Origin of the sequence: Streptomyces sp. SS1-1 (genome assembly GCF_008973465.1) — a bacterium.
Classification (GTDB): Bacteria; Actinomycetota; Actinomycetes; order Streptomycetales; family Streptomycetaceae; genus Streptomyces.
In genome coordinates this window covers 1768042-1825324 of sequence record NZ_WBXN01000004.1, presented here as the reverse complement: position 1 = coordinate 1825324, position 57283 = coordinate 1768042, and the positions used below count along the sequence as shown (strand labels likewise).

Annotated in this window: 48 protein-coding genes, 1 tRNA gene and 5 pseudogenes (2 of these 54 running past the window's edge); 31 read left to right on the top strand and 23 right to left on the bottom strand. The window is 72.0% G+C overall.

Annotated elements, in window-relative coordinates; translation table 11 throughout:
- The 7 genes in view from F8R89_RS09520 to hisF are tightly spaced (at most 4 nt apart) and all read left to right on the top strand, a layout consistent with a single transcriptional unit that may run on beyond the window.
- Positions 1–472: the 3' portion of a histidinol-phosphate transaminase gene (locus F8R89_RS09520; protein WP_151783558.1), read on the top strand. Its footprint begins 635 nt before the window's first position; the window shows 472 of its 1107 coding nt (coding positions 636–1107); its start codon lies beyond the left edge, outside the window; the stop codon is at positions 470–472.
- Positions 469–1062, top strand: coding sequence for an imidazoleglycerol-phosphate dehydratase HisB (hisB, locus tag F8R89_RS09515; RefSeq protein ID WP_031483403.1), 594 nt, complete (start codon positions 469–471; stop codon positions 1060–1062). Before F8R89_RS09520 ends, hisB begins: the two co-directional genes overlap by 4 nt.
- A 4-nt stretch (positions 1063–1066) precedes the next feature.
- Positions 1067–1231 carry a hypothetical protein gene (locus F8R89_RS36155; protein WP_192806080.1) on the top strand — a complete coding sequence of 55 codons (165 nt, stop codon included), beginning with the start codon at positions 1067–1069 and terminating at the stop codon, positions 1229–1231.
- The gene (hisH, locus tag F8R89_RS09510) at positions 1228–1866 is read left to right on the top strand and encodes an imidazole glycerol phosphate synthase subunit HisH (protein ID WP_383654879.1); all 639 of its coding nucleotides are present in this window, start codon (positions 1228–1230) and stop codon (positions 1864–1866) included. Before F8R89_RS36155 ends, hisH begins: the two co-directional genes overlap by 4 nt.
- A gap of 4 nt (positions 1867–1870) precedes the next feature.
- Entirely contained in the window at positions 1871–2596 is a 726-nt protein-coding gene (gene priA, locus F8R89_RS09505; protein ID WP_151783556.1) for a bifunctional 1-(5-phosphoribosyl)-5-((5-phosphoribosylamino)methylideneamino)imidazole-4-carboxamide isomerase/phosphoribosylanthranilate isomerase PriA, read from the top strand.
- Positions 2593–2997, top strand: a complete 405-nt coding sequence (locus tag F8R89_RS09500) for a RidA family protein (RefSeq protein WP_151783555.1) — start codon at positions 2593–2595, stop codon at positions 2995–2997. Before priA ends, F8R89_RS09500 begins: the two co-directional genes overlap by 4 nt.
- On the top strand, positions 2994–3749 hold the full coding sequence (gene hisF / locus F8R89_RS09495; RefSeq protein WP_151783554.1) for an imidazole glycerol phosphate synthase subunit HisF: 756 nt from the start codon (positions 2994–2996) through the stop codon (positions 3747–3749). The genes F8R89_RS09500 and hisF overlap by 4 nt, the downstream gene beginning before the upstream one ends.
- A 16-nt stretch (positions 3750–3765) precedes the next feature.
- Here the strand turns inward: hisF and F8R89_RS09490 are convergent, their stop codons facing one another.
- Positions 3766–4401, bottom strand: coding sequence for a TIGR03085 family metal-binding protein (locus F8R89_RS09490; RefSeq protein ID WP_151783553.1), 636 nt, complete (start codon positions 4399–4401; stop codon positions 3766–3768).
- Positions 4402–4484: 83 nt separating this feature from the next.
- On the opposite strand from F8R89_RS09490, the gene hisI reads away from it, so the two are divergent.
- The 11 genes from hisI to lgt all read left to right on the top strand — a co-directional run bounded on the left by hisI (position 4485) and on the right by lgt (position 13278).
- Entirely contained in the window at positions 4485–4883 is a 399-nt protein-coding gene (gene hisI / locus F8R89_RS09485; RefSeq protein ID WP_151783552.1) for a phosphoribosyl-AMP cyclohydrolase, read from the top strand.
- An 11-nt stretch (positions 4884–4894) separates the two neighbouring features.
- Entirely contained in the window at positions 4895–6370 is a 1476-nt protein-coding gene (locus F8R89_RS09480) for an anthranilate synthase component I (protein ID WP_151783551.1), read from the top strand.
- Positions 6371–6441: 71 nt separating this feature from the next.
- On the top strand, positions 6442–7083 hold the full coding sequence (locus tag F8R89_RS09475) for a TIGR02234 family membrane protein (RefSeq protein WP_151783550.1): 642 nt from the start codon (positions 6442–6444) through the stop codon (positions 7081–7083).
- A gap of 110 nt (positions 7084–7193) precedes the next feature.
- Complete coding sequence (locus F8R89_RS09470; protein ID WP_055621577.1) at positions 7194–7445, top strand: HGxxPAAW family protein; 252 nt, start codon at positions 7194–7196, stop codon at positions 7443–7445.
- A gap of 78 nt (positions 7446–7523) precedes the next feature.
- Complete coding sequence (locus F8R89_RS09465) at positions 7524–7970, top strand: DUF2752 domain-containing protein (protein ID WP_151783549.1); 447 nt, start codon at positions 7524–7526, stop codon at positions 7968–7970.
- 135 nt (positions 7971–8105) lie between these two features.
- Positions 8106–8915 carry an indole-3-glycerol phosphate synthase TrpC gene (gene trpC / locus F8R89_RS09460; protein WP_151783548.1) on the top strand — a complete coding sequence of 270 codons (810 nt, stop codon included), beginning with the start codon at positions 8106–8108 and terminating at the stop codon, positions 8913–8915.
- Positions 8916–8936: 21 nt separating this feature from the next.
- Positions 8937–9104 carry a tryptophan biosynthesis modulator TrpM gene (gene trpM, locus F8R89_RS36150; protein WP_192806078.1) on the top strand — a complete coding sequence of 56 codons (168 nt, stop codon included), beginning with the start codon at positions 8937–8939 and terminating at the stop codon, positions 9102–9104.
- Between the two features lie 89 nt (positions 9105–9193).
- On the top strand, positions 9194–10483 hold the full coding sequence (gene trpB / locus F8R89_RS09455; RefSeq protein ID WP_151783547.1) for a tryptophan synthase subunit beta: 1290 nt from the start codon (positions 9194–9196) through the stop codon (positions 10481–10483).
- Positions 10480–11298, top strand: coding sequence for a tryptophan synthase subunit alpha (gene trpA, locus F8R89_RS09450; protein ID WP_151783546.1), 819 nt, complete (start codon positions 10480–10482; stop codon positions 11296–11298). The genes trpB and trpA overlap by 4 nt, the downstream gene beginning before the upstream one ends.
- A gap of 121 nt (positions 11299–11419) precedes the next feature.
- Positions 11420–12193, top strand: coding sequence for a DsbA family protein (locus F8R89_RS09445; protein ID WP_192806077.1), 774 nt, complete (start codon positions 11420–11422; stop codon positions 12191–12193).
- Between the two features lie 86 nt (positions 12194–12279).
- A complete protein-coding gene (gene lgt / locus F8R89_RS09440; RefSeq protein WP_151783544.1) occupies positions 12280–13278 on the top strand; it encodes a prolipoprotein diacylglyceryl transferase in 999 nt (332 codons plus the stop codon).
- A gap of 57 nt (positions 13279–13335) precedes the next feature.
- Here the strand turns inward: lgt and F8R89_RS09435 are convergent, their stop codons facing one another.
- The 7 genes from F8R89_RS09435 to F8R89_RS09405 are packed head-to-tail and all read right to left on the bottom strand — an operon-like array spanning position 13336 to position 21476.
- On the bottom strand, positions 13336–14187 hold the full coding sequence (locus F8R89_RS09435; RefSeq protein WP_151783543.1) for an HpcH/HpaI aldolase/citrate lyase family protein: 852 nt from the start codon (positions 14185–14187) through the stop codon (positions 13336–13338).
- Positions 14184–15383, bottom strand: coding sequence for a CaiB/BaiF CoA transferase family protein (locus F8R89_RS09430; protein WP_151783542.1), 1200 nt, complete (start codon positions 15381–15383; stop codon positions 14184–14186). Before F8R89_RS09430 ends, F8R89_RS09435 begins: the two co-directional genes overlap by 4 nt.
- Positions 15380–16273 (bottom strand): ribokinase, encoded by an 894-nt coding sequence (rbsK, locus tag F8R89_RS09425; protein WP_151783541.1) that lies wholly within the window; start codon positions 16271–16273, stop codon positions 15380–15382. The genes F8R89_RS09430 and rbsK overlap by 4 nt, the downstream gene beginning before the upstream one ends.
- A complete protein-coding gene (locus F8R89_RS09420) occupies positions 16270–17676 on the bottom strand; it encodes an ADP-ribosylglycohydrolase family protein (protein ID WP_151783540.1) in 1407 nt (468 codons plus the stop codon). Before F8R89_RS09420 ends, rbsK begins: the two co-directional genes overlap by 4 nt.
- Positions 17664–18839, bottom strand: a complete 1176-nt coding sequence (locus tag F8R89_RS09415) for an ADP-ribosylglycohydrolase family protein (RefSeq protein ID WP_151783539.1) — start codon at positions 18837–18839, stop codon at positions 17664–17666. Before F8R89_RS09415 ends, F8R89_RS09420 begins: the two co-directional genes overlap by 13 nt.
- Positions 18840–18846: 7 nt before the next feature.
- Positions 18847–20430: an ADP-ribosylglycohydrolase family protein gene (locus F8R89_RS09410; RefSeq protein ID WP_151783538.1), complete on the bottom strand. Its 1584-nt coding sequence runs from the start codon at positions 20428–20430 to the stop codon at positions 18847–18849.
- The gene (locus F8R89_RS09405; RefSeq protein ID WP_151783537.1) at positions 20427–21476 is read right to left on the bottom strand and encodes an ADP-ribosylglycohydrolase family protein; all 1050 of its coding nucleotides are present in this window, start codon (positions 21474–21476) and stop codon (positions 20427–20429) included. The genes F8R89_RS09410 and F8R89_RS09405 overlap by 4 nt, the downstream gene beginning before the upstream one ends.
- Before the next feature lie 275 nt (positions 21477–21751).
- On the opposite strand from F8R89_RS09405, the gene F8R89_RS09400 reads away from it, so the two are divergent.
- The 3 genes from F8R89_RS09400 (at position 21752) to F8R89_RS09390 (ending at position 28929) form a co-directional block, all read left to right on the top strand.
- Positions 21752–22483 (top strand): VIT1/CCC1 transporter family protein, encoded by a 732-nt coding sequence (locus tag F8R89_RS09400; RefSeq protein ID WP_151783536.1) that lies wholly within the window; start codon positions 21752–21754, stop codon positions 22481–22483.
- 397 nt (positions 22484–22880) lie between these two features.
- On the top strand, positions 22881–27473 hold the full coding sequence (gene gltB / locus F8R89_RS09395; RefSeq protein ID WP_151788047.1) for a glutamate synthase large subunit: 4593 nt from the start codon (positions 22881–22883) through the stop codon (positions 27471–27473).
- Complete coding sequence (locus F8R89_RS09390) at positions 27466–28929, top strand: glutamate synthase subunit beta (RefSeq protein ID WP_151783535.1); 1464 nt, start codon at positions 27466–27468, stop codon at positions 28927–28929. The genes gltB and F8R89_RS09390 overlap by 8 nt, the downstream gene beginning before the upstream one ends.
- Before the next feature lie 196 nt (positions 28930–29125).
- Here F8R89_RS09390 and F8R89_RS09385 read toward each other — a convergent pair whose 3' ends face one another.
- Complete coding sequence (locus F8R89_RS09385) at positions 29126–30031, bottom strand: chitosanase (RefSeq protein ID WP_151783534.1); 906 nt, start codon at positions 30029–30031, stop codon at positions 29126–29128.
- Positions 30028–30966 carry a rhomboid family intramembrane serine protease gene (locus F8R89_RS09380; protein WP_151783533.1) on the bottom strand — a complete coding sequence of 313 codons (939 nt, stop codon included), beginning with the start codon at positions 30964–30966 and terminating at the stop codon, positions 30028–30030. The genes F8R89_RS09385 and F8R89_RS09380 overlap by 4 nt, the downstream gene beginning before the upstream one ends.
- 187 nt (positions 30967–31153) lie before the next feature.
- Here F8R89_RS09380 and F8R89_RS09375 point away from each other — a divergent pair, with 187 nt between their 5' ends.
- On the top strand, positions 31154–31879 hold the full coding sequence (locus F8R89_RS09375; protein ID WP_151783532.1) for a vWA domain-containing protein: 726 nt from the start codon (positions 31154–31156) through the stop codon (positions 31877–31879).
- Positions 31880–31948: 69 nt separating this feature from the next.
- On the opposite strand, the gene F8R89_RS09370 is transcribed toward F8R89_RS09375, so the two are convergent.
- Positions 31949–32845 (bottom strand): hypothetical protein, encoded by an 897-nt coding sequence (locus F8R89_RS09370; protein WP_151783531.1) that lies wholly within the window; start codon positions 32843–32845, stop codon positions 31949–31951.
- Positions 32846–33005: 160 nt separating this feature from the next.
- Here F8R89_RS09370 and F8R89_RS09365 point away from each other — a divergent pair, with 160 nt between their 5' ends.
- A complete protein-coding gene (locus tag F8R89_RS09365) occupies positions 33006–33809 on the top strand; it encodes a S1 family peptidase (RefSeq protein ID WP_151783530.1) in 804 nt (267 codons plus the stop codon).
- A gap of 11 nt (positions 33810–33820) precedes the next feature.
- Here F8R89_RS09365 and F8R89_RS09360 read toward each other — a convergent pair whose 3' ends face one another.
- Entirely contained in the window at positions 33821–35581 is a 1761-nt protein-coding gene (locus F8R89_RS09360; protein ID WP_151783529.1) for a glycoside hydrolase family 35 protein, read from the bottom strand.
- Between the two features lie 90 nt (positions 35582–35671).
- Between F8R89_RS09360 and F8R89_RS09355 the strand changes: the two are divergent.
- The 5 genes and pseudogenes from F8R89_RS09355 to F8R89_RS09335 form a co-directional block, all read left to right on the top strand.
- Positions 35672–36534, top strand: a pseudogene (locus F8R89_RS09355) (helix-turn-helix domain-containing protein); the annotation flags it as partial.
- A 46-nt stretch (positions 36535–36580) separates the two neighbouring features.
- Complete coding sequence (locus F8R89_RS09350) at positions 36581–36946, top strand: chorismate mutase (RefSeq protein WP_151783528.1); 366 nt, start codon at positions 36581–36583, stop codon at positions 36944–36946.
- A gap of 106 nt (positions 36947–37052) precedes the next feature.
- A pseudogene (pepN, locus tag F8R89_RS09345) lies at positions 37053–39552 on the top strand (aminopeptidase N).
- 188 nt (positions 39553–39740) lie between these two features.
- A pseudogene (locus tag F8R89_RS09340) lies at positions 39741–41105 on the top strand (pyridoxal phosphate-dependent decarboxylase family protein).
- 55 nt (positions 41106–41160) lie between these two features.
- Positions 41161–42538: pseudogene (locus F8R89_RS09335) on the top strand (lysine N(6)-hydroxylase/L-ornithine N(5)-oxygenase family protein).
- Positions 42539–42549: 11 nt separating this feature from the next.
- Here the strand turns inward: F8R89_RS09335 and F8R89_RS09330 are convergent.
- Positions 42550–44358: a bifunctional metallophosphatase/5'-nucleotidase gene (locus F8R89_RS09330; RefSeq protein WP_151783527.1), complete on the bottom strand. Its 1809-nt coding sequence runs from the start codon at positions 44356–44358 to the stop codon at positions 42550–42552.
- 139 nt (positions 44359–44497) lie between these two features.
- Here F8R89_RS09330 and F8R89_RS09325 point away from each other — a divergent pair, with 139 nt between their 5' ends.
- Entirely contained in the window at positions 44498–45202 is a 705-nt protein-coding gene (locus F8R89_RS09325) for an SIMPL domain-containing protein (protein ID WP_151783526.1), read from the top strand.
- 162 nt (positions 45203–45364) lie between these two features.
- Positions 45365–46801, top strand: a complete 1437-nt coding sequence (gene pyk, locus F8R89_RS09320; RefSeq protein WP_151783525.1) for a pyruvate kinase — start codon at positions 45365–45367, stop codon at positions 46799–46801.
- Between the two features lie 3 nt (positions 46802–46804).
- On the opposite strand, the gene F8R89_RS09315 is transcribed toward pyk, so the two are convergent.
- The gene (locus F8R89_RS09315; RefSeq protein WP_151783524.1) at positions 46805–47548 is read right to left on the bottom strand and encodes a helix-turn-helix domain-containing protein; all 744 of its coding nucleotides are present in this window, start codon (positions 47546–47548) and stop codon (positions 46805–46807) included.
- Between the two features lie 86 nt (positions 47549–47634).
- Positions 47635–47719: transfer RNA gene (locus F8R89_RS09310), tRNA-Leu, on the bottom strand.
- A 102-nt stretch (positions 47720–47821) separates the two neighbouring features.
- Between F8R89_RS09310 and F8R89_RS09305 the strand changes: the two genes are divergently transcribed.
- Positions 47822–48478 carry an ANTAR domain-containing response regulator gene (locus tag F8R89_RS09305; protein ID WP_055621537.1) on the top strand — a complete coding sequence of 219 codons (657 nt, stop codon included), beginning with the start codon at positions 47822–47824 and terminating at the stop codon, positions 48476–48478.
- Between the two features lie 74 nt (positions 48479–48552).
- Here F8R89_RS09305 and F8R89_RS09300 read toward each other — a convergent pair whose 3' ends face one another.
- The 8 genes and pseudogenes from F8R89_RS09300 to F8R89_RS09265 form a co-directional block, all read right to left on the bottom strand.
- Entirely contained in the window at positions 48553–49269 is a 717-nt protein-coding gene (locus F8R89_RS09300) for an ABC transporter ATP-binding protein (RefSeq protein WP_151783523.1), read from the bottom strand.
- Entirely contained in the window at positions 49266–50150 is an 885-nt protein-coding gene (locus tag F8R89_RS09295) for an ABC transporter ATP-binding protein (protein WP_151783522.1), read from the bottom strand. Before F8R89_RS09295 ends, F8R89_RS09300 begins: the two co-directional genes overlap by 4 nt.
- Before the next feature lie 5 nt (positions 50151–50155).
- Positions 50156–51969 (bottom strand): annotated as a pseudogene (locus F8R89_RS09290) (branched-chain amino acid ABC transporter permease).
- 23 nt (positions 51970–51992) lie between these two features.
- Positions 51993–52922, bottom strand: a complete 930-nt coding sequence (locus tag F8R89_RS09285; protein WP_151783521.1) for a branched-chain amino acid ABC transporter permease — start codon at positions 52920–52922, stop codon at positions 51993–51995.
- Positions 52923–53038: 116 nt separating this feature from the next.
- On the bottom strand, positions 53039–54268 hold the full coding sequence (locus F8R89_RS09280) for a branched-chain amino acid ABC transporter substrate-binding protein (protein WP_383654806.1): 1230 nt from the start codon (positions 54266–54268) through the stop codon (positions 53039–53041).
- Positions 54269–54750: 482 nt separating this feature from the next.
- Positions 54751–55146 (bottom strand): hypothetical protein, encoded by a 396-nt coding sequence (locus F8R89_RS09275; protein WP_151783520.1) that lies wholly within the window; start codon positions 55144–55146, stop codon positions 54751–54753.
- 67 nt (positions 55147–55213) lie between these two features.
- Positions 55214–55702, bottom strand: a complete 489-nt coding sequence (locus F8R89_RS09270; protein WP_151783519.1) for a hotdog fold thioesterase — start codon at positions 55700–55702, stop codon at positions 55214–55216.
- Between the two features lie 59 nt (positions 55703–55761).
- Positions 55762–57283 carry the 3' portion of an FdhF/YdeP family oxidoreductase gene (locus F8R89_RS09265; protein WP_151783518.1) on the bottom strand. 758 nt of this gene lie beyond the right edge of the window, so the window shows 1522 of its 2280 coding nt (coding positions 759–2280); its start codon lies beyond the right edge, outside the window; it ends in the stop codon at positions 55762–55764.

Genomic DNA, 57283 nt, shown 5'->3' with positions numbered 1-57283 from the left:
GCCGCTGCTCGACGGACGGCCCCACCTCGTCGTCTCCCGGACCATGTCCAAGGCGTTCGGCGCGGCGGGCCTGCGCCTCGGCTACCTCGCCGCCGACCCGGCCGTGGTCGACGCCGTCCAGCTCGTCCGGCTGCCGTACCACCTGTCGGCCGTCACCCAGGCGACCGCCCTGGCCGCCCTGGAGCACACCGGCACGCTGCTCAAGTACGTCGAGCAGCTGAAGGCCGAACGCGACCGGCTCGTCACCGAACTGCGCGCCATCGGCTACGAGGTCACCGCCTCGGACGCCAACTTCGTGCAGTTCGGACGGTTCGACGACGCCCACGCCGTCTGGCAGAAGATCCTCGACCGGGGCGTCCTGGTCCGGGACAACGGCGTACCCGGCTGGCTGCGGGTCACCGCCGGCACCCCCGAAGAGAACGACGCGTTCCTCGACGCGGTCCGTGAACTGAAGAAGGAGCAGAGCGCATGAACCGCGTAGGACGCATAGAGCGGGTGACGAAGGAGACGTCGGTCCTCGTCGAGATCGACCTCGACGGATCCGGCAAGGTCGACGTGGCGACCGGCGTCGGCTTCTACGACCACATGCTCGACCAGCTCGGCCGGCACGGCCTGTTCGACCTCACGGTCAAGACCGAGGGCGACCTGCACATCGACTCCCACCACACCATCGAGGACACCGCCCTCGCGCTGGGCGCCGCCTTCAAGCAGGCCCTCGGCGACAAGGTGGGCATCTACCGCTTCGGCAACTGCACGGTCCCGCTGGACGAGTCCCTCGCCCAGGTCACCGTCGACCTCTCCGGCCGCCCCTACCTCGTGCACACCGAGCCCGAGAACATGGCGCCGATGATCGGCGAGTACGACACCACGATGACCCGGCACATCCTGGAGTCCTTCGTGGCGCAGGCGCAGATCGCCCTGCACGTGCACGTGCCCTACGGCCGCAACGCCCACCACATCGTGGAGTGCCAGTTCAAGGCCCTCGCCCGCGCCCTGCGCTACGCCTCCGAGCGCGACCCGCGCGCGGCCGGCATCCTGCCGTCGACGAAGGGCGCGCTGTAACCCCATGAACGGGCTGTCCACCATCCTGATCGTCGTCGGCCTCTTCCTGGTCGGCGGCATCATCTCCTTCGCCAAGCAGCAGATGCCCAAGAGCCTCATCGTGCTGCTCTCCATCAGTGCCGCGCTGTGCCTTCTCGCCGGCGTCTTGAGGCTGGAGGTGTGGAATTGACCAGCAAGAACGTCGTGGTCTTCGACTACGGCTTCGGCAACGTACGCTCCGCCGAGCGGGCCCTCGCCCGCGCCGGGGCGAACGTCGAGATCACCCGTGACTTCGACAAGGCCATGAACGCCGACGGGCTGCTCGTGCCCGGCGTCGGCGCCTTCGCCGCCTGTATGCAGGGGCTCACCGACGCGCGCGGCGACTGGATCATCGACCGGCGGCTGTCCGGCGGACGCCCCGTCATGGGCATCTGCGTCGGCATGCAGATCCTCTTCGCGCGCGGCATCGAGCACGGTGTCGAGGCCGAGGGCCTGGGCGAGTGGCCGGGCTCCGTCGAGCCGCTGCAGGCCGACATCGTGCCCCACATGGGCTGGAACACCGTCGAGGCGGCGGGCGGCAGCGAGCTGTTCGCCGGCCTGGACGCCGACGCGCGTTTCTACTTCGTGCACTCCTACGCCGTGCACGACTGGAGCTTCCAGACCGAGAACCCGCTGATGACCGCCCCCAAGGTCACCTGGTCGACGCACGGGAAGCCGTTCGTGGCCGCCGTGGAGAACGGCGCCCTGTGGGCCACGCAGTTCCACCCCGAGAAGTCCGGCGACGCCGGTGCCCAGCTCCTCACCAACTGGATCGGAAGCCTGTAGAGACATGGCCAAGCTCGAACTCCTCCCCGCCGTCGACGTCCGCGACGGCCAGGCCGTCCGCCTCGTGCACGGCGAGTCCGGCACCGAGACCTCCTACGGCTCCCCGCTGGAGGCCGCCCTCGCCTGGCAGCGCTCCGGCGCCGAGTGGCTGCACCTGGTCGACCTGGACGCCGCGTTCGGCACCGGCGACAACCGTGAGCTGATCGCCGAGGTCGCCCGGGCCATGGACATCAAGGTCGAGCTGTCCGGCGGCATCCGCGACGACGACACCCTCGCCGCCGCGCTCGCCACCGGCTGCACCCGCGTCAACCTCGGCACGGCCGCCCTGGAGAGCCCCGCGTGGGTCGCCAAGGTCATCGCCGAGCACGGCGACAAGATCGCCGTCGGCCTGGACGTCCGCGGCACCACGCTGCGCGGCCGCGGCTGGACCCGCGACGGCGGCGACCTCTACGAGACGCTGGAGCGCCTGAACAAGGAGGGCTGCGCCCGGTACGTCGTCACCGACATCGCCAAGGACGGCACGCTCCAGGGCCCCAACCTGGAGCTGCTGAAGAACGTCTGCGCGGCCACCGACCGGCCCGTCGTCGCCTCCGGCGGCGTGTCCTCCCTGGACGACCTGCGGGCCATCGCCGAGCTCGTCCCGCTCGGCGTCGAGGGCTCCATCGTCGGCAAGGCGCTGTACGCGAAGGCGTTCACGCTGGAGGAGGCGCTGGAGGCCGTGGCGTCATGACGTCCGAGCCCGTGCGGCGCGTGCAGAGCGGAAGCCCCTGGGAGGAGCCCTTCGGATTCGCGCGCGCCGTCGCGGCCGGCGACCGCGTCCTGGTGGGCGGCACCACCGCCTTCCGGGGACCGGTCCTGTACGGGGAGGGCGACCCGTACGAGCAGGCCAAGGCGGCCTTCACCGGCGCGCTGGAGGCGATCGCCGCGTTCGGGCTCGGCCCCGAGTCGGTCGTCCGCACCCGGATGTATCTGAGCCACATGCGGGACGTCGACGAGGTGGGCCGCGCCCACAAGGAGATCTTCGACCAGGTGCGCCCCGTCACGACCCTGCTGGTCGTGGAGGGGTTCGTCGACCCGCGCATCCTGGTCGAAGTGGAGCTAGAGGCATACAGAGGAGCCGTGGATCAATGACCCTGGCGGTCCGAGTCATCCCCTGCCTGGACGTGGACAACGGCCGGGTCGTCAAGGGCGTCAACTTCCAGAACCTGCGCGACGCGGGCGACCCCGTCGAGATGGCCAAGGTGTACGACGCCGAGGGCGCCGACGAACTGACGTTCCTGGACATCACCGCCTCCTCGGGCAACCGGGAGACGACCTACGACGTGGTGCGCCGCACCGCCGAGCAGGTGTTCATCCCGCTGACCGTCGGCGGCGGCGTCCGCACCGCCGAGGACGTGGACAAGCTGCTGCGCGCCGGCGCGGACAAGGTGGGCGTGAACACGGCCGCCATCGCCCGCCCGGACCTCATCCGGGAGATCGCCGAGCGCTTCGGCCGGCAGGTCCTGGTCCTCTCGGTGGACGCCCGCCGCACCCCCGAGGGCACCTTCGAGGTCACCACGCACGGCGGCCGCAAGGGCACCGGCATCGACGCCGTCGAATGGGCGCACCAGGCCGCCGAGCTGGGCGCCGGCGAGATACTGCTGAACTCGATGGACGCCGACGGCACCAAGGACGGCTACGACCTGGAGATGATCCGGGCCGTGCGCAAGCACGTCACGATCCCGGTGATCGCCTCCGGCGGCGCCGGAAAGCTCGCCGACTTCACCCCGGCCGTCGAGGCCGGCGCCGACGCGGTCCTGGCGGCGTCGGTGTTCCACTTCGGCGACCTCAGGATCGGCCAGGTCAAGGACGCGCTGCGCGGCGCCGGGCACCCGGTGCGCTGACCCGGCGTCCCAGGCGTCAGATCCCGAGCTGCTTCGTCTCGTGCAGCTTGGCGATCGCGTCCTTGTCGCCGTCCAGCTCCACCTTCGCCGCGCCCTGCCGGCCGTAGGCGAACAGCAGCAGCTCGGACGGGTCGCCGGTCACCGTCACCACCGGCGTGCCCCGGTGGGCGACGACCGTCTGGCCGTCCGGGCGGCGCAGCACCAGACCCGTCGGGGCGCCCCGGCCCATCAGCCGGGCGGCGCGCTCCAGACGGGACCACAGGGCGTCCTGGAAGACCGGGTCCAGCTCGCGGGGCGTCCAGTCCGGCTGGGCCCGGCGGACGTCCTCCGTGTGGACGTAGAACTCGATGGTGTTCGACGCCTCGTCGATCTGCTTGAGCTGGAAGGGCGAGAAACGCGGCGGGCCCGTCCGGATGAGCTGGATCAGCTCCTCGTACGGCTTCGCCGCGAACTCCTCCATCGCCTTGTCCAGGCGCGGGCCCAACTGCTTGATCAGCATGGCGGCGGCCGCGTCGGGACGGCGCTCGCGCACCACCACGTGCGCGGCGAGATCACGGGTGCGCCAGCCCTCGCAGAGCGTCGGGGCCTCGGGGCCCTCGGCCTCCAAGAGGTCGGCGAGGAGGAGTCGTTCACGCTGTGCGAAGGTCGACATGCTGTCAGCCTACGACCGCGTACCGGGTCCGCCCAGTGGACGCCCGCCCGGAGCAGCCCGCCGCGCGCGGCACAATGGCAGGCATGACCACCAGCACGCCCCGCACGCCCAGTGCGCTGGACCCCGAGATCGCCGCACGCCTCAAGCGCAGCGCCGACGGACTCCTGCCCGCCATCGCCCAGCAGTACGACACCCGCGAGGTGCTGATGCTCGGCTGGATGGACGACGAGGCGCTGCATCGCACGCTCACCACCGGCCGCTGCACCTACTGGTCGCGCAGCCGTCAGGAGTACTGGGTCAAGGGCGACACCTCCGGTCACGTCCAGTGGGTGAAGTCGGTCGCCCTGGACTGCGACGCCGACACGCTGCTCGTCCTGGTCGACCAGGTCGGCGCCGCCTGCCACACCGGGGCCCGGACCTGCTTCGACGCGGACGTCCTCCTCGGCGACGCCGCCACCGCCGCGCCCGCCGCGGATCAGTAGGGTCGGCCGCCATGGACCTCGAGACGTTCCGCAAGCTGGCCACCGACCGACGGGTCATCCCGGTCACCCGCAAACTCCTCGCCGACGGCGACACCCCGGTCGCCCTCTACCGCAAACTGGCCGCCGAACGCCCCGGCACCTTCCTTCTGGAGTCCGCGGAGAACGGCCGCTCCTGGTCCCGGTACTCCTTCGTCGGCGTGCGCTCCGCCGCCACGCTCACCGAGCGGGACGGCTCGACCCACTGGCTCGGCACACCGCCGGTCGGCGTCCCCGTGGACGGCGACCCGCTCGCCGCGCTGCGCGCCACCGTCGAGACCCTGCACACCCCCCACCAGGAGGGCCTGCCGCCCTTCACCGGCGGCATGGTCGGCTACCTCGGCTACGACATCGTGCGCCGCCTGGAGAAGATCGGCCCCGGCGAACGCGACGACCTGCGGCTGCCCGAGCTGACCATGCTCCTCACCAGCGACCTCGCCGTCATGGACCACTGGGAGGGCTCGGTCCTGCTGATCGCCAACGCGATCAACCACAACGACCTCGACACCGGCGTCGACGAGGCGTACGCCGACGCCGTCGCCCGCCTCGACGCCATGCAGGCCGACCTCGTCCGCCCGGTCGCCCAGCCGCCCGCCGTCCTGCCGCCCTCCGAACTGCCCGAGTACACCGCGCTGTGGGGCGGCGAGGACTTCCAGGCCGCCGTCGAGGACATCAAGGAGCGCATCCGGGCCGGCGAGGCGTTCCAGGTCGTGCCCTCCCAGCGCTTCGAGACGCCGTGCACCGCGAGCGCCCTCGACGTCTACCGGGTGCTCCGGGCGACCAACCCGTCGCCGTACATGTACCTGTTCCGCTTCGACGGGTTCGACGTCGTCGGCTCCTCGCCGGAAGCCCTCGTGAAGGTCGAGGACGGCCGGGCCATGGTCCACCCGATCGCCGGGACCCGGTGGCGCGGGGCGACCCCGCAGGAGGACCAGGCCCTCGCCGACGAGCTGCTCGCCGACCCCAAGGAGCGCGCCGAGCACCTCATGCTGGTCGACCTGGGACGCAACGACCTCGGACGGGTCTGCGAGCCCGGTTCCGTCGAGGTCGTCGACTTCATGTCCGTCGAGCGCTACTCCCACGTCATGCACATCGTCTCCACGGTCACCGGCAGGGTCGCCGAGGGCCGTACCGCCTTCGACGTGCTGACGGCCTGCTTCCCGGCCGGCACCCTCTCCGGCGCGCCCAAGCCCCGCGCGATGCAGATCATCGACGAACTCGAACCGTCCCGGCGCGGCCTGTACGGCGGCTGCGTCGGCTACCTCGACTTCGCCGGCGACTCCGACACCGCCATCGCCATCCGTACGGCCCTGCTGCGCGACGGCACCGCCTACGTCCAGGCCGGCGCGGGCATCGTCGCCGACTCCGACCCGGTCGCCGAGGACACCGAGTGCCGCAACAAGGCGGCCGCCGTCCTGCGCGCCGTCCACACCGCGAACCGGCTGTCCTGACCTCTCCGGACGGCCACGTGGCGTCAGTCACCCGAACCCCGGGTCACCGTTCGGGCCGGGTTCGGGTGATAGTGGAGTACGTGACTGCTGTTCCTCATCCCCGTTCCGAAGCCCCGGGCCCCGCCCGCGCGGGCCGTCTGAGTCTGGCCCTCGCCCTGCTGAGCGGGGCGCTCGGCGCGGCCGTGGCCCTGCTCGCCACCCGGCAGCGCTGGTCGGAGGGCACCGCCGCGGTGGCCGGCGGCTCCTTCCCCCTCACCGCCAAGGGCAGCGACGTCACCGGGGTCCCCGCGGCCCTGGCGATAGTCGGGCTCGCCGCGCTCGTCGCCGTCTTCGCCGTGCGCCGCGCCGGCCGCGTCCTGGTCGCCGCCCTGCTCGCGCTGTCCGGCGCCGGCACGGTCGCCGCCGCCCTGCTGGGCGCCTCCGACAGCTCCGCCCTCGACGAGCAGGCCGCGCGGGCCTCCGGCGACACCGCCGCCACCGTCGCGTCCCTCACCCACACCGCCTGGCCGTACGCCGCCGCGGCCGGCGGCGCCCTGATCCTGCTCGCCGGGCTCCTCGCCCTGCGCTACGGCCGGATCTGGCCCGGCATGTCCGGCCGCTACGAACGCGACGGCACCCCGCGCCCGCGCCGCGCGGCCCGCCCCGCCGACCCCGACCGTCCCGAGGAGATCTGGAAGGCGCTCGACCGGGGCGAGGACCCCACGGGAGCCTGACGTCCGCGGCCGCGACCCCCGGTGACCGCACGCGCGCGCGTGCGGGACAATGACGGGGAGCGACCGGCTCACCCCACGTACGACACGTACACGGCAACGAGGAGCAAGCAATGGCGGGCAGCAGCCACGGTCACACTTTGGCCGCCTGGACCGGTGTCACGATCGCCTTCATCGGTTTCTGCGTGGCGGGCGCCTTCATGGTGATGGCCCAGCCCGCGGGCTTCTGGGCCGGTATGGGCGTCGTGATCCTCGGCGGCATCGTCGGCTGGGTCATGAGCGCCATGGGACTCGGCCAGCCCAAGGACGCCCACGAGCCGCACCTCACCACCGAGGAGCGCCAGGCGGCCGGCGCCAAGGGCTGACCACCGCGTGACGCACCGAGGGGCGACCCGGCACCGATGGAGTGCCCGGGGGCGCCCCTCACGCCTGTCCGGGGCACAATGCTCGACGTGGACACCGACAGCCGCGGGACGCCGGCGACCGGCGCGGGCGCCCTCGCCCGCCGCGTCGCCGTCCCGGTGGGCGTGCTCGCGGCCGTCGCCGGGGCCTTCGCCTACGTCGGCGCGGTCGACCCGAACGAACCGGGCCACTACCCGGCCTGCCCCCTCCTGGAGTACACCGGGATCTTCTGCCCGGGCTGCGGCGGGCTGCGCGGCGCGCACGCCCTCGTGCACGGCGACCTCGCGGCCGCCCTCCAGGACAACGCGCTCGCCGTGGCCGGCTACGCGCTCCTCGCCGTGCTGTGGACCGTCTGGGTGATCCGGTCCGTCCGGGGCCGTCCGCTGCGGATCGATCTCGCCCCGGCGCACCTGTGGGCGGTCGGCGCCCTGACCCTGCTCTTCACCGTTGTCCGGAACTCGCCGTTCGGTGGCCGACTGCATCCTTGATCAACCGACGGAGGTCCAGGTACTGGGACCGGCGTCAACCGGATGCGAGGGCTCGGCCCACCTCCGGATACCATCGCAGTGACCATCGGTTTTGAACCGCTTTCTCAGCCAACCGTCTGGAAGGGGGCCGCTCGCGTGAGTGTGCTCGACGAGATCATCGACGGAGTCCGTGCCGACCTCGCGGAGCGGCAGGCGCGCGTCAGCCTCGACGAGCTCAAGGAGCGCGCGGCGAAGGCCCCCGCGGCGAAGGACGGTGTCGCGGCGCTCCGCGGCGACGGCGTCAAGGTCATCTGCGAGGTCAAGCGCTCCAGCCCGTCCAAGGGCGCGCTGGCCGCGATCGCCGACCCGGCCGGGCTCGCCGCCGACTACGAGGCGGGCGGCGCCGCCGTCATCTCCGTCCTCACCGAGCAGCGCCGCTTCGGCGGCTCGCTGGCCGACCTGGAGGCCGTCCGCGCCAAGGTCGACATCCCCGTGCTGCGCAAGGACTTCATCGTCACGTCGTACCAGCTGTGGGAGGCCCGCGCGTACGGCGCCGACCTCGCGCTGCTGATCGTCGCGGCCCTCGAGCAGTCCGCCCTGGAGTCCCTGATCGAGCGCGCCGAGTCCATCGGGCTCACCCCGCTCGTCGAGGTCCACGACGAGGACGAGGTCGACCGCGCGGTCGACGCCGGCGCCAGGATCATCGGTGTCAACGCCCGCAACCTGAAGACCCTCGAGGTCGACCGGGGCACCTTCGAGCGCGTCGCGCCCGAGATCCCGGACACCCTCGTCAAGGTCGCCGAGTCCGGCGTCCGCGGCCCGCACGACCTCATCGCGTACGCCAACTCCGGCGCCGACGCGGTCCTGGTCGGCGAGTCCCTGGTCACCGGCAAGGACCCGAAGACCGCGGTCTCCGACCTGGTGGCGGCCGGCGAGCACCCGGCGCTGCGGCACGGCCGCGGCTGAGCCCCGGTTAGAATCGCCCCGATGACGCCCACGACCACCACCACGGACCGGTACGCCCGCCTCGCGCGCGGCTGCCGCCCCCGTGGCTGCCGCGCCCCCGCCCGCCGGGTGCACGGCCGTCGTGTGCGCTACGTCATCGGGGACGAGCCCGGGCAGGTCAACGGGCGGCGATGGCAGCGCCCCTCTTAGGGGCGCGGGGCTCCTGCCCGCAGTCAGGTGATCACCCCCGCCCCACGGCGAATCGTGTTTTCCATCAACACTCACCGTGAGGTACACGCATGCCCAGCGACTTCTTCATCCCCGACCCCGAGGGTCAAATCCCGTCACCCGAGGGGTACTTCGGCGCGTTCGGCGGCAAGTTCATCCCGGAGGCCCTCGTCGCCGCCGTGGACGAGGTGGCCGTCGAGTACGACAAGGCCAAGCACGACCCCGAGTTCGCCCGTGAGCTCGACGACCTGCTGGTGAACTACACCGGCCGGCCCAGCGCGCTCACCGAGGTCCCGCGGTTCGCCGCGGAGGCCGGCGGTGCCCGTGTCTTCCTCAAGCGCGAGGACCTCAACCACACCGGCTCGCACAAGATCAACAACGTGCTCGGCCAGGCCCTGCTCACCAAGCGCATGGGCAAGACCCGGGTCATCGCCGAGACCGGCGCGGGCCAGCACGGCGTCGCGACCGCCACGGCCTGCGCCCTGTTCGGCCTCGACTGCACCATCTACATGGGCGAGATCGACACGCGGCGGCAGGCCCTCAACGTGGCCCGGATGCGCATGCTCGGCGCCGAGGTCATCGCCGTGAAGTCCGGCAGCCGCACCCTGAAGGACGCCATCAACGAGGCGTTCCGCGACTGGGTCGCCAACGTCGACCGCACCCACTACCTGTTCGGCACGGTCGCCGGACCGCACCCCTTCCCCGCCATGGTCCGCGACTTCCACCGGGTCATCGGCGTCGAGGCCCGCCGCCAGATCCTGGAACGCGCCGGACGCCTGCCCGACGCGGCCATCGCCTGCGTCGGCGGCGGCTCCAACGCCATCGGCCTCTTCCACGCCTTCATCCCGGACGCCTCCGTCCGCCTGATCGGCTGCGAACCGGCCGGGCACGGCGTCGAGACCGGCGAGCACGCGGCCACCCTCACCGCCGGCGAGCCCGGCATCCTGCACGGCTCCCGCTCCTACGTCCTCCAGGACGACGAGGGCCAGATCACCGAGCCGTACTCCATCTCGGCCGGCCTGGACTACCCCGGCATCGGCCCGGAGCACTCCTACCTCAAGGACAGCGGACGCGGCGAGTACCGCGCGGTCACCGACGACGCCGCCATGCAGGCCCTGCGCCTGCTGTCGCGCACCGAGGGCATCATCCCGGCCATCGAGAGCGCCCACGCGCTCGCCGGGGCCCTGGAGGTCGGCAGGGAGCTCGGGAAGGACGGGCTGATCGTCGTCAACCTGTCCGGCCGGGGCGACAAGGACATGGACACCGCGGCCCGCTACTTCGGGCTGTACGAGGAGGGCGCCGACGCCGAGGTCCCGGCCGACGCCGCCGACACCGCCGAGATCGAGGGGGACGCCCGATGAGCGGGAACATCCAGCTGCTGTCGGACACCCTCGCGGCCGCCAAGGCGGAGGGCCGGTCCGCGCTGATCGCCTATCTGCCGGCCGGCTTCCCCACCGTGGACGGCGGCATCGCGGCGGTCAAGGCCGCCCTGGAGGGCGGCGCCGACGTCGTCGAGGTCGGCCTGCCGCACAGCGACCCCGTGCTCGACGGCCCGGTCATCCAGACCGCCGACGACATCGCCCTGCGCGGCGGGGTGCGGATCGCCGACGTGATGCGGACCGTCCGCGAGGCCCACGCGGCCACCGGCAAGCCCATCCTCGTCATGACGTACTGGAACCCCATCGACCGCTACGGCGTCGAGCGGTTCACCGCCGAGCTGGCCGAGGCGGGCGGCGCCGGCTGCATCCTGCCCGACCTGCCCGTCCAGGAGTCGGGGCTGTGGAGGGAGCACGCCGACAAGCACGGTCTGGCGACCGTGTTCGTCGTCGCGCCGAGCAGCAGGGACGAGCGGCTGGCCGAGATCACCGCGGCCGGCAGCGGCTTCGTGTACGCCGCCTCCCTGATGGGGGTCACCGGCACCCGCGCGTCCGTCGGCGCGCAGGCGCACGAGCTGGTCGGCCGCACCCGGGCCACCGGCACCGACCTGCCCGTCTGTGTCGGCCTGGGCGTCTCCAACGCGGACCAGGCCGCCGAGGTCGCCGGGTTCGCGGACGGCGTGATCGTCGGCTCCGCCTTCGTCAAGGGGATGCTGGACGCGCCGGACGACGCGGCCGGTGTCGAGGCCGTCCGCGCCCTCGCCGGCGAGCTGGCGCAGGGCGTGCGCCGCAAGGCGTAGCCGGTACCGCGCGCCGGGCGCGGGACATCGTCGGAAGAAGGGCCTTCCGTACGAGTCGCTCGAACGGGTGGACCTGGAACCGGGGAGGCGCGATGCGCCTCCCCGGTTCGTTCCTGCGGTTGTGAGCGAAAAGAATCGAGACGCGAAGCGGACCGCCCGGGAAAAGCTGGCGGCCGAGCGGGAGAAGCAGAAGGCGGCGGACCGGCGGCGCCGCACGCTGATCGTGGGCGCGAGCGTCGTCTGCGTGCTGGGCCTCGCCGCCGTGATCGGCGTCGTCGCGGCCAACGCCGGCAAGGACAGCGGCAGCGACGCCGGGCCGGTCGTCGGCCCCTCCGGCGCCCAGGGCAAGGACGGCCTCGCCATCCCGGTCGGCAAGGCGAGCGCCCCCTCGACGCTCACGGTCTGGGAGGACTTCCGCTGCCCGGCCTGCAAGTCCTTCGAGGACGCCTACCGCTCGACGATCCACGGGCTCACCGACTCCGGCAAGCTCAAGGTCGAGTACCACCTGGCGACGATCATCGACGGCAACATGGGCGGCACCGGCTCCCGCAACGCGGCCAACGCCGCCGCCTGCGCCCAGGACGCCGGGAAGTTCGTCGAGTACCACGACGTGCTGTACCGCAACCAGCCGCCGGAGGCCGACGACGCCTTCGGGAAGAACAGCAAGCTGCTGGAGCTCGCCGCCAAGGTGGACGGCCTGGACACGCCCGCCTTCCGCACCTGCGTCGAGGACGGCACGCACAACAGCTGGGTGACGAAGTCCAACGACGCCTTCAAGGCGGGCGGCTTCAGCGGCACGCCCACGGTCCTGCTGAACGGCAAGAACATCTACCAGGACCAGACGATGACGCCGGCCAAGCTCAAGCAGATGGTGGAGGAGAACGCGAAGGGCTGAGCGCCCGTACGGGCACGGCCTGTTATGGACCCGTAGCCGGGCGGCCCGACATCGGTGCCGCCCGGCAGGGTAGCGTCGACCTTGCCATGGAACTTGCCTACATTCCCAGCCCGTCGCGCGGGGTGATCCACCTCGGTCCCATTCCGCTGCGCGGCTACGCCTTCTGCATCATCATCGGTGTCTTCGTAGCCGTCTGGCTCGGCAACAAGCGCTGGATCGCCCGGGGCGGGCGCGCCGGCACGGTCGCGGACATCGCGGTCTGGGCCGTCCCGTTCGGCCTGGTCGGCGGGCGCCTCTACCACGTGATCACGGACTACGAGCTGTACTTCAGCGAGGGCCGTGACTGGGTGGACGCCTTCAAGATCTGGGAGGGCGGTCTCGGCATCTGGGGCGCGATCGCGCTCGGCGCGCTCGGCGCGTGGATCGGCTGCCGCCGCCGTGGCATCCCGCTCCCCGCGTACGCCGACGCCGTCGCCCCCGGCATCGCCCTCGCGCAGGCCCTCGGCCGCTGGGGCAACTGGTTCAACCAGGAGCTGTACGGCCGCCGCACCGACGTCCCGTGGGCGCTGGAGATCACGTCCTCCACGGACGGGCGGGTGCCGGGCACCTACCATCCGACGTTCCTGTACGAGTCCCTGTGGTGCATCGGCGTCGCCCTGCTGGTGATCTGGGCCGACCGCCGTTTCAAGATGGGCCACGGCCGGGCGTTCGCCCTGTACGTCGCCGCGTACTGCGTCGGCCGGTTCTGGGTCGAGTACATGCGGGTCGACGACGCCCACCACATCCTCGGCCTGCGGCTGAACAACTGGACCGCGCTGCTGGTCTTCCTGCTCGCCGTGCTGTACATCGTGGTGTCGGCGAAGAAGCGGCCCGGGCGGGAACCCGTCGTCGAGCCCGGTGCGGCCGACGGCGACTCGGGCGGCGCGTCCGACGAGAACAAGGCGGAGACCGACGCCGCCACCGAGGACGGGAAGACGTCCGAGGCCGAGTCCAAGACCGGGGCAGAGTCCAAGCCCGAGTCCGAGGACGCGGTCGAGGACACGAAGGAGTCGCGCGACGAGGCCGAGTCGGCCCGCAAGGGCTGACCCGCGAACCGGCACAGCACGAAGGGCGCCCGGCCACCGGGCGCCCTTCGCCGTGTCTCAGCCGCGGCGGGCCAGGGACAGCGTCCGCCGCGCGGCCGCCACCACCGCCGCGTCCACGAACCGCCCGTCCGGCAGGGCCAGCGCCCCCTGGTCGGTCGCCGCCGCCTTCACGATCGTCTCCGCCTGCTCCAGCTCCCGCTCCGTGGGCAGATACGCCCGCTCGATCACGGGCAGCTGCCGGGGGTGGATGGCCGCGCGGCCCAGGAAACCGAGCGCGCGGCCGTGCGCGCAGGTCGCCGCCAGGCCCTCCAGATCGCGGATGTCCGGGTGGATGGACTGGGCGGGCGGGGGCAGCCCGGCCGCCCGCGCGGCGACCACGACGCGGGAACGGCACCAGTCGAGCCCGGCGTCGCCCCGTACACCCAGGTCGGCCCTCAGGTCCGCCTCGCCGAGCGAGATGCCGCGCAGGGCCGGATGCGCGGACGCGATCGCGTGCGCCCGCTCGATGCCGAGGGCCGACTCCAGCAGCGCGTGCAGCCGGGTCGTGCCCGGCGCCGCGGCCGGGGTGGTCTCGGCGAGGTGGATGATCTGGTCGGCCGACGTCACCTTCGGCAGCCGCAGCGCGGCCAGACCCGGCAGGGCGGCCAGCGCCGCGAGGTCCCGCGCCCCCGCCGGGGTGTCCAGGGCGTTCACCCGGACGTGGACCGGCACCGGGTGCTCCGGCGCGGAGAGCAGTTCGGCCGTGGCCGCCCGGGCATGGTCCTTGCGGTCCGGGGCCACCGCGTCCTCCAGGTCGACGATGACGACGTCGGCGCCCGACGCGAGCGCCCCCGCGACCACCCGCGGACGGTCCCCGGGGGCGTACAGCCAGGTCAGCGGGTACGGGCTGGTCTCCGCCGGGCCGGTCACAGGGCGCCCTCCTCCCGCAGGGCCGCGAGGTCGGCGGGGGACAGGCCGAGGCCGGTGAGGACCTCGTCGGTGTCCGCGCCGTGCGGGCGGCCCGCCCAGCGGATCGCGCCGGGCGTGGCGGAGAGCCGGAAGAGGACGTTCTGCATGCGCAGCGCGCCCAGCTCGGGGTCGTCGACGGTGGTCACGGTGCCGAGCGCGGCGTACTGCGGGTCCGTCATCACGTCCCGGACGTCCTGGACCGGGGCCACCGCCGCCTCCGCCTTCTCGAAGGCGGCCAGCACGTCCGCGCGGGTGTGCCGGGCGATCCAGTCGCCGACCGCCCGGTCCAGCACGTCGGCGTGCCGGGCCCGGTCCGCGCCCGTCGCGAACCACGGCTCGTCGATCAGGTCGGGGCGCCCCACGAGCCGCATCACCCGCTCGGCGACCGACTGGGCGGACGTGGAGACGGCGACCCAGGTGCCGTCGGCCGTGCGGTAGGTGTTGCGGGGGGCGTTGTTCGCGGAGCGGTTGCCGGTGCGCTCCTGGACGTAGCCGAGCTGGTCGTACCAGGTCGTCTGGGGTCCGAGGGCCAACAGCATCGGCTCGATGAGGGCCATGTCCACGACCTGCCCCTCGCCGGTGCGCTCGCGGGCCGCGAGGGCCGTCATCACGGCGTACGCGGTGGCGAGGCCCGCGATCGAGTCGGCCAGACCGAACGGCGGGAGCGTCGGGGGCGCGTCGGGCTCCCCGGTGAGCGCGGCGAAGCCGCTCATCGCCTCGGCCAGCGTGCCGAAGCCGGGGCGGTGGGAGTACGGCCCGAACTGCCCGAAGCCGGTGACCCGGGTCAGCACCAGACGGGGGTTGGCGGCCGACAGCTCCGGCCAGCCGAGGTCCCACTTCTCCAGGGTGCCGGGGCGGAAGTTCTCGATGACGACGTCCGCGGTGGCGGCCAGCCGCAGCAGGGTGGCGCGGCCACCGGGCCGGGACAGGTTCAGGGTGATCGTGCGCTTGTTGCGGCCGAGGACCTTCCACCACAGTCCCACCCCGTCCTTGGCGGGGCCGTGGCCGCGCGACGGGTCGGGCTTCTCCGGGTGCTCGACCTTGATCACCTCCGCGCCGAAGTCGCCGAGCAGGGTGGCGGCGAGGGGTCCGGCGAACAGGGTGGCCAGGTCGAGCACACGCAGTCCGGCCAGGGGCGCCGGGGCGGCCCCGGTCATGACGCGTACCGTTCGTCGATCTCGGGGCGGTACGGCATCGACACCGTGGCGCCCTCCCGCTGCACGGACAGGGCGGCCGCGCAGGACGCCCAGGTCAGCGCGTCGGGCATCAGCCGTCCCTCGCCGAGCGCCACCGCGAGCGCGCCGACGAAGGTGTCGCCGGCGCCGGTGGAGTCCACGGCGGTGACCCGCGGGGCGGGGACGGTCAGCGGCTCGGCGCCCCGGGCGGCGTACAGGCTGCCGGACGCGCCCAGGGTGACGACCACCTCGGGGACGAGGTCGAGGAGGGCGCCGGCCGCCTGGCGGGGGTCGGCGCGGCCGGTGAGGGTGGCGGCCTCGTGCTCGTTGGGGACGATCAGGTCGATCGCGCCGAGGAGCTCGTCGGGGAGCGGCTGGGCGGGGGACGGGGTGAGGATCGTGCGGACGCCGTGGCGGCGGGCGGCGCGGGCGCCCGCGAGCACGGCGGCCAGCGGGATCTCCAGCTGGAGCAGCAGGGTGTCGGCGTCGGCGATGACGCCCTCGTCGCCGGGGCTCAGATGGTCGAGGGTGCCGTTGGCGCCGGGGATGACGACGATCGCGTTGCCGCCCTCGTCGTCGACGACGATGTGCGCGGTGCCCGAGGGGCCCTCGACCGTGCGCAGGTCGTCGGTGTCGACGCCGGACTGTTCGAGGGCGGAGCGCAGCCGGGTGCCGTACATGTCGTTGCCGACGGCGCCGATCATCAGCACGTCGCCGCCCGCGCGGGCCGCGGCGGTCGCCTGGTTGGCGCCCTTGCCGCCGGGGATCGTGCGGAACTCCCGGCCGGTGACGGTCTCGCCGCGCTGCGGGGCCTTCTCTACGTAGGTGACGAGGTCCATGTTCGTGCTGCCGAGCACGACGATGTCGGTCATGGGCGGGTGGCCTCCAAGGGGCTGAGGTCCGGGGCGGGGTCGTGGGCGAGGTCGTGCGTGAGCCCGGCGAGGGTGTCGAAGCCGATGCCGTCGAGGCCGCCGACGGAGGTGGCGAGACGGTTCTTCAGCGGGGCGGTCCAGCGGTCGGGCAGGGCGGCGGGGGAGCCGGCGAGGAGACCGGCGACGCTGCCCGCCGTCGCCCCGTTGGAGTCGGTGTCCCAGCCGCCGGACACGGCACGGCAGATGGAGCCGGTGAAGTCGCCGTCCGCGTGGGTGAGGGCGGCGGCGATCAGGGCCGTGTTGGGGACGGCGTGGACCCAGTGGTGGTCCGGCCCGTACCGGGCGTGGAGCAGGTCGACGACGGTGTCGAAGTCCTCGTGCGTCCGGGCCAGCGCCGTCGCGTGCCCGACCGCCCGGGCCAGCCGGGACTCCGGCGGGATCACGGCGAGCCCGGCGCGCAGACAGGCGTGGACGTCCCCGGGGCCGGACGCGCTCGCCGCGCGGGCGATGACCGCCGCCGCGAACATCGCCGCGTGGACGCCGGTGGCGGTGTGGGTGAGGGTGGCGTCCCGGTGGGCCTGCTCGGCCGCGGCGCCCGGATCGCCGGGGTGGGTCCAGCCGTGGACGTCGGCCCGGATGAGGGCGCCGATCCACTCGCGGAACGGGTTGCGGTGGCGGGCCGTGTGCGGCGGTTCGACACCGAGGAGGAGGTTGCGCAGCGCGACGCGCTCGGCCGTGAACGTACGGCCCGCGGGCAGCTCGTCCAGCCAGAGCCGGGCCACGTCCGCGGTGGTGAAGGCGCGGCCGTACCGCTGGAGCAGGAGGAGGTTGAGCAGCGGGTAGTTGAGGTCGTCGTCCTCCGGCATGCCGTCGATGTTCTCGGCGAGCGAGGTTGCGGCGGAGCGGCGGTTCCAGGGGTGGGCGGCCAGCAGGTCCGCCGGGACGCCCCTGGCCGTGAAGTAGCCGCGCAGGGGCCAGTTCCCGGTGGGCCGGGCGAGCGCGCGGAGGGCGTCGAGGGGGAGCTTCTCGACCGGCTTGCCGAGCAGACAGCCGACGGCCCGGCCCAGCCAGGCGGCCTCCAGCCGGGCCGGTGTGGTCCGGACGGGGGCGGCGGGCGGCGCCGGCCAGTGGGGGCAGAGCGCCCTGATGGCGGCGAGGCCGGTGGGCTCGCGGTCGGCGGTCCGGCTGGGCAGGTCCGCCAGTTCGTCCAGCAGGTCCTCGGCCAGCGTCCGCAGGTACCGGGACGCCGGCTCCGCCGAGGCGCCCGCCCGGAGCGGGGCCGTACGGCCGCCCGCCGCCTCCCAGCGGGCCGCGATCCGCGCGGGCTCCCGGCCGTCCAGGGCGGCCTGCCGCAGTTCGTGGCCGAGCAGGTCCTCGGGCTGGACCCAGGTCAGTCGGAGCACGGCCGGCCCTCCAGCACCCGGAACGCCGCCTCGTGCGCGCGGCGGCGGGCCAGGTCACGGGCGTGCACCTCGCGGGCCACGTCGGTCAGGACGCGGGCCGGCTCCCACAGGTCGAGGCGGCTGGCCTCCGCGACCGTCTTCGCCCACTCGTCCGGGACGGGGGAGCCGAGGGCGCCCGTCACCGCGCCCGCCATCGTCGCGATGGAGTCGCAGTCCCGCCCGTAGTTGACCGCGCCGAGCACCGCCCGGCGGTGGTCGCCGCCGGCGATCAGCACCATGGCCAGGGCGATCGGCAGCTCCTCGATCGCGTGCAGCCGGGAGGGGCGGCGGGCGCCGAGCGAGGGCCGGCGGTAGTCGGGGCCGACGGTGTCGTAGGGGGCGACCGCCTCGCGCAGCGGGACCAGCGCCGACTCGACGTCGCGGTGGGCCGCGGCGGTCTCGCAGCACTTCTCGATGGCCTCGCGGGTGCCGTCCTTGGCGAGCGCGAGGCAGGTGTCGACGACGGACTCCGGGGTGGCGCCCGGGACGCAGGCCGCCGCGACCGCCGCCGCGAAGACGCCGGCCGCCTCCCGTCCGTACGACGACTGGTGCGCGCCCGCGACGTCCAGGGCCTCGGCGTACGCGGCCCGTGGGTCGGCCGCGTTCACCAGGCCGACCGGGGCCATGTACATCGCGGCGCCGCAGTTCACGATGTTGCCGACGCCGGCCTCGCGGGGGTCCACGTGCCCGTAGTGCAGGCGGGCCACCAGCCACTTCTCCGCGAGGAAGATCCGGTGCAGGGGAAGCGCCTCCGCCTCCAGCTCCGGGATCCAGCGCGGGGTGGTCATCAGGTCCGGGACCAGGTGGCCGGCGATCGCGTACGCGTCGAGGTGGTCACGGACGGCCGCGTAGACGCGGACCAGGGCGTGCGTCATCAAGGTGTCGTCGGTGACGTGCCCGTCGCCCTTGTGGTACGGCGCGATGGGGCGTGCCGTGCGCCAGTCGTCGCCGTTCCAGGGGCCGACGACGCCGTGGACGCGGCCGCCGTGGCGCTCCAGGATCTGGTCGGGGGAGTAGCCCTCCACCGGGCCGCCGAGGGCGTCGCCGACCGCCGCGCCCACCAGGGCGCCGGTGATCCGTTCGTCGAGACGCGGACCACTGCTTTCATCTGCTTTGGGCGTCATGCCGGAATCATCCTCCTGGTGGGTGCGGTTGTGCGGCTTCCAGGAGGTCGGCGAGTTCCACCAGGTCGGTGCCGGTGAGCCGGGGGAGCGCACAGCCGGACAGGGTGCGGCAGGTGTCCCGCCAGGCGGCCGGGACGCAGGCGTCGCCGCCCAGGGCGCCGGTCAGGGCGCCGGCCAGGGCCGGGGCCGAGTCGGCCACCCGGGACAGACAGGCGGCGGCCGGGACCGCCTCGGCGATACGGCCGCCCGCGGCGAGGGTCAGGGCGAGGGCGACCGGCACGGTCTCGGCGGCGGCGACGCCGTAGCTGTAGACGTGGTCGACGATCTGGTGCTCCAGGAGGGGGACCAGGGCGAAGGCGCCGGCGGCGGCGTGGGCGAGGTCCACGGCGTGCCGGGCGTTGCGGCCGATCTCCGTCCCGGCGGGCAGCTCGGTGAGCGCCGCCGCCACGCAGGCGCCGGTGGGCGTGCCGGTGAGGGCGAGCGATACGGCCGCCGCCATCGCCCGCGCGCCGAGGACGCCGTCGCCGTCCTGGGTGTACCGGGCGTCGAACTCGGCGAGGTCGGCGGCGCGGGCGGGGTCGCCGGGGTGGGCGACGGCCAGGACGCACGCCCGGACGCAGGCCGCGTCGTCGAAGAAGTGCGGGTTGTCGTGGCCGGTGGCGGGCGGGCGCAGGCCGGTGGCGAGGTTGCCGAGGCCCGCGCGGACGGAGATGCGGGCGCGCAGGGGGAGGACCGCCGACTCGACTTCCGGGGCGCGGTCGGCGGCGGCGGCGACCTCGCCGGCGACGGCGTTCCAGGTGAGGTCGATCGCGGCGCGTACGCGGCGGTCGCGGCTGAGGTCGCCGAGGGCGGTGTCGTCGCCGGCCCGCAGCAGGGCCTCGGCGGTGAAGGCCGCCCACTCGGCGTCGTCGGAGGGGCCGAGGCGGAGGGGTTCGGGGGGCTGGTTGAGGGCGATCGGCACGGGGAGGGTGGTGGTGGCGTTCTGCTCGGCGAACGTCTCCAGTTCGCGGGTCAGACGGCGGGTCCAGTCCGGCATCCGGGCGGCGCGGTGCCGGGCGGCGGGCCATCCGGCGGCGTCGCCTGCGGCCAGGCCGAGGAGGAGCCCTCTGACGCGGTGCGCTGTCGGCTGCGCCGGCCGGTGGGTGGGGACGGCCTCGGCTTCGCCTTCGGCCCGGAGCTTCCCACCCGCACGAGGATGCTGCGCCGGCGCGGGGGCGAGTACGGCCTCGGCTTCGCCTTCGGCCGGGAGCTTCCCACCCGCACCACCCGTGCGGCTTTCGTGGTCGGGTGCGGGTGGCCCCGGCCGGGCGTGCTCGTCGTCGGCGGCTGCGGGCTCGGGGGGTGGGAGGAGGAGGGCGGGGGTGGGTGTGCGGCTTTCGTGGTCGGGTGCAGGTGGCCCCGGCGGGGCGTGCTCGTCGGCGGCTGCGGGTTCGGGGGGTGGGAGGAGGAGGGTGGGGGTGGGTGGGGCCGTTCCGGTGGGGTCGTCGTCGGGGGAGGCCGGGGTGTCCGGTGGCGGGAGGATCGCCGGAGCCGCTGTGGGTGGGGATGTGTCCGCGGGGGTGGGGTCGGACCAGGGGGTCGGGGGAGTCATCCGAGGGGCTCCTTGGTGGGGGTGAGGGCTCCGGTGATCCATTTGCGGTCGTCGCCGGGGATCAGCAGTTCCGCCACGTCCAGGACGTGGTGGCCCGCCATCGACGGCAGGCAGCTGCCGCGGGCCGGGGCGATCGCGGCCGCCCAGTCCGGGGGGATCGCCCCCTCGCCCCGCGTCGCCCCGGCCAGCGCGCCCGCGACCGCGGCCGTCGTGTCGGCGTCGCGGCCCATGTTCACCGCCGTCAGGACCGCCTGGACGAAGTCGCCGTCGGCCGCCGCGTACGCCCCGAAGGCCAGGGCGACCGCCTCGGGGGCGAGGTCGGTCCACGGGTAGCCGCCGATCACCACCGCGGAGCGCACCGCGCGCTCCCCCTCGTGGGCGACCGCGGCGGCCCGGCGCAGGGAGCGGGCCGTCCAGGAGTCGTCCGGGACCACGGCCAGCGCCGAGGCCACCACCACCGGGGTCGGCGCCCCCGCCATCGCCGCGGCCACTCCGGCGGCCACGGCCTGGCCGCCGTAGATGCCCTCGCCGTCGTGGCTCACCGAGCCGTCGATGGCGACCAGCCGGGCCGCCTCCGCCGGGCGGCCCGCCGCGAACACCCCGAAGGGCGCCGCCCGCATCGCCAGCCCGTCGCTCCAGGCGTGCCGGTGCTGGGCGGAGATGGGGGCGGCGAGACCGCGGCGCAGGTTCTCCAGCGTGCCCCGCTCGCTGAACCCGGCGCCCCGGAACGGTCCTTCGGCGCGGCCGGCGATCCACTCGTGCCAGGCCGCCTCGACATGGGCCGGGGTGAGGGCCGAGCCGTGCCGGGCGAGCAGCAGCCCCGAGAAGATCGCGTACTCGGTGTCGTCGGTGCCGCAGGGGCGCTCGGCCACGAACCCGGTGATCCGGCCCCACCGGGCACGGATCTCCGAGGGCTTCAGGTTCTCGGCGGGAGCGCCCAGCGCGTCGCCGACCGCCAGGCCCAGCAGGGCGCCGCGGGCCCGCTCGCGGAGTTCTCCGGCGTCACCGGGCGCCGGAACCGGGGGGATGCGGGCGATCGATGCCATACGCGGCCTCTCCTCCGGGGGTTCCGCCAGGGCGCGGAGCCCTTTGCGGATGTGTCCCACCGTCGGCGGTTGACCTGAGCCTCACCGGGGCCACTGTCACCCGGTCGAGCTGTCCTCCGAGGCCCCGGCCGTGTGGCGGGTTTCCAGGGAAAACCGCAGGTTAGCCCAGCCTTTCCTTGCTGGCGGGAGGGAATGCGGAAGCGTAGATTTGGCGTTGTCGAAGAGTAGAACGCGTCTAAAGACAGCCTTACCTGACTTCCTCCGGGGGGAACTTCATGGCCATCATCGACACCGAGGCCGCGCTGCACGAGGCGCACCGCGACAACCACACCCACCGCGATGTGAACGGCGGCTGGCTGCGCCCCGCGGTCTTCGGCGCGATGGACGGCCTGGTCTCCAACCTCGCCCTCATGACCGGTGTCGCCGGCGGTGCGGTCAGCCACCAGACCGTCGTGCTCAGCGGCCTCGCGGGCCTCGCCGCCGGCGCCTTCTCCATGGCGGCCGGCGAGTACACCTCGGTCGCCTCGCAGCGCGAGCTCGTCGAGGCCGAACTGGCCGTCGAGCGGCGCGAGCTGACCAAGCACCCCAAGGACGAGGAGGCCGAGCTGGCGGCCCTCTACGAGGCCCGGGGTGTGGACGCGGACCTCGCGCGCGCCGTCGCCGAGCAGCTCTCCCGCGACCCCGAGGTGGCCCTGGAGATACACGCCCGCGAGGAGCTCGGCATCGACCCGGGCGACCTGCCCTCGCCGCTGGTCGCGGCCGTGTCGTCGTTCGGGTCCTTCGCCCTCGGCGCCCTGCTGCCGGTCCTGCCGTACCTGCTCGGCGCCACCACGCTGTGGCCGGCGGTGCTGGTCGCGCTCTTCGGGCTGTTCCTGTGCGGCGCGGTCGTCGCCAAGGTCACGGCGCGCAGCTGGTGGTACAGCGGTCTGCGGCAGCTCGCCCTGGGTGGCGCGGCGGCCGGTGTGACGTACGCCCTGGGCAGTTTCTTCGGAACGGCCGTAGGATAGCGCGGCTGGAACGTATGCGAGGGACCGCATAAGTTTCCGTTACTCGCGGGTTTCGGGGGCATGACCACCGGGCATGAGCCGTAAGCACTGTGGGCAATGACGCCTGGGGTGCACGCGCGGGGTGGGCGACGACGCCCCTTCCGCCTCCCTGAGGACCGTCGGGCATGGACCTGCCTCGTGCGGTCCACCACATACTTCGAGCCACGTGCGCGGGACCCCTGCCGCAGGCCGTGGTGTCCGCATGATGGAACGGAGTATCCCGGTTCCCGAGAGTCGTTCCATCATGTAACCTGCACGAAATTTTGCGATCACGCAGAGGGCCAACGTCGTCCCTTGCACCTGCTCCCGGCCTTGTTCCCGGGGGACCCCCAGACACATGACGACGACGGGAGAGCCGATGCGTACGCCGCGCCAGCCGTCCCAGCACTCCGCGAATGGCCAGAACTGGTCGTTCATGGATGCTCGCCCTGCTGCGCAGGGTATGTACGACCCCCGCGACGAGCACGACGCCTGCGGTGTCGGCTTCGTGGCCACCCTCACCGGAGAGGCGAGCCACACGCTGGTCGAGCAGGCGCTGACCGTTCTGCGCAATCTCGAGCACCGCGGCGCCACCGGCTCCGAGCCCGACTCGGGAGACGGCGCCGGCATCCTCTCCCAGGTGCCGGACGCCTTCCTGCGCGAGGTCGCCGGGTTCGAGCTCCCCGAGGCCGGCGCCTACGCCGTCGGCATCGCCTTCCTGCCGGAGGACGGCACCGAGGACGCCGTCGCGCGCATCGAGACGATCGCCGCCGAAGAGGGCCTCGACGTCCTCGGCTGGCGCGAGGTCCCGGTCGCCCCCGGCCTGCTCGGCGCCACCGCCCGCTCGACGATGCCGGCGTTCCGCCAGATCTTCGTCGCGGACGGCACCTCCACGGACATCGCGCTCGACCGCAAGGCGTTCGTCCTGCGCAAGCGCGCCGAGCGCGAGGCCGGGGTGTACTTCCCCTCGCTGTCGGCCCGCACCATCGTCTACAAGGGCATGCTGACCACCGGCCAGCTCGAGCCCTTCTTCCCGGACCTGTCCGACCGCCGCTTCGCCTCCGCGATCGCGCTCGTCCACTCGCGCTTCTCCACGAACACCTTCCCGTCGTGGCCGCTCGCGCACCCCTACCGCTTCGTCGCGCACAACGGTGAGATCAACACCGTCAAGGGCAACCGCAACTGGATGCGCGCCCGCGAGTCGCAGCTCGTCTCCGACCTGTTCGGCGACAAGGGCCTGGAGCGCGTCTTCCCGGTCTGCACCCCGGACGCCTCCGACTCCGCCTCCTTCGACGAGGTCCTGGAACTGCTGCACCTCGGCGGCCGCTCCCTGCCGCACTCGGTGCTGATGATGATCCCGGAGGCGTGGGAGAACCACGACTCCATGGACCCGGCCCGCCGCGCCTTCTACCAGTTCCACTCCACGATGATGGAGCCCTGGGACGGCCCCGCCTGTGTCACCTTCACCGACGGCACCCAGGTCGGCGCGGTCCTCGACCGCAACGGCCTGCGCCCCGGCCGCTACTGGGTCACCGACGACGGCCTCGTCGTCCTCGGCTCCGAGGTCGGCGTCCTCGACATCGACCCCGCCAAGGTCGTCCGCAAGGGCCGCCTCCAGCCGGGCCGCATGTTCCTCGTCGACACCGCCGAGCACCGCATCATCGAGGACGACGAGATCAAGGCGTCCCTCGCCGGCGAGCAGCCGTACGCGGAGTGGCTGGAGGCCGGCGAGATCGAGCTGTCGGACCTGCCCGAGCGTGAGCACATCGTGCACACCCACGCCTCGGTCACCCGCCGCCAGCAGACCTTCGGCTACACCGAGGAAGAGCTGCGCATCATCCTCGCGCCGATGGCCAAGGCCGGCGCCGAGCCGATCGGCTCGATGGGCACCGACTCGCCGATCGCCGCGCTCAGCGACCGCCCCCGGCTGCTCTTCGACTACTTCACCCAGCTGTTCGCGCAGGTCACCAACCCGCCGCTGGACGCCATCCGCGAGGAGCTCGTCACCTCGCTGCGCTCCTCGCTGGGCCCGCAGGGCAACCTGCTGGAGCCGACCGCCGCCTCCTGTCGCTCGGTCACCCTGCCCTTCCCGGTGATCGACAACGACGAGCTGGCCAAGCTCATCCACATCAACGCCGACGGCGACATGCCCGGCTTCAAGGCCGCGACGCTCTCCGGCCTGTACCGGGTCTCCGGCGGCGGCGACGCCCTCGCCGCGCGCATCGAGGAGATCTGCGCCGAGGCCGACGCCGCCATCGAGAACGGCGCCCGGCTGATCGTCCTGTCGGACCGCCACTCCGACGCCGAGCACGCGCCGATCCCGTCGCTGCTGCTCACCGCGGCCGTCCACCACCACCTCATCCGCACCAAGCAGCGCACCCACGTGGGCCTGCTGGTCGAGGCCGGCGACGTCCGCGAGGTCCACCACGTCGCCCTGCTCATCGGCTACGGCGCCGCCGCGGTCAACCCGTACCTGGCGATGGAGTCCGTCGAGGACCTGGTCCGCGCCGGCACCTTCCTGCCCGGCATCGAGGCCGAGCAGGCCATCCGGAACCTGATCTACGCCCTCGGCAAGGGCGTGCTCAAGGTCATGTCCAAGATGGGCATCTCCACCGTCGCCTCCTACCGCGGTGCCCAGGTCTTCGAGGCCGTCGGTCTCGAGGAGGCCTTCGTCGAGAAGTACTTCAACGGCACCACCAGCAAGATCGGCGGCGTCGGCATCGACGTCGTCGCCAAGGAGGTCGCCGCCCGGCACGCCAAGGCCTACCCGGCCTCCGGCATCGCCCCGGCGCACCGCGCGCTGGACATCGGCGGCGAGTACCAGTGGCGCCGCGAGGGCGAGCCGCACCTGTTCGACCCGGAGACGGTCTTCCGCCTCCAGCACTCCACGCGCACCGGCCGCTACGACATCTTCAAGAAGTACACGGCCCGCGTGAACGAGCAGTCCGAGCGCCTGATGACGCTGCGCGGCCTGTTCGGCTTCAAGTCGGACCGCCCCTCGATCCCCGTCGAGGAGGTCGAGCCGGTCTCCGAGATCGTCAAGCGCTTCTCCACCGGCGCCATGTCGTACGGCTCCATCTCCAAGGAGGCGCACGAGACCCTCGCCATCGCCATGAACCAGCTGGGCGGCAAGTCCAACACCGGTGAGGGCGGCGAGGACCCGGACCGTCTGTACGACCCGGCCCGCCGGTCGTCCATCAAGCAGGTCGCCTCCGGCCGCTTCGGTGTGACGAGCGAGTACCTGGTCAACGCCGACGACATCCAGATCAAGATGGCCCAGGGCGCCAAGCCCGGCGAGGGCGGCCAGCTGCCCGGCCACAAGGTCTACCCGTGGGTCGCGAAGACGCGTCACTCGACGCCGGGCGTGGGCCTCATCTCCCCGCCGCCGCACCACGACATCTACTCCATCGAGGACCTCGCCCAGCTGATCCACGACCTGAAGAACGCCAACCCGAAGGCGCGCATTCACGTCAAGCTGGTCTCCGAGGTCGGCGTCGGCACGGTCGCGGCCGGTGTGTCCAAGGCGCACGCGGACGTCGTCCTCATCTCCGGCCACGACGGCGGCACCGGCGCCTCCCCGCTGACCTCGCTGAAGCACGCGGGCGGCCCCTGGGAGCTCGGCCTCGCCGAGACCCAGCAGACCCTGCTGCTCAACGGCCTGCGCGACCGCATCGTCGTCCAGACCGACGGGCAGCTGAAGACCGGCCGTGACGTCGTCATCGCCGCGCTGCTCGGCGCCGAGGAGTTCGGTTTCGCGACCGCGCCGCTCGTCGTCTCCGGCTGCGTCATGATGCGCGTCTGCCACCTGGACACCTGCCCGGTCGGCATCGCCACCCAGAACCCGGTGCTGCGCGACCGCTTCTCCGGCAAGGCCGAGTACATCGTCAACTTCTTCCGGTACATCGCCGAAGAGGTCCGCGAGCTCCTCGCCGAGCTGGGCTTCCGCTCCATCGAGGAGGCCGTCGGCCACGCCGAGGCGCTCGACGTGACCCGCGCGGTCGACCACTGGAAGGCGCAGGGCCTGGACCTGGAGCCGCTGTTCCACGTGCCCGACCTGCCGGCCGGCGCGGTGCGCCACCAACTGGTCGAGCAGGACCACGGCCTGGAGAAGGCGCTCGACAACGAGCTGATCAAGCTCGCCGCCGACGCCCTCGCCGCCGAGTCCGCGAACGACGCCCAGCCGGTGCGCGCCCAGGTCAAGGTCCGCAACATCAACCGCACGGTCGGCACCATGCTCGGCCACGAGGTGACGAAGAAGTTCGGTGGCGCGGGCCTGCCCGACGACACCATCGACATCACCTTCACCGGCAGCGCGGGCCAGTCCTTCGGCGCCTTCCTCCCGCGCGGTGTCACGCTGCGCCTGGAGGGCGACGCCAACGACTACGTCGGCAAGGGCCTGTCCGGCGGGCGCATCGTGGTCCGGCCGGACCGGGCCGCCGACCACCTCGCCGAGTTCTCGACGATCGCGGGCAACACGATCGCGTACGGCGCGACCGGCGGCGAGCTGTTCCTGCGCGGCCGGACCGGCGAGCGGTTCTGCGTCCGCAACTCCGGCGCGCTGGTCGTCTCCGAGGGCGTGGGCGACCACGGCTGCGAGTACATGACCGGCGGTCACGCGGTGGTCCTCGGCGAGACGGGCCGCAACTTCGCGGCCGGCATGTCCGGTGGCGTCGCCTACGTCATCGACCTCGACCGGGACAACGTCAACGCCGGCAACGTGGGTGCCGTCGAGGCGCTCGACGACGCCGACAAGCAGTGGCTGCACGACGTCGTGCGCCGCCACCAGGAGGAGACCGGGTCCACGGTCGCCGAGAAGCTCCTCGCCGAGTGGGACACCGCGGTGGACCGCTTCAGCAAGATCATCCCCAGCACGTACAAGGCAGTGCTCGCCGCCAAGGACGCCGCCGAGCGAGCCGGTCTCACCGAGACCGAGATCACCGAGAAGATGATGGAGGCGGCGACCAATGGCTGATCCCAAGGGCTTTCTCAACCACGGGCGCGAGGTCGCCAAGTCCCGCCCCGTCGACGTGCGGCTGAAGGACTGGAACGAGGTCTACGTCCCCGGCTCCCTGCTGCCGATCATCAGCAAGCAGGCCAGCCGGTGCATGGACTGCGGCATCCCGTTCTGCCACAACGGGTGTCCGCTCGGGAACCTCATCCCGGAGTGGAACGACTACGCCTACCGCGAGGACTGGGCGGCCGCCCAGGAGCGGCTGCACGCGACCAACAACTTCCCGGAGTTCACCGGTCGCCTCTGCCCCGCGCCCTGCGAGTCGGCGTGCGTGCTCGGCATCAACCAGCCGCCGGTCACCATCAAGAACGTCGAGGTCTCGATCATCGACAAGGCGTGGGAGACCGGGGACGTCGCCCCGCAGATCCCCGAGCGCCTGTCCGGCAAGACCGTCGCCGTCATCGGCTCGGGCCCGGCGGGTCTCGCCGCCGCCCAGCAGCTGACCCGGGCCGGCCACACCGTGGCCGTGTACGAGCGCGCCGACCGCGTCGGCGGCCTGCTGCGCTACGGCATCCCCGAGTTCAAGATGGAGAAGCGGCACATCAACCGCCGCATCGAGCAGATGCGCGCGGAGGGCACCCGCTTCCGGACCGGCATCGAGATCGGCCGCGACCTCAAGGCGACCGACCTGAAGAAGCGGTACGACGCCGTCGTCATCGCCGCCGGCGCCACCACCGCCCGTGACCTGCCCGTCCCCGGCCGGGAGCTGAAGGGCGTGTACCAGGCGATGGAGTACCTGCCGCTGTCGAACAAGGTCCAGGAGGGCGACTACGTCACCACCCCGATCTCCGCCGAGGGCAAGCACGTCGTCGTCATCGGCGGCGGCGACACCGGCGCCGACTGCGTGGGCACCGCCCACCGCCAGGGCGCGGCCTCGGTGACGCAGCTGGAGATCATGCCCCGCCCGAACGACGAGCGGAACAACGTCACCCAGCCGTGGCCGACGTTCCCGATGCTCTACAAGGTGACGTCCGCGCACGAGGAGGGCGGCGAGCGGGTCTACTCCGTCTCCACCACCCACTTCGAGGGCGACGAGGACGGCAACGTCCAGTGGCTGCACCTCACCGAGGTCGAGTTCGTCGACGGCAAGCTGACCCAGAAGCCGGGCACGGAGCGCAAGATCCCCGCCCAGCTGGTCACCCTCGCGATGGGCTTCACCGGCACCGACCGGGAGAACGGCCTGGTCGAGCAGTTCGGCCTGGAGCTCGACGAGCGCGGCAACATCGCCCGCGACGCCGACTTCCAGACCAACGTGCCCGGTGTGTTCGTCGCCGGTGACGCGGGCCGCGGCCAGTCGCTCATCGTGTGGGCGATCGCCGAGGGCCGCTCGGCCGCCCGCGGCTGCGACCGGTTCCTGACCGGCGCCAGCGAGCTGCCGGCCCCGATCCGCCCGACGGACCGCGCCCTGGCGGTCTGATCCCGCGGATCATCGAGAACGTCCCGTACAACGGCGTACGGGCGGGAAATCCGGGGGCTTCCCCCGGACCCCCCGAGACGGCGTCTGCCTCGTCCCCGACCGGACGAACGGGCAGGCGCCGTCGGCATGTCCGGGGCCGCCGGCGAACCGGAGGGGGCCGCCCGGTACGCCCGGACGGCCCCTCTGCTGCGCGCGGCTACGGCAGGTGGTACGTCTCCCCGTACACCTTCCACTTCAGCGGCGGCTTCAGTTCGAGGTTGCCGTCGTACAGGAACTGCCGCTGGGCGGTGTCGATGCGGCTGGTGTCGATGCCGGGGCGCTTGTCCTTCATGGCCTCGCGGCGGATGTCCAGGAAGATGTCCAGGTACTCCTTCTCGTCGCCGCCCTGGGCGGGGGTGTCCGCCTCGCGCTGGGCGCGTTCGCGCAGCACGTAGAAGCCGTCGTCGTCGATGCCGGGGCCGTGGAAGACCATCGCGTCGTAGTAGATGAACTGGCCCAGGGTGCCCAGCCCGTCGAGCTTGGCCAGACGCACCGCCGGTTCGAAGTAGGCGCGGTCGCGTTCGTCGAGCTGCGCCTGCTGGAACTCGGGCTTGCGGGCCTCCGCCTTCCACGCCTCGGTGAAGCCGGGGTCCAGGCCCTCGTGCGAGTCGGTGCCGTCGACGGCGCGCAGCGCGGGCAGGTACTTCGCGAGCCCGTTGTCCGGGTGGTCGGCGGTGTAGTGCTCGACCAGGACGCGCAGGTCGTTGGTGCCGGTGCAGAAGCCGATGATGCCCGCCGTGTACCCCTGGCCGTCGCCGATGTCCTCGATGTAGCCGAAGGTGTCACGCCAGTTCAGGGTGGAGTTCTCGGCGCTGGACACCAGTTGCTGGGCGAGGGTCCTCCTGGCCGGTGTGGCGAGGCCGGGCGGCTGGTCGGCGATCAGCTCCTCGTCCGCCGACCGCTCCTTCTCGGCCCGGGACTTGGCCTCCTGCCGGGACACCTGCTGGGTGCTGACGGTCGGGGAGGCCGGGCTCTCGGCGGAGTCGGTGGGCATGAGGAAGTACGCCGCCGCGGTGAGGGCCAGCGGGGCCGCCGCGAAGATCAGGATGCCGGAACGCTTCACTGGGGTATTCCTCCACCGGTCAGCTCGGAGACCTTGGCGAAGGCGGCCATGGCGAGCAGGACGAGGACGCCCGCGCACGCGGCCGCCTGGATCAGGGCCTGGCGCGGTCCGCGCGGGGCGTAGGCGAGGGCGGCGGTCACCGCCGCGCCGGTCAGGAGTCCGCCGAGGTGCCCCTGCCACGAGGTCAGCCCCGCGGACAGCAGCATCCACAGCAGCAGGAACAGCATGAACCGGTTCACGGACCGCATGTCCGCGCCGATCCGGCGGGCCAGCACGTAGTAGGCGGCGCCCAGTCCGAAGATCGCGCCGGACGCGCCCAGCGACTCCGTGTTCACGTCGGTGAGCATCAGCTCGAAGACCGAGCCGCCGAGCGTCGCCAGCAGGTACAGCGCGACGAACCGCAGCCGCCCGAGCATCGGTTCCACGACCCGGCCGAGCTGCCACAGCGCGACCATGTTCAGCACGATGTGCAGCAGCCCGAAGGTGCCCTCCGTCGGCGGCAGGTGGAGGAAGCCGCTGGTGAGCAACCGCTCCCACTCCCCGGCGACCAGGCCGGACGGCTCGAAGCCGGGCGGGTGACCGGGCTGGTAGACGTAGAAGGCGCCGTCCGGTCCGGTCAGGCGGGCGGACACCATCGAGAACCGGTCGACCAGCTCGGGGCGGGCCAGCTCGGCCAGGTAGGCGACCAGGTTCAGGCCGATCAGGACCGACGTCACCAGCGGTGTGCTCGTGATCCGTCCGCCGACGAGCGTGCGGGCCTGCCGGACCGAGCGCGCCCCCTCCTTCACGCACTCCACGCACTGGTGCCCGACGGCCGCCTCCCGCATACAGGACGGGCAGATGTAGCGGTCGCAGCGCGTGCAGCGCACGTGGGACTCCACCCTGGGGTGGCGGTAGCACGTGGTGACGGCTGCGTCGGTGGGCTCGGGCTCCACTGCCGGCTCCCTGGAGGAATCGAATGAACGGTGAGCCGATGGGGACGGCGGCGAACAAGATACGGCGGCGAACAAAATATCGAACCCCGGTGCCGAAATCGAATGCCGGTCCATGACGGCAGGGGAGAGCGGGACGGGTGTGGCATAGGGTCGGGCCGCCGGGGTGCCGTACGAGGGGGCAGGGGACATGGCCGCGATCAGTCTGAGCAAGGTGGAGGAGACCGCGCCCGCGCTGGCGGGCCCGTACCGCAGCGCCGGGGTGTCGCTGCGCAAGCACGGACTGGACGGGGCGCGCGCCGCCGTCTACCTGGTGATGGACTACTCCGGGTCGATGAAGCCGTTCTACAAGGACGGCAGTGTGCAGACCCTGGCCGACCGGGTGCTCGGGCTGTCGGCGCACCTGGACGACGACGGCAGGGTCCCGGTCGTCTTCTTCTCGACGGACGTCGACGCCGTCACCGAGATCGCGCTGGACGCCCACCAGGGCCGGATCGAGCGGATCGTGTCCGGGCTCGGACACATGGGCAGGACCAGCTACCACCTGGCCATGGACGCCGTCATCGACCACTACCTGGACAGCGGGTCGACGGAACCGGCCCTGGTGGTCTTCCAGACCGACGGCGGGCCCATCAACCGGCTCGCCGCCGAGCGGTACCTGTGCAAGGCGGCGCGACTGCCGCTGTTCTGGCAGTTCGTCGGGTTCGGCGACCGGGGGAGCAAGCAGTTCGACTTCCTGCGCCGGCTCGACGACCTCCCGGTGCCGGAGAAGCGCGTCGTCGACAACGCCGGCTTCTTCCACGCGGGCGCGGACCCGTCGGCGATGCCGGACGACGAGCTGTACGACCGTCTCGTCGGGGAGTTCCCGCAGTGGCTGGCGGCGGCGCGGGCGCGGGGCATCGTGCCCTCCGCCTGACGGCGGCCCCGGCGAGCGCGGGCGGCACCGCCGCACCGCGGGCACGGGACCCGACCGCGCACGTGCCCGTCACGTGTCGCACTCCAGCACCGTCCGGCACAGCCCGCACCGGGCACGGATCCGGCCCCGCACCGGCACCCGGATCCGCTGCCGGCACGTCGGGCACGGGAACGACACCCTGAGCGGCTCCCGGCCCTCCGGGGTGAACGCGTACGGCACCCCCGGCCGCTCCCCGCCCTCCCCGTGATCCCGCGCGCGGCGCCGGTCATGGGCGTAGCGCCGGCGGCCCGCCCAGCCCGCGGCGGTCAGCGGAGGCTGCCGCGCGTCCTCACGCGCCCGGGCCATGCCCTTGCCGTACGCCGTGTACGCCTGCGGGCTCGTGAACCACACCGACGGGTCCTCACCGAACAGCAGCGACCGCTTGGCGAGGACGTACCCGAACTCCTCCGGCGTCAGATAGCCCAGCTTCTGCGAGGAGACGGCGTCCTCCCGGAAGGCGTCCAGCAGCAGCCAGCCCGCGCCCAGATACGTGGTCACCGTGTCCGTCAGGATCTCGTTGTCCCGGGTGCCGGGGAACGACAGGTCCAGCCGGTGCAGATACACATGGGTCACCTCGTGCGCCAGCGCCGCCCCGATGTCCCGGCGATGCGTACGGAAGCGGTCGTTCAGCTCGACGAAGTACTCGGGGCCCGCCGTCAGTTCGACGTTCGCCGCGTGCCCCATCTCCCGGAACCCGACGACCAGACGCGCGTCCGGCAGCCGGAAGTGCCGCACCAGCTCGCGCGCCACCCGCTGCGCCCCCAGATGCAGATCGTCGACGTCGCCGAACGCCACGTCGGCGGGCGCCACGCTGGCCGCGAAGGTCCGCACGGTGTCGTAGGACAGACGCCGGTACAGCGCGGTGATCGACGCCCGCACCGTCTCCAGATGCGGAAAGCCGTGCTCGACCGGTCCGCCGTTCGCCACGCCGCACCCCCAGGGACGCCTCGAACCCCATTCCACTCTACGGGGAGGTGAGGGAGATTTCCCCGCCGCGGTTCCACGGCCGCCGCGTGAGATCCGTCCTTGCCACACCACCCGGCCGATCTTCATACTGCGGGCCGCTCAACACGCCATGAAAGGACGTATGTTGACCCAGAGCCCGCCGAGAAGAACCGGCATATCCCTGGCCACCCGAGCCGCGGCGGTGGGCGCCGTCGCGCTCGCGGTCGCCTCGCTGCAGCCCCTCACCGCGCACGCCGATTCCCGTTCCACCCGCGTCGTCGGGGGAACGACCGCCACGCAGAACGAGTTCCCGTTCATGGTCCACCTCTCCATGGGCTGCGGCGGGGCGCTCTACAAGAAGGACGTCGTCCTCACCGCCGCCCACTGCATGGACCGCTCCGGCCCGAACACCGGCATCACCGTCACCGCCGGCGTCAACGACCTGACCTCCTCCGCCGCGATCAAGGTCAAGTCCACCAAGGTCAAGGTGGCCCCCGGCTACGACGGCACCGGCAAGGACTGGGCGCTGATCAAGCTGGCCCGGCCCATCGACAAGCCGACGCTGAAGATCGCCACCACGGACCGCTACAACCGCGGCATGTTCACCATCGCCGGCTGGGGCGACACCCGGGAGGGGGCCGGCACGGGCACGACCAAGCTCCGCAAGGCCACCGTCCCCTTCGTCGCGGACCGTACCTGCAAGCGCCACTACGGCAACCGGCTGGTGTCGAAGGAGGAACTGTGCGCCGGATGGCAGTCCGGCGGCATCGACACCTGCCAGGGCGACTCCGGCGGCCCCATGTTCCGCAAGGACGACGCCGGCAAGTGGATCCAGGTCGGCATCGTCAGCTGGGGCGACGGCTGCGCCCGCACGGGCGTCCCCGGCGTCTACACGGAGGTCAGCCACTTCGCCAAGGACATCGCCCGCGCGGCGAACGCCCTGTAGGCCGGCGCCTCTCACCAGGGCCGCAGGAGCGGGCCGGGAGCGGCGGGGTCCGCACCCTCCAGCTCCAGCAGCCACACGTCGTTGCGGCCCTCCCGCAGGACCGGCCCGGGCACGTACAGCGCGCTCTGAGGGCCCGCTGACCAGTAGCGGCCCAGGCAGAAGCCGCCGACCCACACGAACCCGCGGGTCCACCCGGGCAGTTCCAGCCGGGCGTCACCGGCGCCCCGCACCACGACGGTGCCCCGGTACAGCCCCGGGGCACCGTCCCCGGGCACACCGCCCGACGCCACCTCCCGCACCGCCCCGCAGGCGTCCAGCGCCTCCAGCCGCAGCCCCCGCGCGCGGACGCCGTGCAGATACTGCCGTTCGTGCAGGACGCCCCCGGTGATCCCCTTGGCCTCGCCCAGCCGCGGCCCGTAGTTCACCCGGCCCAGCGACTCCACCCACAGCTCCACGCGCGCGTGCCCCGCGACAGGCACCTCCAGGACCGCGTCCTCACCGGTCAGCACCCCGGCCCGCACCCCGTCGACGGACACCACGGCCAGGTCCCGCAGCCCGCGCACCGACAGCGGATACGGCCGCCTCGGCCCCGGCACGTCCAGCGCGTACCGCACCAGGCCCCGCTCGACGCCCAGCTCCTCGAACGACGGCGGCACCGGCGCCCGCACCTCCGGACCGCCCAGCACCTCCATGACGTCCGCGAGAGACGCCCAGCCCGCCCACTCCGTCCCGGCCGCCGCACCCAACACCGGCGGCGCGGGCGGCGGTTCGGGCAGCGGGCCGTCCGCGTACCCGGCGAGGACCTCACGGAACGCCCAGAACTTCGGCGTCGGCCGGCCCACTTCGTCCACGGGCGCGTCGTAGTCGTACGACGTCACGTCCGGCTCCAGCGGGCCGTCGTGCAGCGCGCCGCCCCGGTTGGCGCCCGCCCAGCCGGCGAAACTCGTCCCGCCGTGCGCCATGTACAGGTTCACCGACGCCCCGCACTCCAGGATCTCCCGCAGCACCGCCGCCGCCTCCCCGGGCTCCCGCACGGCGTGCCCGCCGCCCCAGTGGTCGAACCAGCCGCACCAGAACTCCATGCACATCAGCGGCCCGTCCGGCCGGTACCGGCGCAGCGCCTCGAACGACTCCCGCGCGTGGGAGCCGAAGTTCACGGTGGCGAGCACCCCGGGCAGGGTGCCACCGGACAGCATGTGGTCCTCCGGCCCGTCGGACGTGAACAGCGGCACCGCCACCCCCACGTCCCGCAACAGGCCGGCCAGCCGCCGCAGATACCCCGCGTCCGAGCCGTAACTGCCGTACTCGTTCTCCACCTGCACCATCAGCACCGGGCCACCCCGGCAGATCTGCCGGGGCACGACCTCCTCCGCCAGCCGCCCGAACCAGTCCGCCACCCGCCGCAGATACCGCTCGTCACCCGTCCGCACGCGTGCCCCCGCCTCGGCCGTCAGCCACGCCGGCAGCCCTCCGTTCTCCCACTCGGCACAGATGTACGGCCCCGGCCGCACGATCGCCCACAGCCCCGCCTCCCGCGCCGCGTCCAGGAACCGCCCGAGCGCCGCCACGTCCCGGAAACGGCCCGGCTCCGGCTCGTGCAGATTCCACGGCACGTACGTCTCCACGCAGTTCAGGCCCATCGCCCGCAGCATCGCCAGCCGGTGCCCCCAGTGGCCCTCGTGCACCCGGAAATAGTGCAGCGCGCCCGACAGCAGCCGCACCGGCCGCCCGTCCAGCAGAAAGCAGTCGTCCCCCACCCGGAAGTCGCTCATGCCGCCACCCTCACCCCTGGCGGACACCCGGGTCCATGGACAAAGATCGGCACCGCTTGGACCCACGCGCCGGAAAGGGGGCGGACACGCGTGTACCGCACCTGGATGCGGTTCTTCACCCCCGGCCCCGCCCACCACCGGCTCGGCCTGGTCTGCCTCGGCGTCGGCCTCCAGCACGGCCGGCTGCCCACCGTCGGCCCCCGCACCCTCGACCACCACGTCGCCGTCGTCATCAGCGCCGGCCGCGGCTGGTACGCCACCCCCGACGGCCGCCGCACCCCCGTCACCGCGCCCGCCCTGCTGTGGCTCACCCCCGGCGTGCCCCACCACTACGCCCCCGACCCCGGCACCGGCTGGGACGAGGGCTTCGTCGACTTCACGGGGCCCGCCACCGCCGCCTACACCGAACTCGGCCACATCGAAACCGGCCGCCCCGTCGTCCCCCTCACCGACGCCTCGGCACCCCGCGCCGTCATCGCGCGCATGACCCGCGCCGCCCGCCGCGACAACCCCCTCCTGGAGGTCGAGACCGGCGCCGCCGTCCACGAACTCCTCGTCGCCCTGCGCCGCGCCCGCGCCGACCTCGCCCCCGACGGCGACCCCGTCCTCACGGCCCTCGCCCGCGACGCCTGTCTGCCGCTGACCGTCGCCGGCCACGCGGCCCGGCACGGCATGACCCCCGCCGAACTGCGCACCGCCGTCCGCCGCGCCGCCGGATGCGGCCCCAAGGACTACCTCCTCGGCATCCGCCTCGGCCACGCCAAGGAACTCCTCGCCGGCACCGACCTGCCCGTCGCCGCCGTCGCCCGCCGCGTCGGCTACGACGACCCCGCCTACTTCTCCCGCCTCTTCACCCGCCGCGTCGGCACACCCCCGGTCCGCTTCCGCGCCCAGCAGGGCCGCGCCGTCCCGGCGGCTGGAGCGACCGGATCCCCGACCCCGCGCGGCCCCCGGGATCGGGCCGACGGACCACCCGCCCGCCCCGTAGGCTGGGCGCCCATGACCAGCAACACGTCACCCGGTGCCGTCGACCCCGCCGTCCGCGAGGAACTCGCCCGGCTGCGCGACAGCATCGACAACATCGACGCGGCCGTCGTCCACATGCTCGCCGAACGCTTCAAGTGCACCCAGCAGGTCGGCCACCTCAAGGCCCGGCACCAGCTGCCGCCCGCCGACCCGGACCGCGAGGCCCGCCAGATCGCCCGGCTGCGCACCCTCGCCGAGAACGCCAAACTCGACCCCGCGTTCGCCGAGAAGTTCCTGAACTTCATCATCGCCGAGGTCATCCGGCACCACGAGCGCATCGCCGACGACAAGACCAACGGCACCGCGCCCGCCACGGACACCACCGCGCCGGGCCAGTGACCGCGAGGCGGCGCCGCCCCGATCCGGGACCGGCGCCGCCCCCGGTGAACCGGACATCACGTCCTTACCGGGCCCGCTCTGTGCCTGACCGGCGGCATCAGGCAGCATGTCGTTCATGTCCGTACTGACGCGCGACGAAGCGCAGACCCGTGCCCAGCTCCTCGACGTCCACCGCTACGAGATCGCACTCGATCTGACCACCGGGGACGACACCTTCGACTCGCACACCGTCATCGCGTTCACCACGCGCGCCGACGCGGACACCTTCGTCGAGCTCAAGCCGGCCCAGCTGACCTCCGCCACCCTCGACGGCCGCCCCCTCGACCCCGGGACCCTGGACGGCAACCGCCTCCCCCTGACGGGCCTCACCGCAGGCGAGCACGAACTGCGCGTCGACGCCGCCATGCGCTACTCCCGCACCGGCGAGGGCATGCACCGCTTCACCGACCCCAGCGACGGCGAGACCTACGTCTACACCCAGCTGTTCCTCGACGACGTCCAGCGCGTCTTCGCCGCCTTCGACCAGCCCGACCTCAAGGCCGTCTTCGACCTGACCGTCACCGCCCCCGACGGCTGGACCGTCCTCGCCAACGGCGTCACCGAACACCTCGGCGACGGCCGCTGGCGCGCCGCCACCACCCCGCTGATCTCCACCTACCTCGTCGCCGTCGCCGCCGGCCCCTGGCACTCCGCACGCACCGAGCACCGCGGCCTGCCCTTCGGCATCCACTGCCGCCGCTCCCTCGCCCCCTACCTCGACGCCGACACCGAGGAACTCTTCGAGATCACCCGGCAGTGCTTCGACCGCTTCCACGAGAAGTTCGAGGAGCCCTACCCCTTCGACTCCTACGACCAGGCGTTCGTCCCCGAGTTCAACGCCGGCGCCATGGAGAACCCCGGCCTCGTCACCTTCCGCGACGAGTTCGTCTACCGCTCCGCCGTCACCGACACCGAACGCCAGACCCGCGCCATGGTCATCGCCCACGAGATGGCCCACATGTGGTTCGGCGACCTCGTCACCCTGCGCTGGTGGGACGACATCTGGCTCAACGAGTCCTTCGCCGAGTACATGGGCTACCAGATCTGCTCCGAAGCCACCCGCTTCACCGACACCTGGACCGACTTCGGCCTCGCCCGCAAGACCTGGGGCTACGACGCCGACCAGCGGCCCACCACCCACCCCGTCGCCCCCGAGAACGTCGACGACACCGCCTCCGCCCTGCTCAACTTCGACGGCATCTCCTACGCCAAGGGCGCCTCCGCGCTCCGCCAGCTCGTCGCCTGGCTCGGCGAGAAGGACTTCCTCGCCGGCATCAACACCCACTTCGCCCGGCACAAGTTCGCCAACGCCGCCCTCGCCGACTTCATCGACTCCCTCGCCTCCGCCACCGAACGCGACGTCCACGCCTGGGCCGACGCCTGGCTGCGCACCACCGGAGCCGACACCCTCAGCGCCTCCGTCGACGCCGTCCCCGGCCAGTGGACCCTCGCCCTGGACCGCACCGGCAGCCGACCCCACCGTGTGACCGTCGGCGTGTACGACCGGGACCTCAGCGACGGACGCACCCTCACCCTGCGCGAGCGGTACGACACCGACGTGCCCCTCACCGAACCGGCGCCCCGCCCCGGAACCCGCCCGGCCCTGGTCGTCCCCAACGACCTCGACCTGACCTACGCCAAGATCCGCCTCGACGACACCTCCCTGGAGACCGCCCTCCGCGCCCTGTCCGGCATCCCCGACGCACTCACCCGCGCCGTCGTCTGGAACAGCCTGCGCGACATGGTCCGCGACGGCGACCTGGCCCCCTCCGACTATCTCGCCACCGCCGGCGCCCACCTGCCCGAGGAGACCGACCTCGCACTCGTGCAGGGCGTCCTCGCGTTCGCCGCCGGGCACATCACCGACCGGTACCTGCGGCCCGAGGAGCGGCCCGCCGCCCTCACCACCCTCACCTCGCTGTGCCGGGACATCATCCGCCGCCGAGGACGGCGACCACCCCGGCCTGCGCCTCATCGCCGTACGGCACTTCATCGACGTCGCCGCCCACCCCGACACCATCGCCGCCTGGCTCGCCGACGGCACCGTCCCCGGCGGACCCGAACTCGACCCCGACCTGCGCTGGCGCGTCCTCGCCCGGCTCGCCGTCCTCGGCGCCGTCGACGAGGACACCATCGCCGCCGAACTCGACCGCGACCCCAGCGCCACCGGTCAGGAAGGCGCCGCACGCTGCCGGGCCGCCCTGCCCGGCGAGGAGTCCAAGGCCCGCGCCTGGGACACCATGTTCGGCTCCGACGACCTCTCCAACTACCTGTTCAACGCCACGGCCCAAGGCTTCTGGCAGCCCGAACAAGCCGACCTGGTACGGCCGTACGTCGCCCGGTACTTCCAGGACGCGCCCGCCGTCGCGGCCCGCCGCGGCCCCGCCATCGCCGACGCCGCCGGCCGCCACGCCTTCCCCACACACGCCGTCGACCCCGAGACCCTGCGCCTCGGCGAGACCTGCCTGAACGACGCCGGCCCCGCCCCGGCCCTGCGCCGCCGGCTCGCCGACCAGCTCGACGACCTCGCCCGCGCCCTGCGCGTCCGCGAGACACAGGACGACTAGGACGCCGAGAACGGGGCGCCGGTTCCGCCGGCGCCCCCTACTGCGCCGTACGGACGACACCCCGTACGACACGCGCTCGACGAACGTAAATACCCCCTTTCGGGTTCCGGTCAGGGGCTTTCCGGGTGCCGTCGCGCCACCGGGTCCAAGCTGGAGGTCCTTCTCGTCCAGCGCGCCCGGGAGGAACGATGAACACGCCCTCACCGCTCGCGTCAGGCCCCGAAGGCCCCGACGCCCTGCGGCCGCTGCTCGACACCGTGCTCACCGCGCTCGACACCGGCACCCGCGCCCGCGGCGGCCCCCTGCCCCCCGGCGGCCCCCGGGCCGTCACCGCCCGCGTCCGCGCCGCCCTCCCCGACGTCCTGCCCGAACACGGCGACCCCGACGCCCTCCGGCACCTCGTCCACACCCTCGCCGAAGGCTCCGCCGACCCCGCCGACCCCCTGTGCGCCGCCCACCTGCACTGCCCGCCCCTCGCCGTGGCCGTCGCCGCCGACCTCGCCGCGAGCGCACTCACCCCTCCCTGGACTCCTGGGACCAGGCCCCCGCCGCCTCCGCCCTCGAAGCCCTCGTCACCCGCGCCCTCGCGGAACGCGTCCACCCCGCGCCCGCCACCCCCGACCGCCCTCATGACCACCGGCGGCACCGAGTCCAACCAGCTCGCCGTCCTCCTCGCCCGCGAGACCCAGGGCACCGGCGTCCGCCTCCTGCACGGCGCCAACGCCCACCCTCCCTGCCCCGCGCCGCCTGGCTGCTCGGACTCCCCGACCCGTCACCATCCCCGCCCCCGCCGGCGTCCTCGACCCCGCCGCCCTCGACGAAGCCCTCACCGGCTCCCCGGCCCCCACCTCGTCGCCGCCACCGCCGGCACCACCGACGCCGGACTGATCGACCCGCTCCCAGATCGCCGCCCGATGCGCCGCCCACGGCGCCCGCCTCCACATCGACGCCGCCTACGGCGCAGGCCTCCTCTTCAGCGACCGCCACCGCCACCGGCTCACCGGCCTCGACGCCGCCCACACCGTCACCCTCGACCTGCACAACTCGGTGGCAACCCGTCGCCGCCGGACTCCTCACCACCCGCGACCCCGCCGACCTCGCCGCACTCCACCACCGCGCCGACTACCTCAACGCCGACGACGACACCGACGCGGCCTGCCCGACCTCCTCGGCCGCTCCCTGCGCACCAGCCGCCGGCCCGACGTCCTCAAGATCGCCGCCACCCTCGCCACCCTCGGCCGCGACGGACTCGGCCGCCTCGTCGACCAGGTCTGCGACCGCGCCACCGACCTCGCCGACCTCGTCGCCCACCACCCCGCTTCGACCTCTACGACCGGCCCACCCTCAGCACGGTCCTGTTCCGGCCCGCGCACGCCACGGACACCGCCGTCGCCGCCGTACGCCGCCGCCTGATCACCGACGGCCGGGCCGTCCTCGGCCGCGCCCACGCCGACGGGCGCCTCTGGCTCAAAGCCACCCTGCTCAACCCGCGGACCCGCCCCGACGACCTGGCCGCCCTCCTGAAACTGGTGGAAGGAAACACCCCCGAATGACCCCGCAGTCCCCGCCCCGCGCCCCGCCCCCGACGCCCCCCGCGACCTCGTCGGCATCGGCATCGGACCCTTCAACCTCTCCCTCGCCGCCCTCGCCCACCCCCTCGCCGAAGTCGACGCCGTCTTCTACGACCAGAACCCCGCCTTCTCCTGGCCCCCGGCCTCCTCCTCGACGGCGCCCGCATCCAGGTCCCCTTCCTCGCCGACCTCGTCACCCTCGTCGACCCCGCCAGCCCCTGGACGTTCCTCAACCACCTGCGCACCCGCGACCGGCTCTTCCCCTTCTACTTCGCCGAACGCTTCCACATCCAGCGCGCCGAATACGACGCCTACTGCCGCTGGGTCGCCGAGAACCTCCCCGGACTCCACTTCGGCCACCACGTCGACGCCGTCCGCTTCAACCCCGAACGCGACGTCTTCGAAGTCGACCACATCCGCCGCGACCCCGACGACGACACCGAGGAACTCGGCCGCACCCACACCCGCAACATCGTCGTCGGCATCGGCACCGAACCCGACGTCCCAGACACGCTCAGACCCCTCGTCGACGCCCCCGGCGTCCCCGTCGTCCACGCCGCCGACTACCTCACCTACCGCGACACCCTGCTCGCCGCCGACCCCATCACCGTCGTCGGCTCCGGACAGTCCGGCGCCGAGATCTTCCTCGACCTGCTCCGCCACCGACCCGCCGGACACGAACGGCTCCACTGGCTCGGCCGCACCGAGTCCTTCGCCCCCATGGAGTACTCCAAACTCGGCCTGGAACACTTCACCCCCGACTACACCCGCTACTTCCACAGCCTCGCCGAACCCGTCCGCGACCGGCTCGTCGCCTCCCAGTGGCAGCTCCACAAAGGCATCGACGCCGACACCCTCGCCGCCATCCACGACGAGCTCTACCGCCGCACCCTCGACGGCGGCTGGCCGACACCGTCCTCACCCCCGGCGTCACCGTCCGCACCGCCGGACGCCTCGCCACCACCAAGATCGAACTGCACCTGGAGCACACCGGCCAGAACACCCGCAGCCGCCTCACCACCGACGCCGTCGTCCTCGCCACCGGCTACCGCGAACGCCCCCACAACCGCCTCCTCGCCGGCCTCGACCCCTACCTGCGCCGCGACAGCCGCGACCGCCTCCGCGTCGACGACACCTACCGCCTCGTCATGGACCCCTCCGTCACCGGCTCCGGCTGCCACGTCTACGTCCAGAACGCCGAACTCCACACCCACGGCATCGGCACCCCCGACCTCGGACTCGCCGCCTGGCGCAGCGCCACCATCCTCAACGCCGTCACCGGCAAGGAGACCTACCCGCTCCCCACCCGCACCGCCTTCACCACTTTCGGCCTGGAACAACGAGAGCCCCGGATCCCGCGAGCGCGGCGCCCAGAGGCACTCACACCACTCACCGACGGGATCCGGGGCTCCTAGCGAGCCTCTCGTCAGAACACCGGAGTGCCCTCACGGGTCAGCTTCCAGTCCACCGACGCGAAGTCCTTCGGGTCCAGCACACCCTTCGCGGTCACCCACTCCGCGATCCGCGTCCGGATCTCCGTCGACTCCGACCACAACTCCTGGGCCGACGCCACATGCGGGAACGCCCCGCCACCGTTGGCCCGGTAGTTGTTCACCGCGAACACGAACTTCTGCGCGTCGTCCAGCGGCGCACCCTCGTACGCCAGGTTCTTGATCCGCTTCCCGGCCGGCTGCGCGATGTCGATGTCGTACGACAGCCCCGACACATAGTCGTAGTTGTAGTCCGGCCGGTTGTTCGCGTTCGTCAGCTTCTCCACGTCCACCGGCGCACCCGCCGCCGTCTGCACGAAGTACTCCGCCGAGAACTCCAGGTACGCCCGCACCTGCGCACCCGTCAACAGCTTCGCGACCAGCGTGTTGTCGTACACGTACAGACTCGACAGATCCCGGATCGTCACCTCGCCCGCCGGGATCTCCGACGTCCGCGAGAACGGCGACGCCTGCGAGATCACCGGCAGCGCCGCGTACTCCGTACCCGCCAGCGCCTCCCTCACCACGTCCTCCTGGACCTTGGTGATCAGATCGATGATCGGAGCGTCCTTGTACCGGGCGTCCACCGTCGTCAGCGTCTCCGTCGCCGACCCCACGACCTGGTTGACGTACTCCACGACCAGGTCATGGTCGTGCTTCAGCAACCGCGTGATCCGCGGGTCGTCCGGAACCGACTTCGAGTCCCGCAGCGACGCCTTCACCGACTCGACCGTCCAGCAGCCCCGCTCGAAGACCAGCTCGAAGTCGAACACCGACAGCCGCTGCGCGAAGCACAGCGGCTCCGACAGCACGACCGTCCGCCCCGTCTTCCCGTTCGTGACCTTCAGCTCCGCGATCTCCGTGTGCGCGTGCCCCACCAGGATCGCGTCGATCCCCGGCACCTGCTGCGCCACCAGCGCCGCCGAGTTCTCCACATACGGCAACTGGTCACCGTACGACGACGTGCCCGACGCACCCGAGTGCGCCGACACCACGACCACGTCCGCGCCCATCGACCGCAGCTTCGGCACCCACTTCGCGGCCTGCTCCTCCAGACCCGGGAACACCAGCCTGCCCTCGACGTACGCCTTGTCCCAGATCGCGATGCCCGGGTTCGTCAGCCCCAGCACCGCCACCTTCACCGGCGGCGCGCCCTTCACATGGAACGTCTTCATGAAGTACGGCGGGAACGCGGGCTTCAGCGTCTTCGCGTCCACCGCGTTCGCACCCAGCAACGGGAAGTCGCACTGCGACTCGAACCTGCGCAGCGTCTCGATGCCGTAGTTGAACTCGTGGTTGCCGAGGGCCACCGCGTCGTACCCGATCCCGTTCATCGCCGCCGCCATCGGGTGGACCGGGCCACCCTTCGCGGTGATCGGGTCGACCTTCGCGTAGTAGTACGTCAGCGGGGTGCCCTGGATCGTGTCGCCCGCGTCGATGAGGAGCGTGTTGCCGCGCCCCTTCTCCTCGCGGACCTGGTTCACCAGCGTCGAGACCCGCGACAGACCCATCGCGTTGCCCGCCGTGTCGGAGTACTCCGCGTCCTTGAAGTAGTCCCAGTTGAAGACATGACCGTGCAGGTCCGTCGTGCCCATCACGGTCAGCGCGTAGCGCTTCTTCTTCGGCCCCTTCGCCTGCGCCGGCTGCGCGGCCTGGGCCACCGGAGCGCCCACCGCGCCGGCCACCGCCACTCCCGCTCCGGTCACGGCCGACTTCTTCAGGAACTTCCGGCGGTCCAACGGCATGAGTGCATCTCCCGGGGGAAAGGGCCAACAACGCGCGTAGATTCTGACCTGGACACGGCAGCCCGCAACAGCCCCCACAGGTTTCGAATTGATGACCCGCCGGGTCCGTAACCGAGCAACCGATGACAGAGTGGGACGTATGGCCACGCCCCCACAGGACCCCCACCCCGCCGCCCCCCACGGAACCCCCGACGCCCCACTCCTCACCGTCCGCGCCGAAGCCCACCTCGACGTCGACCCCGAGATCGCCCGCATCGGCGTCACCGTCACCTCCCGCGGCAAGGACCGGCGCACCGCCCTCGACGACCTCACCCGGCGCAACGCCGCCGTCCTCGACCTCCTCAACAGCTACGGCGACGCCGTCGAACGCCTCGAGACCAGCGCCCTCTCCCTCAGCCCCGAACTCAAGGACAAGGGCCGCGGCGAACGCGTCCACGCCCACCACGGCAGCGTCCACCTCACCGCCGACCTCACCGACTTCACCGCACTCGGCGAACTCACCACGCGCATCGCCGACTTGGACCTCACCCGCGTCGACGGCCCCTGGTGGGCCCTGCGCCCCGACTCACCCGCCCACCGGCAGGCCCGCCAACAGGCCGTCCACGAGGCCGTCCGACGCGCCCGCGAATACGCCGAAGCCCTCGGAGCCGACCTCGCCGCCCTCCTCGAACTCGCCGACACCGGCGACGGCACCCCCGCACCGCCCCGCGCCGGCCGCACCCGCTCCCTCGCCCACGCGGCCGACGAGGACACACCCGCCGCCCCGCTCGACCTCGAACCCCAGCGCCAGCACGTCGTCGCCCGCGTCGACGCCCGCTTCACCATGACCCCGCCCCGGCTGTGAGCCCCCGTGGAATCACCGGACCCCCCGATGGGTGCCCCGGAATTGCTCATCGGAGCACCCCGCCGCACAATTCAACTCTTGTCAATAACCCTTCATACAAGGGTCGTTGGGTCGTCACACGCGGCCAATTCTCTACCCGCCGGTAAGTCATAGAGTCAAAACATGCGCCGAGCCAAGATCGTCTGCACCCTGGGCCCCGCCACCGACACCTACGACCGCATAAAGGCACTGGTCGAGGCCGGAATGGACATCGCCCGGTTCAACCTCAGCCACGGCACCCACGCCGAGCACGAGGAGCGCTACCAGCAGGTCCGCAAGGCCTCCGACGAGACCGGACACAGCGTCGGCCTCCTCGCCGACCTTCAAGGCCCGAAGATCCGCCTCGGCCGCTTCACCGAAGGCCCCGTACTCCTCGAACGCGGCGACACCTTCACCCTCACCGTCGACCCCGACGCCGAAGGCGACCGCCACCAGTGCTCCACCACCTACACCGGCCTCGCCGCCGACGTCACCCCCGGCGAACGCATCCTCGTCGACGACGGCAAAGTCTGCCTCCAGGTCACCGACATCGACGGCCCCCGCATCACCACCACCGTCATCGAAGGCGGCATCGTCTCCGACCACAAGGGCCTCAACCTCCCCGGCGTCGCCGTCTCCGTCCCCGCCCTCTCCGACAAGGACGAGGACGACCTCCGCTGGGCCCTGCGCACCGGCTTCGACGTCATCGCCCTGTCCTTCGTCCGCACCGGCCGGGACATCGACGACGTCCACCGCATCATGGACGAGGAAGGCCGCCGCCTCCCCGTCATCGCCAAGATCGAGAAACCCCAGGCCGTCGACGCCCTCGACGACATCGTCGCCGCCTTCGACGGCATCATGGTCGCCCGCGGCGACCTCGGCGTGGAGATGCCGCTCGAACAGGTGCCGATCGTCCAGAAACGCGCGATCAAACTCGCCCGGCGCAACGCCAAGCCCGTCATCGTCGCCACCCAGATGCTCGACTCCATGATCGACCACTCCCGGCCCACCCGCGCGGAGGCCTCCGACGTGGCCAACGCCGTCATCGACGGCACCGACGCCGTGATGCTCTCCGGCGAGACCAGCGTCGGCAAACACCCCGTCGAGACCGTCCGCACCATGGCAAGGATCATCGAAGCGGCCGAGGAGGACCTCCTCGCCCAAGGGCTGCCCCCACTCACCGAACGCAACAAACCCCGCACCCAGGGCGGCGCCGTCGCCCGCGCCGCCGCCGAGATCGGCGACTTCCTCGGCGCCCGCTTCCTCGTCGCCTTCACCCAGTCCGGCGACACCGCCCGCCGCCTTTCCCGCTACCGCTCCCCGATCCCCCTCCTCGCCTTCACCCCCGAACCGGCCACCCGGTCGCAGCTCAACCTGACGTGGGGCGTGGAGACCTTCCTCGGACCTCACGTGGACTCCACGGACGCGATGGTCGACCAGGTGGACGAGCTGTTGCTCCGGTACGGCCGCTGCGAGAAGGGCGACACGGTCGTCATCACGGCAGGCTCCCCACCGGGAGTCACCGGCGCGACCAACCTGGTCCGCGTCCACCATATCGGCGAGGACGACACCCCACGCTGAGGGTCAGTACTTGGGGCCTACGTGGGCGTCCATGAGGGCTACGGAGGGTTTGCGGGCGATGGAGACGTTGCGTGCGTTGGCGTACCTCCATTCCACGCCCACCCGGTCCATGGTGTCGGTGAACAGACGCATGATGTCGCCCGACAGATTGGTGAAGAAGTACCGGGGATATTCATAGCGCTTCACCTCACTGGCGACCCGGCGGGTGGTCCAGTTGACGATCCGGCAGCCGTCGGAATGGATGAGCCCGCGGATGAACTCCCAGGGGTGCGCGTCGACGATGTCCCGCTGCCACTGTTCCAGGACGATCGCGCGTTCGTGCTTCTTTCCCGGACCGTGCTGAGGGAACAGTTCGGGCCAGTGCCGGGAGTAGCTGGTCACCATGGAACAGCCGTCGCGCCGGCACGTATAGACGCCGACGCCGGGGCGGACGCGCGTGATGGCCTCCCGGCACTGCCGGATGAGTCCCGGGTATGCGTCGTCGCACGCGATGCGCAGGTGGTAGCCGCCGTTCCGGTGGAGGCTGAGGCAGCCGTCGCCGAGGTAGAGGCCCAGCAGGTAGGCGTAGGCGGAGTCGTCGGCGGGTGGCCCGGGTGCCGCGCCCGTGATGCGGGGCAGCGGCTCCAGGCGGTGCTGCCAGGAGCGGAGGGCGGCGCGTGAGATGCCCGTGTCCCGGCTGACGGAATTGAGGCTGCGGCCCTGCGCGACCAAGGCCAAGGCTCGCTTGCGTGTGCTGAGGTCGTACATGCGGCCACTCTGTGAGACAGTCCGCGGCGACACGCAGCAAAAAGCGGATGTTCACGAGAACGTGGACATCCGCTTCTTTCGGTAGGTGCCCGGTGTGGGATTCGAACCCACATGCCCCGAAGGGCACGGCGGTTTGAGCGCCGCGTGTCTAGCCTGTTCCACCAACCGGGCTGGCTGGGTCGCTGTCGAAGCATACCGGGTCACCGCAGCCCCCCGCCTCTAGGTAGGCTGCTTAAGCAGCAGCACCTGCCCGGCCCGCAACAAGGAGCCCCCGTGACCGCCCCCGAGTCGCCCCAGCCCGTAGACGCGCCTGACGACGACAAGTCGCACGTGCCTCCGCTGACGACCCGTGTCGTCATCGCTGAGGACGAGGCCCTGATCCGGCTCGACCTCAAAGAGATGCTCGAGGAGGAGGGGTACACCGTCGTCGGTGAGGCCGGTGACGGTGAGCAGGCCGTCGAGCTGGCGCGCGAGCACCGCCCCGACCTCGTCATCCTCGACGTGAAGATGCCCAAGCTCGACGGCATCTCGGCGGCCGAGAAGATCGCCGAGGAGAGCATCGCGCCGGTGCTGATGCTGACGGCGTTCTCGCAGCGCGACCTCGTGGAGCGCGCCCGTGACGCCGGTGCCATGGCGTACCTGGTGAAGCCGTTCAGCAAGAGCGATGTCGTCCCGGCGATCGAGATGGCCGTCTCACGGTTCACGGAGCTGAAGGAGCTGGAGAAGGAGGTCGCGGACCTCAGCCAGCGCCTGGAGACCCGCAAGCTGGTGGACCGGGCGAAGTCGGTCCTGCAGACGCAGTACGGGCTGACCGAGCCGGCCGCGTTCCGCTGGATCCAGAAGACGTCGATGGACCGCCGGATGTCGATGCAGCAGGTCGCCGAGGCCGTGATCCAGGACGCCGAGGAGAAGAAGGCCGCCAAGGGCTGACCCGCCCCCTGAGCGCATGGCTGAGGCCCGTGCCCCTGACCGGGGGGCACGGGCCTCAGCTGTTGAGGGGGGCGTCAGTCCTCGCCGAGGTACGCCTTGCGTACCGACTCGTCGTGCAGGAGGTCCTGCCCGGAGCCGGAGAGGACGATCTTGCCGACCTCCATGACGTGACCGTGGTCGGCCAGGGAGAGCGCGGCCTGGGCGTTCTGCTCGATGAGCAGGATGGTGGTGCCGGAGGCCTTGAGCTCCTGGATGGTCGCCATGATCTTCTGCATCATGATCGGGGAGAGGCCCATGCTGGGCTCGTCGAGCATGAGCAGTTTCGGCCGGGACATCAGGGCCCGTCCCATGGCGAGCATCTGCTGTTCGCCGCCGGAGAGGGTGCCCGCGGCCTGCTTGCGGCGTTCCCCGAGGATGGGGAAGAGGTCGTAGGCGCGCTGGATGTCCTTCTCGATGCCGTCCTTGTCGTTGCGGAGGAAGGCGCCGAGGCGGAGGTTGTCCTCGATCGTCATGCGGGGGAAGATGTGCCGCCCCTCGGGGGAGTGGGCGAGTCCCAGGGAGACGACCTTGTGGGCGGGGATCTTCTTCAGCGATTTGCCGTCGAACTTGATGTCGCCGGACAGGGGCTGGAGGAGGCCGGAGAGGGTGCGCAGGGTGGTGGTCTTCCCGGCGCCGTTGGTGCCGATGAGGGTGACGACCTCGCCCGCTTCGACCTTGAACGAGATGCCTTTGACGGCCTCGATCTTGCCGTAGGCGACTCTGAGGTCCTCGACCTCGAGCAGTGCGGTCACTTGTCGTCCCCTTCCGTGGTGCTGTGCGCGTCGCCTTCCGCGGCCTCCTCGGCGGCTTCGACCTCGGCGGCTTCGGCGGCGCCGGGGGCGCCTTCGAAGGGTTCGCCGAGGTAGGCGGCGATGACGCGTTCGTCGGCCTGGACGACTTCGGCGGGGCCTTCGATGATCTTTTCGCCCTGGACGAGTACGGCGACCCGGTCGCAGAGGTTCATGATGAACCGGATGTCGTGCTCGATGACGAGGACGGCGATGCCCTGGTCCCGGATGGCGAAGATGAGGTCTTCGGCCGCGCGGGTCTCCTGGGGGTTCATGCCGGCGGTGGGTTCGTCGAGGAGGAGCAGGCCGGGTTCGCTCGCGAGGGCCCGGGCGATCTCCAGCTTGCGCTGTTCGCCGTAGGGCAGGTTGCGGGCGAGGTGGTCGGCCTTGGCGGCGAGGCCGGTGAACTCGAGGAGTTCCATGGCCCGTTCGCGGGATGCCTCTTCGGCCTTGCGGAAGCCGGGGAGGCGCAGCAGGGCGGACCAGAGGCCTTCCTTGGTGCGGGTGTGCCGGCCGACGAGGACGTTTTCCAGGACGGTCATGTTGGCGAAGAGCCGGATGTTCTGGAAGGTCCGGGCGATGCCGGCCTGGGTGACCAGGTGCGGCTTGGGCGGCAGGACGGTGCCTTTGTAGGCGACCTTGCCCTCGGTGGGGACGTAGAGGCCGGTGAGGCAGTTGAAGAAGGTCGTCTTGCCGGCGCCGTTGGGGCCGATGAGGCCGACGATCTCGCCGGTGTTGACGGTGAGGTCGACGCCGCGGACGGCGGTGAGGCCGCCGAAGCGCATGGTGACGCCGCTGGCGTCGAGCACCGTCGTGGTGGTGGGTGCGGTCGTGGTGGTGGTCATGGCGGTCACGCCCCTGCCTTGGCGACGCCGGTCGCGCCTTCGGGCAATGGCTTGTCCTCCGGTACGTCGAGCTGTCCGGTCTCGTGGAATTCGAGCTGCTTCCTGCGGTCGGCGACCAGGCCCTCGGGGCGGAAGCGCATCAGGAGCATCAGGGCGATACCGAAGAGCAGCAGCTGGTACTCGGCCATGAACTGGAGCTTGGCCGGGATCAGGTAGAGCAGTGCCGCGCCGATCAGGGGGCCGCTGATGGTGCCCATGCCGCCGAGGATGACGGCGGCGAGCAGGAAGGCCGAGTTGGGCGGCACCGGGCCGGCGAACTGGTACTGCTCGGGGGTGACGCTGTAGGACACGTGGGCCTGGACGGTGCCGGCGAGGCCGGCGAGGCAGGCGCCGAGTGCGAAGGCGAGGAGCTTGAGGCGGAAGCCGTTGATGCCCATGGCGGTGGCGGCGGTCTCGTCCTCGCGGATGGCGACCCAGGCGCGGCCGATGCGGGATTCCGCGGAGCGGCGGAAGACCATCACGACGATGATCGTGAAGACGAGCATCAGCAGGTAGTAGTTGGCGGAGCGGGTGAGCTCGTGGCCGAGGACGTCGTGCGGGACTCCGAGGTTGAAGCCGAAGATCTCCAGGTCGGGGATCTGCGGGATGCCGTTGGAGCCGTTGGTGACGTCCGGTCCGCTGTTGCCGTTCAGGTTGTTCATGGTGATGCGGAAGATCTCACCGAAGCCGAGCGTCACGATGGCGAGGTAGTCGCCGCGCAGTCGCAGGGTCGGTGCGCCGATGACGACGCCGAAGATCAGCGAGGCGACGGCGCCGGTGAGGACGGCGGCCCAGAACGGGAAGGTGACGCCGATGGTGGAGGCGGGGGAGCCGGAGACCAGGGCGGCGGCGTAGGCGCCGACGCCGAGGAAGGCGACGTAGCCGAGGTCGAGGAGGCCGGCGAGGCCGACGACGACGTTGAGGCCCAGGGCGACCGTGGCGAAGATGAGGATGTTCGCGCCGATGAGGGCGAACTGGTCGTTGGTCTGGGTGAAGGGGAAGCAGATCGCCGCCGCGAACGCCGCTCCGAGGGTGACGTTGCGGTGCTTGGCGGTGAGTGCGGAGAGCCGCTTCAGCAGTCCGGCGCGGGTGACGGCGGTGAAGCCGAAGGCCGCGATGATGAGGAAGCCGATGAACAGTTCGCTGTACTCGGTGCTGATGCCGTACGCGAAGACGTACAGGCCGACGCCGAAGCCGGCGGCGATGATCAGGATTTCGAGCCAGGACGGGAGGTCCTTGGCGCGGCCGGGTTCGGGGGCGGTGAGCGCGTGGCGGACGCGGCCCCACAGGTGGGGGTCGGGGTCGCCGGCGTCGTAGGGCTGGTCGACGGGGAGGCCGAGGGCGCCGATGACGGCGACGAGGGCGCCGATGCCGGAGACCCAGGCGCCGGGTTCGAGGTTGACGAGGCCGCCGAGTTCCTGCGTGATGGCGCCCATGGCGTAGCCGGTGACGCCGAGTACGCCGAGGGCGGCGAGGAGGACGGGGCTGTTCTTGCCGCCGGGGTGAGCCAGCGCAGTCCGCGGATGCCGTAGCCGGCGAGTGCGAACAGGAGGGTCAGTGCGGAGCCGACGAGGGTGAGGACCTGGAGGCCGCCGGGGTAGCCGGTGACGGTGAGGTTGCCGGGGAACTCGTTGGTCCAGGTCCAGGCGAGGAAGGTGCCGATGAGGGCGAGGGCGGAGCCGGCGACCGTGAGTCCGCGGGCCGCGGCGTGCGGCAGCGGGATGATCGGGGTGGCTGCGAGGGGGGACACCGGGGTGGTGTCGTCGGTGGTCTTGTCCATGGGGATGTCGGTGGTCATGGGTATCACGCCCGATCCGCGACGCGTTCGCCGAGCAGGCCTTGTGGCCTGAACAGGAGGACGAGGATGAGGAGGCTGAACGCCCACACGTCCTTCCAGGCGCCGCCGCCGAAGAGGTCCATGCCGGGGATTTCGCCGATGTAGCCGGTGGCGAGGGATTCGGCGACGCCGAGGACGAGGCCGCCGAGCATGGCGCCGTAGATGTTGCCGATGCCGCCGAGGACGGCCGCGGTGAAGGCCTTGAGGCCCATGAGGAAGCCCATGCGGAAGCCGACCTGGCCGTTCTTGAGGCCGTAGGCGACGGCTGCGACGGCGGCGAACGCGGCACCGATGGCGAAGGCCATGACGATGATGCGGTCGGTGTTGATGCCCATGAGCTTGGCGGTGTCGGGGTCCTGGGCGGTGGCCTGCATGCCGCGGCCGGAGCGTGTCTTGTTGACGAACAGGCCGAGGGCGATCATGCAGAGCGGGGCGGCTATGAGGACGAAGATGTCGCCGCGCTGGATGTTGGCGCCGAGGATCTCGACGGGGTCGCCCTGGAAGCGGGGGAAGGGGACGTCCTTCTTGGCGTCGGGGAACCACATCCATACGGCCTGCTGGAGGACGATGGACAGGCCGATCGCGGTGATGAGGGGCGCGAGGCGGGGTGCGCCGCGCAGGGGGCGGTAGGCGAACCGTTCCGCCGCGGTGCCGACGGCGACCGAGACGAGGACGCCGCCGATGATCATGAGGGGGATCGCCGCCCCGAGGCCGAAGCCGTCGGGGAGGACCATCCAGACGGTGAGGGCCCCGAAGCCCCCGACCATGAAGATCTCGCCGTGGGCGAAGTTGATGAGCTGGACGATGCCGTAGACCATCGTGTAGCCGATCGCGATGAGTCCGTACATCGCGCCGAGGATGAGTCCATTGGCCAGCTGTTGCGGCAGTTCGTTCACCGCAGGGCCTCCGTGGAGTGGTTCGGATATGGCGCCGCGCGGGGAGCGCTGGTGGGCGCTTCCCGCGCGGCCTGGATCAATGTGTGAGGTGGGTGGGTTCTCTGACTCGTCCTTCGTCAGCCGAGCTTGGGCTCGCCGCTGAACTCGGGCGCCCAGGCGTTGTCCTTGATCTTGTAGGCGGTCATGGTGTGGTTCGTGGTGTCACCGAACTCGTCGAAGGAGATGGTGCCGGTGACGCCGTCGAACTTGACCTTGGCCATGCCGTCCAGGACCGCCTTGCGGCCGTCGGACGGGACCTTGCCGTCGTTGCCCTCGACGGCCAGCTTGACGGCCTCGATGATCGACCAGGTGGCGTCGTAGGTCAGGCCGCCGTAGGCCTCGTAGTCGTCCTCGTAGCCCGCGGCCTTGTAGTCCGCGATGAAGGTCTTGGCGGAGGGGAGCTGCTCGACGGGCCGGCCGACGGAGGTCGCGAGGTCGCCCTCGGCCTTCTTGTTCAGCTTCGGGAACTCGCCGGAGTAGATGCCGTCGCCGCCCATGAGCGGGATCTTCTGGCCGCTGTCCTTGAGCTGCTGGCTCAGCGGGCCGGCGGCCGGGTACTCGCCGCCGTAGTACAGGGCCTGGGCGCCGGTCTTCTTGATCTTGGCGACCACGGCGTTGAAGTCACGGTCGTCGGGGTTGATGTGGTCGGTGCCCACGATCTTGCCGCCGAACTTGGTGAAGTTCGCCTTGAAGGACGCGGCGAGGCCGGCGCCGTAGGTCTTCTGGTCGTCGATCAGGTAGACCTTGTTGAGCTTCGCCTTGTTGTACAGGTAGTCCGCGGCGAAGGCGCCCTGGATCTCGTCCGTGGTGGCGGTGCGGAAGAAGGTCTTGAACTGGCGGACCGAGTCGCCGGTCTTCCAGCCGTCGCCCTGGGTCAGCTCGGTGCCGGTGTTGGCCGGGGAGACCTGGGTGAGGCCGGCGTCGTTGAGCGGCTTCTGCATCTGCTGGGAGACGCTGGAGTTCAGCGGGCCGACGACGCCGAGGACGTCCTTGTTGCTGATGAACTTCTGGGCGTTCTGCTGGCCGACGGACGGCTGGGCCTGGTCGTCGAGGGCCTCGATCTTGAACTCGACGCCCTTGACGTACTCCTTCTTGTTGGCCGTCTTGGCGGCCAGGTCAGCGGAGTTCTTCATGCCGAGGCCGAGCGCGGACAGGTCGCCGGACAGCGGGGCGTCGAGGCCGATCACAACTGTGGTCTTGTCGCCGTTGCTGCTGCCGCCGTCGTCGTCACGCGACCCACAAGCCGTGAGTGTCAGCGATCCCGCCGCGAGCGCGGCGGTAATGGCGATGATCGAACGTTGACGCACGAATCAGGTCCTTTCCCTGGCACGGCGGTTCCCCATGGAACGCGCCGAGTCGAGCGCTGGGGACGAAGTGACTTCGAATCCGATGGCTCGGTGACTGGCCGTGACTCTAAGCGCGGGTGGGGAACATGGAGGAGGCTCTGACCAAGGCTGTGACGCTCTTGTTATGACACGCGGTATCCCTGAGCGGTACTGCGTGGGGGGAAGAGCGGATTTCCGGCCGATTCGCCCTGTCCACATAGTGAGAACCCGCAGCGTTCGCGCGTAGCTTCTTCATTAGTGTTCACGGGTTTTGGTGATGACCGCATTCGTTGTCATCGGCTCCCGGAGGGCTCGCGGGGCGCCCGGGCAAAGCGCCGGGCGGCGGGAGAGGGGGCGCCGTTTATTGCGGCCGTATTACGCAGAGTTACCCGGGTGAAAGATGTCCGGCACGCCTCCCCATATTCGTGTAGGGGGCACGAAAGTGGAATTCCTGATTTCGGTCCTCAGCCCCATGGGCCTCCGGTGGGTCCGCCGTCGCGGTACCGCTTCTCGCAGGCCGTGCGCGCACGGCGGTCGATGAGCCGGCCCGCCGCCGCGTCACCGGCGCGTGCGCGCTCGGCGCGGGCCGCGTCGACCACCGTGCGGAGGATCTCGTACTGGCCGTCGGACAGCCCCATCGACTGGTAGTCCCCGTAGGTGTCGCCGGTCAGCGCCCGGCGCGACCAGTACCCGATGAGCCGCGTGCACAACTCGGCCGGGGAAGTCGCCGTGGGCGAGGGGGAGTTGCCGCCCGCCGGGGAGGGGTCCGCGCCCGGGCCCCCGCAGCCGCCCGCCGAGCAGGCGGCCAGCAGGGCCAGTCCGAGCGCGGCCCCCCTGCGGCACACCCCTGCCTTGGTCATGCCCCGACCGTATGCCGCCGCACGGCCGGGATCAACGGCGGGGTGGGAAAGGAGAGTTGACGTGCCGTCACTCCGCCGCGCGGACCCGCTCCGCGTCGCCCGGGTTCACGTCCCGCAGCATGCAGGTCAGCCGCGCGGTGCACACCCGCCGACCCTGCTCGTCGCTGATCACGATCTCGTACGTCGCCGTCGAGCGGCCCCGGTGCAGCGGCGTGGCGACACCGGTCACCAGACCGGAGCGGGCGCCCCGGTGGTGGGTGCAGTTCAGGTCCACACCCACCGCGATCTTGGAGGTGCCGCCGTGCAGCATGGACCCCACCGAGCCGAGCGTCTCCGCGAGCACCGCGGACGCGCCGCCGTGCAGCAGCCCGTACGGCTGGGTGTTGCCCTCGACCGGCATGGTCCCCACGACCCGCTCGGCGGACGCCTCCACGATCTGGACGCCCATGCGGGTGCCGAGGTGCCCGGCCGAGAACAGGGCCTGGAGATCGACGCCGAGCGCGGCGTACTCGTCGATGACCTCCTGCGGGAACTTCACGTGCTGCTGCTCGCCCATGGGCCCGGCTCCGTTCGTCGTGATCACTCGGTGGCGTGGTGACACCGCTGAGCAAACGCTCAGTCGGTCGCCGATTGTTCCAGACGCACGATCACGGACTTGCTGGCCGGGGTGTTGCTGGTGTCGGCGGTGGCGTCCAGCGGCACCAGCACGTTGGTCTCCGGGTAGTAGGCCGCCGCGCAGCCCCGCGCCGTCGGGTACGCCACCACCCGGAACCCGGGCGCGCGCCGCTCGACGCCGTCCTTCCACTCGCTCACCAGATCCACGTACGAGCCGTCGGCGACCCCGAGGCGCCGGGCGTCCTCCGGGTTGACCAGCACCACCCGGCGGCCGTTGCGGATGCCCCGGTAGCGGTCGTCCAGGCCGTAGATCGTGGTGTTGTACTGGTCGTGCGAACGCAGCGTCTGCAGCAGCAGCCGCCCCTCGGGGACCTCCGGGTACTCCACCGGCGCCGCCGTGAAGTTGGCCTTGCCGGTCGCCGTCGGGAAGCGGCGCTCGTCGCGCGGGGCGTGCGGCAGCGTGAAGCCGCCGGGACGCGCCACGCGCGCGTTGAAGTCCTCGAAGCCCGGCACGACCCGCGCGATACGGTCCCGGATCGTCGCGTAGTCCTTCTCGAACTCCTCCCAGGGCGTACGGCTCTTCTCGCCCAGCACCCGGCGGGCCAGCCGGCACACGATCGCCGGCTCCGACAGCAGATGGGGACTGGCCGGCTCCAGCCGCCCCCGGGAGGCGTGCACCATGCCCATGGAGTCCTCGACGGTGACGAACTGCTCGCCGCCGCCCTGCAGATCACGTTCGGTACGGCCCAGCGTCGGCAGGATCAGCGCCCGCGCGCCCGTCACCGCGTGACTGCGGTTCAGCTTCGTCGACACGTGCACGGTCAGCCGGGCCCGCCGCACGGCCGCCTCGGTGACGGCCGTGTCCGGCGTGGCCGCCACGAAGTTGCCGCCCATCGCGAAGAACACCTTCGCCTCGCCGTCGCGCAGCGCCCGGATGGCGCGGACGACGTCCAGGCCGTGCTCACGCGGCGGCGCGAACCCGAACTCGCGCTCCAGGGCGTCCAGGAAGGCGGGCGCGGGCCGCTCGAAGATGCCCATCGTGCGGTCGCCCTGCACATTGGAGTGACCGCGCACCGGGCACACGCCCGAGCCGGGACGGCCGATGTCGCCGCGCAGCAGGAGGAAGTTGACGATCTCCCGGATCGTCGGCACCGAGTGCTTGTGCTGGGTCAGGCCCATCGCCCAGCACACCACCGTGCGCCGCGACGCCAGCACCATCTCCAGCGCCCGGTCGACGTCCTCGCGCGCGAGGCCCGTCGCCGCCAGCGTCTCGTCCCAGTCGGCGGCGCGGGCGGCCTCGGCGAACTCCTCGAAGCCATGAGTGTGGTCGCGGACGAAGTCCTCGTCGACGGCGCCCCCGGTCTCCAGGATCAGCTTGTTCAGCAGCCGGAACAGCGCCTGGTCGCCGCCGATGCGGATCTGCAGGAACAGATCGGTCAGCGCGGCGCCCTTGATCATGCCCTGCGGGGTCTGCGGGTTCTTGAACCGCTCCAGACCCGCCTCGGGCAGCGGGTTGACGGTG

What these genes read in the sequence shown, in the direction of transcription:
- hisB (WP_031483403.1), top strand. Translation starts at nt 469, where the DNA reads ATGAACCGCGTAGGACGCATAGAGCGGGTGACGAAGGAGACGTCGGTC.
- F8R89_RS36155 (WP_192806080.1), top strand. Translation starts at nt 1,067, where the DNA reads ATGAACGGGCTGTCCACCATCCTGATCGTCGTCGGCCTCTTCCTGGTC.
- priA (WP_151783556.1), top strand. Translation starts at nt 1,871, where the DNA reads ATGGCCAAGCTCGAACTCCTCCCCGCCGTCGACGTCCGCGACGGCCAG.
- F8R89_RS09500 (WP_151783555.1), top strand. Translation starts at nt 2,593, where the DNA reads ATGACGTCCGAGCCCGTGCGGCGCGTGCAGAGCGGAAGCCCCTGGGAG.
- hisF (WP_151783554.1), top strand. Translation starts at nt 2,994, where the DNA reads ATGACCCTGGCGGTCCGAGTCATCCCCTGCCTGGACGTGGACAACGGC.
- F8R89_RS09490 (WP_151783553.1), bottom strand. Translation starts at nt 4,401, where the DNA reads ATGTCGACCTTCGCACAGCGTGAACGACTCCTCCTCGCCGACCTCTTG.
- hisI (WP_151783552.1), top strand. Translation starts at nt 4,485, where the DNA reads ATGACCACCAGCACGCCCCGCACGCCCAGTGCGCTGGACCCCGAGATC.
- F8R89_RS09480 (WP_151783551.1), top strand. Translation starts at nt 4,895, where the DNA reads ATGGACCTCGAGACGTTCCGCAAGCTGGCCACCGACCGACGGGTCATC.
- F8R89_RS09470 (WP_055621577.1), top strand. Translation starts at nt 7,194, where the DNA reads ATGGCGGGCAGCAGCCACGGTCACACTTTGGCCGCCTGGACCGGTGTC.
- F8R89_RS09465 (WP_151783549.1), top strand. Translation starts at nt 7,524, where the DNA reads ATGCTCGACGTGGACACCGACAGCCGCGGGACGCCGGCGACCGGCGCG.
- trpM (WP_192806078.1), top strand. Translation starts at nt 8,937, where the DNA reads ATGACGCCCACGACCACCACCACGGACCGGTACGCCCGCCTCGCGCGC.
- trpB (WP_151783547.1), top strand. Translation starts at nt 9,194, where the DNA reads ATGCCCAGCGACTTCTTCATCCCCGACCCCGAGGGTCAAATCCCGTCA.
- trpA (WP_151783546.1), top strand. Translation starts at nt 10,480, where the DNA reads ATGAGCGGGAACATCCAGCTGCTGTCGGACACCCTCGCGGCCGCCAAG.
- lgt (WP_151783544.1), top strand. Translation starts at nt 12,280, where the DNA reads ATGGAACTTGCCTACATTCCCAGCCCGTCGCGCGGGGTGATCCACCTC.
- F8R89_RS09430 (WP_151783542.1), bottom strand. Translation starts at nt 15,383, where the DNA reads ATGACCGGGGCCGCCCCGGCGCCCCTGGCCGGACTGCGTGTGCTCGAC.
- rbsK (WP_151783541.1), bottom strand. Translation starts at nt 16,273, where the DNA reads ATGACCGACATCGTCGTGCTCGGCAGCACGAACATGGACCTCGTCACC.
- F8R89_RS09415 (WP_151783539.1), bottom strand. Translation starts at nt 18,839, where the DNA reads ATGACGCCCAAAGCAGATGAAAGCAGTGGTCCGCGTCTCGACGAACGG.
- F8R89_RS09410 (WP_151783538.1), bottom strand. Translation starts at nt 20,430, where the DNA reads ATGACTCCCCCGACCCCCTGGTCCGACCCCACCCCCGCGGACACATCC.
- F8R89_RS09405 (WP_151783537.1), bottom strand. Translation starts at nt 21,476, where the DNA reads ATGGCATCGATCGCCCGCATCCCCCCGGTTCCGGCGCCCGGTGACGCC.
- F8R89_RS09400 (WP_151783536.1), top strand. Translation starts at nt 21,752, where the DNA reads ATGGCCATCATCGACACCGAGGCCGCGCTGCACGAGGCGCACCGCGAC.
- gltB (WP_151788047.1), top strand. Translation starts at nt 22,881, where the DNA reads ATGCGTACGCCGCGCCAGCCGTCCCAGCACTCCGCGAATGGCCAGAAC.
- F8R89_RS09390 (WP_151783535.1), top strand. Translation starts at nt 27,466, where the DNA reads ATGGCTGATCCCAAGGGCTTTCTCAACCACGGGCGCGAGGTCGCCAAG.
- F8R89_RS09375 (WP_151783532.1), top strand. Translation starts at nt 31,154, where the DNA reads ATGGCCGCGATCAGTCTGAGCAAGGTGGAGGAGACCGCGCCCGCGCTG.
- F8R89_RS09365 (WP_151783530.1), top strand. Translation starts at nt 33,006, where the DNA reads ATGTTGACCCAGAGCCCGCCGAGAAGAACCGGCATATCCCTGGCCACC.
- F8R89_RS09360 (WP_151783529.1), bottom strand. Translation starts at nt 35,581, where the DNA reads ATGAGCGACTTCCGGGTGGGGGACGACTGCTTTCTGCTGGACGGGCGG.
- F8R89_RS09350 (WP_151783528.1), top strand. Translation starts at nt 36,581, where the DNA reads ATGACCAGCAACACGTCACCCGGTGCCGTCGACCCCGCCGTCCGCGAG.
- F8R89_RS09330 (WP_151783527.1), bottom strand. Translation starts at nt 44,358, where the DNA reads ATGCCGTTGGACCGCCGGAAGTTCCTGAAGAAGTCGGCCGTGACCGGA.
- F8R89_RS09325 (WP_151783526.1), top strand. Translation starts at nt 44,498, where the DNA reads ATGGCCACGCCCCCACAGGACCCCCACCCCGCCGCCCCCCACGGAACC.
- pyk (WP_151783525.1), top strand. Translation starts at nt 45,365, where the DNA reads ATGCGCCGAGCCAAGATCGTCTGCACCCTGGGCCCCGCCACCGACACC.
- F8R89_RS09315 (WP_151783524.1), bottom strand. Translation starts at nt 47,548, where the DNA reads ATGTACGACCTCAGCACACGCAAGCGAGCCTTGGCCTTGGTCGCGCAG.
- F8R89_RS09295 (WP_151783522.1), bottom strand. Translation starts at nt 50,150, where the DNA reads ATGACCACCACCACGACCGCACCCACCACCACGACGGTGCTCGACGCC.
- F8R89_RS09275 (WP_151783520.1), bottom strand. Translation starts at nt 55,146, where the DNA reads ATGACCAAGGCAGGGGTGTGCCGCAGGGGGGCCGCGCTCGGACTGGCC.
- F8R89_RS09270 (WP_151783519.1), bottom strand. Translation starts at nt 55,702, where the DNA reads ATGGGCGAGCAGCAGCACGTGAAGTTCCCGCAGGAGGTCATCGACGAG.